This window comes from Belnapia moabensis DSM 16746, assembly GCF_000745835.1.
In the GTDB taxonomy this organism is placed as follows: domain Bacteria; phylum Pseudomonadota; class Alphaproteobacteria; order Acetobacterales; family Acetobacteraceae; genus Belnapia; species Belnapia moabensis.
On sequence record NZ_JQKB01000006.1, the window covers coordinates 1 to 54,728 of the forward strand.

At 72.0% G+C, this 54,728-nt stretch carries 55 protein-coding genes (1 of these 55 running past the window's edge); 27 read left to right on the forward strand and 28 right to left on the reverse strand.

Annotated features, from left to right (window positions below; translation table 11 throughout):
• The 5 genes from EP26_RS05040 to EP26_RS05060 form a co-directional block, all read right to left on the reverse strand.
• On the reverse strand, positions 1-255 hold a 255-nt coding region (locus EP26_RS05040), incomplete at its 3' end, for a transposase (RefSeq protein ID WP_043336865.1).
• Between the two features lie 48 nt (positions 256-303).
• Entirely contained in the window at positions 304-1,335 is a 1,032-nt protein-coding gene (locus EP26_RS31660) for a glycosyltransferase family 4 protein (RefSeq protein WP_052388812.1), read from the reverse strand.
• On the reverse strand, positions 1,332-1,886 hold the full coding sequence (gene rsmD / locus EP26_RS05050; protein WP_043336572.1) for a 16S rRNA (guanine(966)-N(2))-methyltransferase RsmD: 555 nt from the start codon (positions 1,884-1,886) through the stop codon (positions 1,332-1,334). Before rsmD ends, EP26_RS31660 begins: the two co-directional genes overlap by 4 nt.
• Positions 1,883-2,686, reverse strand: coding sequence for a pseudouridine synthase (locus EP26_RS05055; protein WP_052388813.1), 804 nt, complete (start codon positions 2,684-2,686; stop codon positions 1,883-1,885). The genes rsmD and EP26_RS05055 overlap by 4 nt, the downstream gene beginning before the upstream one ends.
• A complete protein-coding gene (locus EP26_RS05060) occupies positions 2,683-3,399 on the reverse strand; it encodes a gamma-glutamyl-gamma-aminobutyrate hydrolase family protein (protein WP_043336575.1) in 717 nt (238 codons plus the stop codon). Before EP26_RS05060 ends, EP26_RS05055 begins: the two co-directional genes overlap by 4 nt.
• A 45-nt stretch (positions 3,400-3,444) precedes the next feature.
• Here EP26_RS05060 and EP26_RS05065 point away from each other — a divergent pair, with 45 nt between their 5' ends.
• A complete protein-coding gene (locus EP26_RS05065; RefSeq protein ID WP_211259380.1) occupies positions 3,445-3,888 on the forward strand; it encodes a nucleoside deaminase in 444 nt (147 codons plus the stop codon).
• Between the two features lies 1 nt (position 3,889).
• Here the strand turns inward: EP26_RS05065 and EP26_RS05070 are convergent, their stop codons facing one another.
• Positions 3,890-4,069, reverse strand: a complete 180-nt coding sequence (locus EP26_RS05070) for a hypothetical protein (protein ID WP_043336576.1) — start codon at positions 4,067-4,069, stop codon at positions 3,890-3,892.
• 210 nt (positions 4,070-4,279) lie between these two features.
• Here EP26_RS05070 and EP26_RS05075 point away from each other — a divergent pair, with 210 nt between their 5' ends.
• Positions 4,280-5,248, forward strand: coding sequence for a Bug family tripartite tricarboxylate transporter substrate binding protein (locus EP26_RS05075; protein WP_043336577.1), 969 nt, complete (start codon positions 4,280-4,282; stop codon positions 5,246-5,248).
• Here the strand turns inward: EP26_RS05075 and EP26_RS05080 are convergent.
• The 3 genes from EP26_RS05080 to EP26_RS05090 are packed head-to-tail and all read right to left on the reverse strand — an operon-like array spanning position 5,245 to position 8,674.
• Positions 5,245-5,694, reverse strand: a complete 450-nt coding sequence (locus tag EP26_RS05080) for a DNA polymerase III subunit chi (RefSeq protein ID WP_043336578.1) — start codon at positions 5,692-5,694, stop codon at positions 5,245-5,247. The genes EP26_RS05075 and EP26_RS05080 overlap by 4 nt on opposite strands.
• 60 nt (positions 5,695-5,754) lie before the next feature.
• Positions 5,755-7,158 (reverse strand): leucyl aminopeptidase family protein, encoded by a 1,404-nt coding sequence (locus EP26_RS05085; RefSeq protein WP_052388814.1) that lies wholly within the window; start codon positions 7,156-7,158, stop codon positions 5,755-5,757.
• Positions 7,159-7,168: 10 nt separating this feature from the next.
• Positions 7,169-8,674 carry a leucyl aminopeptidase gene (locus tag EP26_RS05090; RefSeq protein WP_043336579.1) on the reverse strand — a complete coding sequence of 502 codons (1,506 nt, stop codon included), beginning with the start codon at positions 8,672-8,674 and terminating at the stop codon, positions 7,169-7,171.
• Between the two features lie 90 nt (positions 8,675-8,764).
• On the opposite strand from EP26_RS05090, the gene cysQ reads away from it, so the two are divergent.
• Positions 8,765-9,526: a 3'(2'),5'-bisphosphate nucleotidase CysQ gene (gene cysQ, locus EP26_RS05095; protein ID WP_043336580.1), complete on the forward strand. Its 762-nt coding sequence runs from the start codon at positions 8,765-8,767 to the stop codon at positions 9,524-9,526.
• Positions 9,523-10,494 (forward strand): L-threonylcarbamoyladenylate synthase, encoded by a 972-nt coding sequence (locus tag EP26_RS05100; protein WP_043336585.1) that lies wholly within the window; start codon positions 9,523-9,525, stop codon positions 10,492-10,494. The genes cysQ and EP26_RS05100 overlap by 4 nt, the downstream gene beginning before the upstream one ends.
• 2 nt (positions 10,495-10,496) lie before the next feature.
• On the opposite strand, the gene EP26_RS05105 is transcribed toward EP26_RS05100, so the two are convergent.
• Both EP26_RS05105 and EP26_RS05110 read right to left on the reverse strand, forming a co-directional pair.
• Positions 10,497-11,324, reverse strand: a complete 828-nt coding sequence (locus EP26_RS05105; RefSeq protein ID WP_043336588.1) for a hypothetical protein — start codon at positions 11,322-11,324, stop codon at positions 10,497-10,499.
• 10 nt (positions 11,325-11,334) lie between these two features.
• Complete coding sequence (locus EP26_RS05110) at positions 11,335-11,718, reverse strand: VOC family protein (protein WP_043336589.1); 384 nt, start codon at positions 11,716-11,718, stop codon at positions 11,335-11,337.
• Here EP26_RS05110 and EP26_RS05115 point away from each other — a divergent pair.
• Together EP26_RS05115 and EP26_RS05120 are read left to right on the forward strand one after the other, a co-directional pair.
• On the forward strand, positions 11,717-12,532 hold the full coding sequence (locus tag EP26_RS05115) for a DUF7168 domain-containing protein (RefSeq protein WP_052388815.1): 816 nt from the start codon (positions 11,717-11,719) through the stop codon (positions 12,530-12,532). The two genes, EP26_RS05110 and EP26_RS05115, sit on opposite strands and share 2 nt — an antisense overlap.
• Positions 12,529-12,963 carry a hypothetical protein gene (locus EP26_RS05120; protein ID WP_043336592.1) on the forward strand — a complete coding sequence of 145 codons (435 nt, stop codon included), beginning with the start codon at positions 12,529-12,531 and terminating at the stop codon, positions 12,961-12,963. The genes EP26_RS05115 and EP26_RS05120 overlap by 4 nt, the downstream gene beginning before the upstream one ends.
• On the opposite strand, the gene EP26_RS05125 is transcribed toward EP26_RS05120, so the two are convergent.
• The 3 genes from EP26_RS05125 to EP26_RS05135 form a co-directional block, all read right to left on the reverse strand.
• On the reverse strand, positions 12,960-14,375 hold the full coding sequence (locus EP26_RS05125; protein WP_245624296.1) for a mannose-1-phosphate guanylyltransferase/mannose-6-phosphate isomerase: 1,416 nt from the start codon (positions 14,373-14,375) through the stop codon (positions 12,960-12,962). The genes EP26_RS05120 and EP26_RS05125 overlap by 4 nt on opposite strands.
• 63 nt (positions 14,376-14,438) lie before the next feature.
• Complete coding sequence (locus tag EP26_RS05130; RefSeq protein WP_052388816.1) at positions 14,439-15,149, reverse strand: response regulator transcription factor; 711 nt, start codon at positions 15,147-15,149, stop codon at positions 14,439-14,441.
• A gap of 176 nt (positions 15,150-15,325) precedes the next feature.
• A complete protein-coding gene (locus tag EP26_RS05135) occupies positions 15,326-16,561 on the reverse strand; it encodes a glycosyltransferase family 4 protein (RefSeq protein WP_043336595.1) in 1,236 nt (411 codons plus the stop codon).
• A gap of 156 nt (positions 16,562-16,717) precedes the next feature.
• Between EP26_RS05135 and EP26_RS05140 the strand changes: the two genes are divergently transcribed.
• Both EP26_RS05140 and EP26_RS05145 read left to right on the forward strand, forming a co-directional pair.
• Positions 16,718-16,984 (forward strand): hypothetical protein, encoded by a 267-nt coding sequence (locus tag EP26_RS05140; RefSeq protein ID WP_043336597.1) that lies wholly within the window; start codon positions 16,718-16,720, stop codon positions 16,982-16,984.
• Positions 16,985-17,017: 33 nt separating this feature from the next.
• A complete protein-coding gene (locus tag EP26_RS05145) occupies positions 17,018-17,791 on the forward strand; it encodes a competence/damage-inducible protein A (protein WP_043336598.1) in 774 nt (257 codons plus the stop codon).
• On the opposite strand, the gene EP26_RS05150 is transcribed toward EP26_RS05145, so the two are convergent.
• A complete protein-coding gene (locus tag EP26_RS05150) occupies positions 17,788-18,765 on the reverse strand; it encodes a M14 family metallopeptidase (protein ID WP_052388817.1) in 978 nt (325 codons plus the stop codon). The two genes, EP26_RS05145 and EP26_RS05150, sit on opposite strands and share 4 nt — an antisense overlap.
• A 2-nt stretch (positions 18,766-18,767) precedes the next feature.
• A complete protein-coding gene (argE, locus tag EP26_RS05155; RefSeq protein ID WP_052388818.1) occupies positions 18,768-19,925 on the reverse strand; it encodes an acetylornithine deacetylase in 1,158 nt (385 codons plus the stop codon).
• 65 nt (positions 19,926-19,990) lie between these two features.
• Between argE and EP26_RS05160 the strand changes: the two genes are divergently transcribed.
• Positions 19,991-21,547, forward strand: a complete 1,557-nt coding sequence (locus EP26_RS05160) for a M81 family metallopeptidase (RefSeq protein ID WP_043336602.1) — start codon at positions 19,991-19,993, stop codon at positions 21,545-21,547.
• On the opposite strand, the gene EP26_RS05165 is transcribed toward EP26_RS05160, so the two are convergent.
• Both EP26_RS05165 and EP26_RS05170 read right to left on the reverse strand, forming a co-directional pair.
• Positions 21,511-22,320 (reverse strand): MBL fold metallo-hydrolase, encoded by an 810-nt coding sequence (locus EP26_RS05165; RefSeq protein ID WP_043336605.1) that lies wholly within the window; start codon positions 22,318-22,320, stop codon positions 21,511-21,513. The genes EP26_RS05160 and EP26_RS05165 overlap by 37 nt on opposite strands.
• 4 nt (positions 22,321-22,324) lie before the next feature.
• Positions 22,325-23,053, reverse strand: a complete 729-nt coding sequence (locus EP26_RS05170) for a DsbA family protein (protein ID WP_043336607.1) — start codon at positions 23,051-23,053, stop codon at positions 22,325-22,327.
• Positions 23,054-23,216: 163 nt separating this feature from the next.
• Between EP26_RS05170 and EP26_RS05175 the strand changes: the two genes are divergently transcribed.
• From EP26_RS05175 to EP26_RS05185, 3 genes are all read left to right on the forward strand, one after another.
• On the forward strand, positions 23,217-24,674 hold the full coding sequence (locus EP26_RS05175; RefSeq protein ID WP_043336609.1) for a gamma-glutamyltransferase: 1,458 nt from the start codon (positions 23,217-23,219) through the stop codon (positions 24,672-24,674).
• A 4-nt stretch (positions 24,675-24,678) separates the two neighbouring features.
• Positions 24,679-25,860, forward strand: a complete 1,182-nt coding sequence (locus EP26_RS05180; RefSeq protein WP_043336610.1) for a pyridoxal phosphate-dependent aminotransferase — start codon at positions 24,679-24,681, stop codon at positions 25,858-25,860.
• A gap of 155 nt (positions 25,861-26,015) precedes the next feature.
• Positions 26,016-26,705 carry a DUF4189 domain-containing protein gene (locus EP26_RS05185; RefSeq protein WP_043336612.1) on the forward strand — a complete coding sequence of 230 codons (690 nt, stop codon included), beginning with the start codon at positions 26,016-26,018 and terminating at the stop codon, positions 26,703-26,705.
• A 4-nt stretch (positions 26,706-26,709) separates the two neighbouring features.
• Here EP26_RS05185 and EP26_RS05190 read toward each other — a convergent pair whose 3' ends face one another.
• Positions 26,710-27,060 (reverse strand): antibiotic biosynthesis monooxygenase family protein, encoded by a 351-nt coding sequence (locus EP26_RS05190; RefSeq protein WP_043336886.1) that lies wholly within the window; start codon positions 27,058-27,060, stop codon positions 26,710-26,712.
• 97 nt (positions 27,061-27,157) lie between these two features.
• Between EP26_RS05190 and EP26_RS05195 the strand changes: the two genes are divergently transcribed.
• A complete protein-coding gene (locus EP26_RS05195) occupies positions 27,158-27,859 on the forward strand; it encodes an ArsR/SmtB family transcription factor (RefSeq protein WP_043336613.1) in 702 nt (233 codons plus the stop codon).
• The gene (locus EP26_RS05200) at positions 27,856-29,061 is read left to right on the forward strand and encodes an MFS transporter (RefSeq protein WP_043336615.1); all 1,206 of its coding nucleotides are present in this window, start codon (positions 27,856-27,858) and stop codon (positions 29,059-29,061) included. Before EP26_RS05195 ends, EP26_RS05200 begins: the two co-directional genes overlap by 4 nt.
• 66 nt (positions 29,062-29,127) lie before the next feature.
• Here the strand turns inward: EP26_RS05200 and EP26_RS05205 are convergent, their stop codons facing one another.
• Positions 29,128-32,079 carry an Rne/Rng family ribonuclease gene (locus EP26_RS05205; protein ID WP_043336617.1) on the reverse strand — a complete coding sequence of 984 codons (2,952 nt, stop codon included), beginning with the start codon at positions 32,077-32,079 and terminating at the stop codon, positions 29,128-29,130.
• Between the two features lie 864 nt (positions 32,080-32,943).
• On the opposite strand from EP26_RS05205, the gene EP26_RS05210 reads away from it, so the two are divergent.
• Together EP26_RS05210 and EP26_RS05215 are read left to right on the forward strand one after the other, a co-directional pair.
• The gene (locus EP26_RS05210; protein WP_043336618.1) at positions 32,944-34,092 is read left to right on the forward strand and encodes an N-acetylmuramoyl-L-alanine amidase family protein; all 1,149 of its coding nucleotides are present in this window, start codon (positions 32,944-32,946) and stop codon (positions 34,090-34,092) included.
• A gap of 59 nt (positions 34,093-34,151) precedes the next feature.
• Positions 34,152-36,728: a penicillin-binding protein 1A gene (locus EP26_RS05215; RefSeq protein ID WP_245624297.1), complete on the forward strand. Its 2,577-nt coding sequence runs from the start codon at positions 34,152-34,154 to the stop codon at positions 36,726-36,728.
• A gap of 107 nt (positions 36,729-36,835) precedes the next feature.
• Here EP26_RS05215 and EP26_RS05220 read toward each other — a convergent pair whose 3' ends face one another.
• The 3 genes from EP26_RS05220 to EP26_RS31670 form a co-directional block, all read right to left on the reverse strand.
• Complete coding sequence (locus tag EP26_RS05220) at positions 36,836-37,207, reverse strand: hypothetical protein (protein WP_043336621.1); 372 nt, start codon at positions 37,205-37,207, stop codon at positions 36,836-36,838.
• A 219-nt stretch (positions 37,208-37,426) separates the two neighbouring features.
• Positions 37,427-38,638, reverse strand: coding sequence for a DUF1501 domain-containing protein (locus EP26_RS31665; RefSeq protein WP_052388820.1), 1,212 nt, complete (start codon positions 38,636-38,638; stop codon positions 37,427-37,429).
• A 12-nt stretch (positions 38,639-38,650) separates the two neighbouring features.
• Entirely contained in the window at positions 38,651-40,213 is a 1,563-nt protein-coding gene (locus tag EP26_RS31670; RefSeq protein WP_052388821.1) for a DUF1800 domain-containing protein, read from the reverse strand.
• A 166-nt stretch (positions 40,214-40,379) separates the two neighbouring features.
• Here EP26_RS31670 and prfB point away from each other — a divergent pair.
• Together prfB and EP26_RS38050 are read left to right on the forward strand one after the other, a co-directional pair.
• Positions 40,380-41,511, forward strand: a protein-coding gene (prfB, locus tag EP26_RS05235; RefSeq protein ID WP_157033409.1) for a peptide chain release factor 2 whose coding sequence is annotated in 2 segments (ribosomal slippage) — positions 40,380-40,448 and positions 40,450-41,511 — 1,131 coding nt in all. Because the reading frame shifts where the segments join, the coding sequence is not laid out codon by codon here.
• Positions 41,512-42,165: 654 nt separating this feature from the next.
• Complete coding sequence (locus tag EP26_RS38050) at positions 42,166-43,623, forward strand: calcium-binding protein (protein ID WP_211259381.1); 1,458 nt, start codon at positions 42,166-42,168, stop codon at positions 43,621-43,623.
• 119 nt (positions 43,624-43,742) lie between these two features.
• Here EP26_RS38050 and EP26_RS05245 read toward each other — a convergent pair whose 3' ends face one another.
• From EP26_RS05245 to EP26_RS05255, 3 genes are read right to left on the reverse strand one after another with little or no spacing between them, the layout of a single operon-like run.
• Positions 43,743-44,588 (reverse strand): NHL repeat-containing protein, encoded by an 846-nt coding sequence (locus EP26_RS05245; protein WP_043336629.1) that lies wholly within the window; start codon positions 44,586-44,588, stop codon positions 43,743-43,745.
• On the reverse strand, positions 44,585-45,511 hold the full coding sequence (locus tag EP26_RS05250; protein WP_043336631.1) for an allantoinase PuuE: 927 nt from the start codon (positions 45,509-45,511) through the stop codon (positions 44,585-44,587). Before EP26_RS05250 ends, EP26_RS05245 begins: the two co-directional genes overlap by 4 nt.
• Complete coding sequence (locus EP26_RS05255; RefSeq protein WP_052388822.1) at positions 45,511-45,984, reverse strand: ureidoglycolate lyase; 474 nt, start codon at positions 45,982-45,984, stop codon at positions 45,511-45,513. The genes EP26_RS05250 and EP26_RS05255 overlap by 1 nt, the downstream gene beginning before the upstream one ends.
• A gap of 106 nt (positions 45,985-46,090) precedes the next feature.
• On the opposite strand from EP26_RS05255, the gene EP26_RS05260 reads away from it, so the two are divergent.
• From EP26_RS05260 to selD, 9 genes are all read left to right on the forward strand, one after another.
• Positions 46,091-46,921, forward strand: a complete 831-nt coding sequence (locus tag EP26_RS05260) for an urease accessory protein UreD (protein WP_043336633.1) — start codon at positions 46,091-46,093, stop codon at positions 46,919-46,921.
• A 42-nt stretch (positions 46,922-46,963) separates the two neighbouring features.
• Positions 46,964-47,266 (forward strand): urease subunit gamma, encoded by a 303-nt coding sequence (locus EP26_RS05265; RefSeq protein WP_043336636.1) that lies wholly within the window; start codon positions 46,964-46,966, stop codon positions 47,264-47,266.
• Entirely contained in the window at positions 47,263-47,568 is a 306-nt protein-coding gene (locus EP26_RS05270) for an urease subunit beta (protein ID WP_043336637.1), read from the forward strand. The genes EP26_RS05265 and EP26_RS05270 overlap by 4 nt, the downstream gene beginning before the upstream one ends.
• Positions 47,568-49,280 carry an urease subunit alpha gene (gene ureC, locus EP26_RS05275; protein WP_043336639.1) on the forward strand — a complete coding sequence of 571 codons (1,713 nt, stop codon included), beginning with the start codon at positions 47,568-47,570 and terminating at the stop codon, positions 49,278-49,280. Before EP26_RS05270 ends, ureC begins: the two co-directional genes overlap by 1 nt.
• Complete coding sequence (locus tag EP26_RS05280; protein WP_043336641.1) at positions 49,280-49,786, forward strand: urease accessory protein UreE; 507 nt, start codon at positions 49,280-49,282, stop codon at positions 49,784-49,786. The genes ureC and EP26_RS05280 overlap by 1 nt, the downstream gene beginning before the upstream one ends.
• The gene (locus EP26_RS05285) at positions 49,770-50,456 is read left to right on the forward strand and encodes an urease accessory protein UreF (RefSeq protein ID WP_245624298.1); all 687 of its coding nucleotides are present in this window, start codon (positions 49,770-49,772) and stop codon (positions 50,454-50,456) included. The genes EP26_RS05280 and EP26_RS05285 overlap by 17 nt, the downstream gene beginning before the upstream one ends.
• Complete coding sequence (gene ureG, locus EP26_RS05290) at positions 50,453-51,076, forward strand: urease accessory protein UreG (RefSeq protein WP_043336644.1); 624 nt, start codon at positions 50,453-50,455, stop codon at positions 51,074-51,076. Before EP26_RS05285 ends, ureG begins: the two co-directional genes overlap by 4 nt.
• On the forward strand, positions 51,076-51,633 hold the full coding sequence (locus EP26_RS05295) for a HupE/UreJ family protein (RefSeq protein WP_043336646.1): 558 nt from the start codon (positions 51,076-51,078) through the stop codon (positions 51,631-51,633). Before ureG ends, EP26_RS05295 begins: the two co-directional genes overlap by 1 nt.
• A gap of 313 nt (positions 51,634-51,946) precedes the next feature.
• Positions 51,947-54,037, forward strand: coding sequence for a selenide, water dikinase SelD (gene selD / locus EP26_RS05300; protein ID WP_052388823.1), 2,091 nt, complete (start codon positions 51,947-51,949; stop codon positions 54,035-54,037).
• A 4-nt stretch (positions 54,038-54,041) separates the two neighbouring features.
• On the opposite strand, the gene EP26_RS05305 is transcribed toward selD, so the two are convergent.
• Together EP26_RS05305 and EP26_RS05310 are read right to left on the reverse strand one after the other, a co-directional pair.
• On the reverse strand, positions 54,042-54,572 hold the full coding sequence (locus tag EP26_RS05305; RefSeq protein WP_043336648.1) for a hypothetical protein: 531 nt from the start codon (positions 54,570-54,572) through the stop codon (positions 54,042-54,044).
• Positions 54,573-54,685: 113 nt separating this feature from the next.
• Positions 54,686-54,728, reverse strand: partial view of a secondary thiamine-phosphate synthase enzyme YjbQ gene (locus EP26_RS05310; protein ID WP_043336649.1) — the 3' end only. It continues 383 nt past the right edge of the window; the window shows 43 of its 426 coding nt (coding positions 384-426); its start codon lies off the right edge, out of view; the stop codon is at positions 54,686-54,688.

Below are 54,728 nucleotides of genomic sequence, written 5' to 3' on the forward strand. Positions count from 1 at the left end.
GTCCCAGCGTCGCAGATAGTCGTTCACCGTGCTGCGTGGCGGCAGGTCCTTCGGCAGCGCGGCCCACTGGCAGCCGGTGGACAGGATGTACATCACCCCGTTCAGCACCGCTCGTATGTCCACCGTCCGTTTGTTGCCGCCGCTCTTCGCCAGTGGGATCAGCGGACCGATGATCGACCATTCCTCGTCGGTCAGATCGCTCGGGTAGCGCAGTTTGCTGCGGTCGTATTTTGGCCGGCTCTCGGGCGTCCACATGGACGCCCTTCTTCCCGCACCCGCCGCTCGGAGCCAATCACAACCGATTCAGATGCCTCGATTTGTTCCCGGATGGACACTTAGTACAGACAGTGTTTCCACAATCCACGCAACCGAATGGGCCGCCTCACCTAAATATTCCATAGAATAAACAGTGGCGATGATTGGGCACCGCCGCGCCGCCGCTTCCAGCACGATCAACGGGCAGCCTTCGAGCCGCGAGGGCAACACCAACGCATCCGCCGCCAGCAGCCAGTCCCCCACGTCATCGACCAGGCCCGGCAGGCGCAGCGGGCCATCCGTCCGCGCCGCCGGATGCGCGGCGAGCGAGGCCGCCAAGGGCCCGTCGCCGAGAGCGACCAGCGTAGCGCTCACCTCGTCTCGCAGCCGCTCGGCGAGGGCCGGCAGCAGGTCAGCGCCCTTCTTTTCCTCCAACCGGCCGGCGAAGAGCACCAGCGGCGCGTCGGGGCCAAGGCCGAGCGCCTCGCGCCTGGCTAGGCGCTGCGCCGCGCGCCGGGTCGGATCATCCGCCGGCACCGTCACGCCGTTCGGCACCACGGCGACCTCGCCGGGGCGGAGGCGGTGCAGCGCCTCGACCCGCCCGGCGACGGGGGCCGAGACGGCGGCCCAGGTGAGTGGCGCGGCGAGCGCCGCACGCAGCAGCGCGGCCGGCACCGGCACAGGCTCGTGCGGGGCGAGATGGGCGATGGCGAGGCCCGGTAGGTGCGCCTCGGCCAGGGCAAGTTGCAGGCCGAGGCCATGGCTCGGCCAGGGCAGCGGCAGCAGCGCCGCATCGGGTGCATGACGGGCGATCAGCGCCGCGGCAGCCCCGGCCTGGCGGGCGGCATTGGCCTCCATCGCCTCCTCCTCGCGCCAGCCGATCGGTGCCGCCACCAGGGCGAGCCGGTGGAACAGTGGAGCGAGGCCGGGCAGCAGGGCCGGCTCGGCGGCGATGGTGACATCGACACCGACCTCGGCCAGGGCATGGGCGAGCGTCGCCGTATGCCGCTCCGCCCCGCCGACCGCGGCGGAGGGCAGCAGCACCAGCAGGCGCCGCAGCCGGCGGACCGGCGCCATCATGCCAGGCGCAGCACCAGGAGTTGCGCAGCGCCATGTGCCCGCTCGGCGAGCAGGGTGAAGCCTGGGGGCGGCGCGGCGGCGCCCGCGGCGTATTCGGCGCAGATGATGGCACCGGGCGCGGCCCAGCCGCCGGCGACCAGCGCGGCAAGGGCCGCATCCATCAGCCCCTCGGCATAGGGCGGGTCGAGGAAGATCAGGCTACAGGGCGAAGGCGCTGGTGGCGGCTTCGTCGCATCGGCGGCGAGGACGGTGCAGCGCCCCTCCTCCCGGCAGGCGGCGATGTTGGCCCGCAGCGCGGCGAGCGCCGCGCGGTCGGTTTCGAGGAAGCTGGCGCGGGCGGCGCCCCTCGACAGCGCCTCCAACCCGAGCGCGCCGGTGCCGGCGAAGGCGTCGAGCACGGCGGCGCCTTCCACCCGCTCCCGCCCCGCCCAGGGAGCGTGCCAGAGCATGTCGAACAGCGCTTGGCGCACGCGGTCCGCCGTCGGGCGGGTTGCCGTGCCGGCAGGAGCCTGGAGCCGCCGCCCGCGATGCCGGCCGGCGATGATCCTCACCCTTCTGCGGTCCTTGGTGCGGTCCGCCGGCGTGGTGCCTCATCCTCCTTCAGGCCGAGCTGCTCGCGCAGCACCTTGGCATTCACCTCCTCCACCGCCCCGACCGGCAGGGCGCCGAGCTGGAAGGGACCATAGGAGACGCGGATCAGCCGGTTCACGGTGAGGCCGAGATACTCCATCACTCGCCGGATCTCGCGGTTGCGCCCCTCCTGCAAGGCGACGGTCAGCCAGGCATTGGCGCCCTTGCGGCTGTCGAGCCCGGCCTCGATCGGCGCGTAGCGCACGCCGTCGACGATGATGCCGCTGCCGAGCGAGGCCAGCACCCCCTCGTCCACATCGCCGTTCACCCGCACGCGGTAGCGGCGGATCCAGTCATTGGAGGGCAGTTCCAGCCGGCGGGCCAGCGCGCCGTCATTGGTCAGCAGCAGCAGCCCCTCGGAGGTGAGGTCGAGCCGCCCGACCGAGATCAGCCGCGGCAGGCCGGGCGGCAGGGCGTCGAAGACGGTCTTGCGGCCCTTCTCGTCGCGATGCGTCGTCACCAACCCGTCGGGCTTGTGGTAGCGGAAGAGTCGGGTGCGCTGGGCATTGGCCACGGGGCGGTTGTCGACCAGCACCGCCTGACCGGGCTGGACGAAGGTCGCCGGTTTGCCGACCACCTTGCCGTCCAGCTTCACCCTGCCTTCGGCGATCATCCGCTCCGCATCGCGGCGGCTGGCGACGCCGGCGCGGGCCAGCCACTTGGCGATGCGCTCGCCGCGCTCGCCGTCCTCCTCCTGGTCGTCCCCTGGCGCCTCGCTCACTTGCGGCAGGCCTCGACGAAGGCGGCGAAAATCAGCGGGTCGGCCGGGTCGACGGCGTATTCGGGGTGCCATTGCACGCCGAGGGCGAAGCGGTGGCCAGGATGCTCGAGCCCCTCCACCACGCCATCCGGCGCCACGGCGTTCACCCGCGCGCCGGGTCCCGGCGTAGCGACGGCTTGGTGATGCGCGCTGTTCACCGCCATGCGCGGCTTGCCAGCGATGCGGGCGAGCAGCGTGCCCTCGGCGATGGCGACCTCATGCCCCGGCTCGTTCCGCGGATTCGGCTGCTCATGCTCGATCTCCGTCCTGACGCTGTCCGGGATGTGCTGGATCAGCGTGCCGCCGAGGGCGACCGCCAGCAGCTGCTCGCCGCCGCAGATGCCGAGCACCGGCATGTCGCGGGCGAGCGCCCCGCGCGTGACGGCCAGCTCGAAATCGGTCCGCCCCGCCTTCAGCGTGACGGTCGGGTGGGTGCTGCCCTCGCCGTAGAGCGAGGGGTCCACGTCGAAGGCGCCGCCGGTGATGAGCAGCCCGTCGATGCGGTCGAGATAGGCCTCGGCCAGCTCCGCATGGTGCGGCAGGGCGATCGGCAGGGCGCCGGCCTCGGCCAAGGCGGCGAAGTAGTTCTTGCGGAGCGCGTACCAGGGCAGCTTGGAGTAGCCGCCGGGCTCCTCCGCATCCAGGGTGACGCCGATGATGGGACGGGTGGGCATGGCGCTCTGCTAGACCTCCTGCATGGGGCGGGGCAAGCTCGTGCCATGCCCTTCCCGATCGAAATCGCCCTCGACGAGGCCCGCGCCGCCGCCGCGCGGGGCGAGGTGCCGGTCGGTGCGGTGGTGACGGATGCCGCAGGCCGCGTATTGGCCCAAGCGGGAAACGAGGTAGAGGCGCGGCACGACCCCTCGGCTCATGCCGAAATGCTGGCGCTGCGCGCGGCCGCCGCGGCGCGGGGAGACAAGTTCCTCGCCGATTGCACGCTGACGGTGACGCTGGAGCCCTGCCCGATGTGCGCCCAGGCGATCGGGTTCTTCCGCATCCGGCGCCTGGTGTTCGGCGCCTATGACCCGAAGGGCGGCGGCGTCGAGCATGGCGCGCGGATCTATGCCGCCCCGTCCTGCCATCATGCGCCTGAGGTGGTGGGCGGCCTGCGCGAGGTGGAATGCGGCGCCGTGCTGCGCGAATTCTTCGCGGCGCGGCGGTAGGTCAGGCTTTGGCGGTGGGGACCGGGGCTTCCGGCTGCGGCTGCGCCTCGGCTTCCGATACTTCGGCCTGCGGGGTGTCGTTGCCCGTCGCGGTGGAGGAAACCGCCGCGGCGCTGGCAAGCCCCGCCGAGAGAAGGATGCGCCGCAGGAAGTCCCCCCAGGGATCGGTGCGCCGTTCCATGCGCCTCATCCCCCCGCCGGGCCGGTGCAGCGCGCAGCATGTCTGCGTGGCATCTCTGGTCTCCTGCATCCGGGGGGAGGATGCCGTATGGTTGTGTCATGATAACGGCAAAGTAGAAACCAAGTGTATCTCGAAGCTTGACCACACCGGTTAATACCGTCACGAAGCGGTGAAATTACGTTACCGGATATTTCCGAAGAGGGAGAAGAGATGTTCCGTCGCCGCGCGCTGCTCGCTGCGCCCCTGCTGATGCCCTCTGTCCTGCGTGCGCAGGAGGCGCCCTGGCCAGCGAAGCCCGTGCGCATCGTCCTCGCCTACCCGCCCGGCGGCAGCACGGACGTGCTGGCCCGCGCGCTGGCCGAGGCGCTGGCCGCCGCCATTCCCGGCAGCAGCTTCGTGGTCGAGAACCGGCCGGGCGGCGCCGCGGTGGTCGGCACTCAGGCGGCCGCCGTGGCGGCGCCGGATGGCTATACGCTGAGCCTCGGCAACAACCAGACCCATGCGGCGAATGCGGCGATGGTGCGCGACCTGCCCTATCGGCCGGTCGAGGATTTCGCCCCCATCGGCCGGCTTGCCGAGGTGCATCACGCCCTCGTCGTGCCCACGGCGTCATCCACGCGGACGCTGGCGGAGCTTGCGGCGCGCGGCAAGGCGGGGCGGCTCACCTACGCCTCCTCCGGCGTCGGCTCGGCGAGCCATGTGATCGCCGAGAGCTTCGTGCGCCGCGCTGGGCTGGAGGCGACGCATGTGCCTTATCGCGGCGGCGCCCAGGCGGCCACCGACACCATCGCCGGTGTCGTCGACTTCTTCGTCTCCACTTGGCCGCAGGTGATGACGCTGGTGAAGGAGGGGCGGCTGCGCGCTCTCGGCATCGGCGCCCCGGCGCAGCTGCCGGACTTCCCCGAAGTGCCGAGCTTCGCCGAGGCGGGCGCTCCCTATATGGCCGTCGATGCCTGGTTCGGCCTCTGGGCCCCGGCGCGGACGCCGGCACCGATCATCGAGCGGCTCTCGGAGGCACTGCCGAAGATCCTCGCCGAGCCGGCCATGGCATCGCGGCTGGCCTCGCTCGGCTTCACCCCGGCGCCGCTGCGGGCGGCAGAATTCGCGGCCTTCCAACGGGCGGAGGTGGAGCGCTGGCAGGGGTTGGTGGAGCTGACAGGGATTCGCCTCGACGGCTAGGCCTTCTTCTCCCAGCCCCGCGCGCCCTGCTGCCAGTAGGAGAGCGCATGCCCCGCCGTCTTGGCCGCGCTCCAGCGCCGGCGGGCGGCGGCGACGGCTTCCTCGTCGGCGCCGTCGAAGAGGTCGAGCACGCGGTCGTACTCGCCGAACCGCGCGCTCTCCGCCCCATCGACCAGCACGAGGAAGCGCGCTCCGTTCGGCGCCGGCGCATCCTCCGTCGTCAGCCAGATCGGCTGCATGGCGGCATGGCCGCTCTTCGCCGTGCCATGCGGCAGCCAGTCCGGGTCGGTCGATTTCCAGAGCGCATCGTCGAGCGCCGCCACTCGCTCCTCGCTGCCGCAGAGCACCAACGCCCGCCCGCCGGTGCCGAGCACCCGGCCGAGGAGCTTCGGCAGCGCCATCTCCAGCGGCAGTCGGGTGAGATGGTAGAAGGCGACCTCCGCCATGCAATCCTCCCTCGGCCGATTCAAGCCTCCGCGCCAGGCGGCGCTCCGGTCATCAGACGATCAGTGCTCGAAATACATGGCGACCAGCGCATCGAGCAGCCGCGCGCCGAAGCCGCTCGGCCCGCGCGGGCCGAGCGCCGTCGCCTCCGCCCGGTCATCCACGCCGGCGATGTCGAGATGCGCCCAGGGCGCGGGTCCTGCGAATTCGCGGAGGAAGGCCGCGGCATGGCAGGCATCCGGCTGCCGTTGGCCGCTCGCGCATTGCTTCAGGTCGGCGATGGCGCTGGCCAAATCCTCGCGGTGCCGCGCCCCGATCGGCATGGGCCAGAGCCTCTCGCCCACCGCCTCCCCCGCCGCCTGGGCCTGGGCCAGAAGGCCCGCATCCGTGCCGAACAGCCCTGCCCGGTGCGCCCCGAGCGCGGTGACGATCGCGCCCGTCAGCGTCGCCAGGTCGAGCACCGCCTGCGGCTTGAAGCGTTGCGCGTAATGCAGCGCATCGGCCAGCACCAGGCGGCCCTCGGCATCGGTGTCGATCACCTCGACCGTGCGGCCGGAGCCCATGCGCAGCACGTCGCCCGGCCGGTAGGATTGCGCGCCGACCGCATTCTCTGCCAGCGCCAGCACCGCGATGGCCGGCGCCGGGGAGCGGCGGAGCGCGAGGGCCAGCATCGCCCCCACGCAGGCTGCGGCGCCGGCCATGTCGGCCTTCATCGCCTCCATCCCCGCCGCGCCCTTGATGCTGATGCCGCCCGTGTCGAAGCAGATGCCCTTGCCGACGAAGACCACGGGCGCCGCCGCCACGCTGCCGCGCCAGCGCAGCACGGCCAGGCGCGGCGGGTTCTCGCTTCCCCCGCCGACGGCGAGCAGGCCGCCCATCCCCTCCCGCGCGAGCCGCTTGCGGCCGAGCACGTCGACGGCGATGCCATGCTCCGCCAGCGCCTCCAGCCGTGCCGCGAAGGCGCGGGTGGTGAGCGCATTGCCCGGCTCCATGGCGAGGTCGCGCGCCAGCAGGCAGCCACGCACCCCGGCCGCCGCCCGGTCCCAGAGCGGCGCCACGGCCTCCGGGTCATCGACCAGCAAGTCGAGCCGGCGCGGGCCGGGCTGCGGCTCGGCCCTGTAGCGTGTGAAGCGCCAGGCGCGCAGGCAAGCCCCGGCGGCGAGCGCGGCGGCATCGGCCGGCGCCAGGCCGCGCGCATCGATGACGAAGCGTCGCGCCTCCCCGGCCGCCGCCGCGGCCGCGCCGCCGGCCTCTTCCCAGTCGAGCGCCCGGCGGGCGGCGCCGGTGCCGATCAGGATCACCGCACGCTCAGGCAGCAGCACCGCCTGCCCCGCCGCACCGGTGAAGCCTGCCGCCTCCGCCGCTGCCCGCAGCGCCGCCGGCACCGCGGCGGCATCGGGCAGCGGCAGGGCAAGCGGCGCCCGCGCATCCTCGCGCGGCGCCCGCCGCAGCTTCACCGTCAGCATGGAAGGCGGCTCAGCCTTCGTAATGCTCGGCGACCAGCCGGTCGAGCAGCCGCACGCCGAAGGCCGTGGCCCCCTTCGGCGCCGTCGGCAGGTCCTTGCCGCTCCAGGCGGTGCCGGCGATGTCGAGATGCGCCCAGGGCATCGGCCCTGCCTTGGTGTCGACGAAGCGTTGGATGAACTGCGCCGCGCTGATCGAGCCGCCCGGCCGCCCGCCGACATTCTTCATGTCCGCGATCTCGGACTTGATCTGCTTGTCATAGGCCTCGCCGAGCGGCATCCGCCAGCAGGCCTCGCCCACGGCCTTCCCCGCCGCCATGATCCGCCCGGCCAGTTCGTCGTCGTTGCTGAACAGGCCTGCATGCTCATGGCCGAGGGCGATGATGATGGCGCCCGTCAGCGTCGCCAGATCGACCATGAAGCGCGGGGCGAAGCGCGTCTGGCAGTAGTGCAGCACATCGGCCAGCACCAGCCGCCCCTCGGCATCGGTGTTGATGACCTCGACGGTCTGCCCGCTCGCCGTCGTCACCACGTCGCCCGGGCGTTGGGCGCTTCCGCTCGGCATGTTCTCGACGAGGCCGACGAGGCCGACCGCATCCACCTTCGCCTTGCGGCCGGCGAGCGCCGCCATCAGACCGATGACGGCTCCGGCGCCGGCCATGTCCCACTTCATGTCTTCCATCCCGGCGGCGGGCTTGATGGAGATGCCGCCGGTGTCGAAGGTCACGCCCTTGCCGATGAAGGCGACCGGGCGCTGCGCCGCGCCCTTCTTGCCCTTGGAGGCGCCGTTCCACTGCATCACCACCATGCGCGGCTCCTGCACGCTGCCCTGCGCCACGCCGAGGATCGCCCCCATGCCGAGCTTCTTCAGCTCCTTCGGCCCCATGATCTCGACGGTGAGGCCGAGGCTCTCGAGCGCGCGGCAGCGCTCCGCCATTTCCGGCGGATTGAGGATGTTCGGCGGCTCGGTCACCAGGTCCCGCGTCAGGAAGACGCCGTCGGCGACGGCGCGCAGCGGCGCCCAGGCCGCCTTCGCCGCGCTCGCCGCGTCGGTGGCGATGCAGAGGCGCTCGAGCTTCGGCTTGTCCTCTTCCTTCTCCTTGGTGCGGTAGCGGTCGAAGCGGTAGCTGCGCAGCAGCAGGCCCATGCCGAGCGCGGCGGCCACGGGCGGCGGCAGCGCCTCGGCGGCGACCACCGCCTCGCGCTCCACCTGGATGAGGCCGTAGAGCGCGCCGCCGGCTGCCTCGGCTGCCTCGGCCGTCACCTCCTTGCCGAGGCCGATGGCGACGACGCGGGCCGGCCCCGCGGCGCCATCGGCCAGCGCCGGGGCCCAGATGGTGCAGCTTTGCCCTTTGCGGCCTTTGAAGCCGGCCGCCGTCAGCGCCCGCTGCACCGCACTGCCGGTCGCCGCGTCGATCGCCTGCGCGAGCCCGGTGAGGGCCTCCGTCCCTTCGCCGATGGGCAGCACCAGCGCGCCATGGCGGGGCAGGGCGGGCTTGACGAAAGCGATGTCGATCATGCGGCTGGGGTTCCGGCGAAAGGGTTAGCCAGGGACGATAGCACCCTCCGCCGCTGGCGGGAGGCGGGGCGGGCGGGTAAAGCTGGGTCCATGGATGATGTACTGCTGCTGGACCTCGCCGCCAGCCTCGCCCGGCGCGCTGCGGCCGCGATCGAGGCGGTGCGCCGCGCCGGCTTCGTGGTGGACCGCAAATCCGACGAGAGCCCCGTCACCGAGGCCGATCGCGTGGCCGAGGCGCTGATCGTCGAAGGCCTGCGCGCTGCGCGTCCCGACATCCCCGTCGTGGCGGAGGAAGAGGTCGCCGGCGGCCTCGTCACCGCCGCCTGCCCCGCCTTCTGGCTGGTCGATCCGCTCGATGGCACGCGCGACTTCGCCAAGGGCCGCACGGAATACGCCGTCTGCATCGGCTTGGTGCGGGAGGGGCGCGCGGTGCTCGGGGCGCTGGCCCTGCCGGCGACGGGGGAGCTGTTCGGTGGGATGCTCGGCGCCGGCGCCTGGAAGCAGGAGGGCGAGGGCACCCGCCGCCCCATCCAGGCCCGCCAACCGCCGCCCGAGGGGCTGACCGTGCTCGCCAGCCGGCAATATGCGGACGACCCGCGCATGGGCCCCTTTCTCGCCGGGCGGCCGGTCGCGGAGCGGCGCAGCGCCTCCTCCGCGCTGAAATTCTGCCGGGTGGCGGAGGGCGTGGCGGATCTCTACCCGCGCTTCGGCCCGACCATGGAATGGGACTCGGCGGCCGGCCAGGCTCTGGTGGAGGCCGCAGGCGGCGCGGTGACGCTGGTGGACGGCGCCCCGCTCCGCTACGGCAAGCCCGGCTGGCGCAACCCCGACTTCATCTGCCGCGGCGCATGACGGAACGGCTGACCCCGGCCGGGCTGGACCGCGCCGCCGCCCTGCTGCGGGACGGCGCCCTCGTCGCCTTCCCGACCGAGACGGTCTACGGCCTCGGCGCCGATGCGCGGAACGCCCGCGCCGTCGCCGGCATCTTCGGAGCCAAGGGGCGGCCGCATTTCAATCCGCTGATCTGCCACTATCCGGAGGCCGAGGCCGCCTTCGCCGAGGTCCGCGCCGACGACCGCGCCCGCCGCCTCGCCGCCTGGTTCTGGCCCGGCCCGCTGACGCTGGTGCTGCCGCGCCGGCCTGACTGCCGGGTGGACCTGCTGGCCGGCGCCGGGCTGGATACGCTGGCGGTGCGGGTGCCGGCGCATCCGACCGCGCTCGCCCTGCTGCGGGCCGCCGGCGTGCCGGTGGCGGCGCCCTCGGCCAACCGCTCCGGCCAGGTCAGCCCGACCACGGCGGAGCATGTGCTCGCCGGCCTTGGCGGCCGGATCGCCGCGGTGCTGGATGACGGGCCCTGCGCGGTGGGCGTCGAATCGACCGTGCTGGACCTGACCGGCGCCGGACCGGTCCTGCTCCGCCCAGGCGGGGTGCCGGTGGAGGCGATCGAGGCGGAGCTCGGCCCGGTCGGGCGGGCGCTGCCGCTCTCCGCTGCGGCGGCAACGGCTTCGTTGCGCTCGCCGGGGATGCTGCTCTCGCACTACGCCCCAGGCCTGCCGGTGCGGCTCGGCGCCACCGCGGTCGCCCCGGACGAGGCGCTGCTCGCCTTCGGCCCGGCCCTGCCCGGTGCCGCCGTAACCTGGAACCTCTCCGAGGAAGGCGACCTGCGCGAAGCGGCCTCGCGCCTTTTTGCCGGGCTGCGTTGGCTCGACGAGGAGGGTACTGCGCGCGGCTGTCCCGGCATCGCCGCCATGCCGGTGCCGGAGACAGGGCTCGGCGCGGCGATCAACGACAGGCTGACGCGCGCGGCGGCGCCGCGCTGAGGTCAGGACCCGGCGGCCAGCCAGATCTCCATCCGTCCCGCAGGCAGGTTGGGAAAGGCCGTCTCGAGGTTGACGATCTGCGCCTCGGCCAGGCGTGGATCGGTGGGGCGCATCCTCTCCTGCAAGGCCCGGGCCTTGTCGGCATCCCCGGCGCGGTAGATGCGGATCTGGTCGCGGCCCGGCGCCTGACGGACACCTTCGATCCCAGGCGCGGCGAAGCCCGTGCCCGGCGCGGCCAGCGCCTTCTGCACCGACATCGCCCGTTGCTCGGCAGCATCCGCTCCGCGCTGGTATTGGATGAATACGGTGGTCGTGCCGCCGGGTACCGCCGGCGCGGGCCGCGGCACGAGGTAATTCGGCGTCTCGCCCGGCTGGGACGGCTTGGCATTCAAGACCCGCCCAGGCCCATCCGTCGTTTCGATATCGCCGCCGCATTCCACCCGAACACGCCGACCGACTTCGCCATAGATCAACACGGCCATCCTTCGCGTGCCGTCCTGGGCTGCGCTGGAGACGCCCATCTCCAGCTCCCGATCCACCGCCTGCCTGTCCAGACCGGCAAGGGCCAGCGTGGCCTGGGCATAAAGTAGCGCGTCGAAGCGCCGTCCCGGATCGCACGGCTTCTCGCCCGCGATCCGCTCGAAATACAACCGGGCGATGGTGACCTGGTTGTCGAAGTCTTCCTTCTTCGCCCGCGCGTCCCGGTCGTTCCAGTAGATCCAAGCATTGAACAGGCTGACCGCAGCACCGCCGAGGCCACCGACCAACCCGATCACCGGGCCGATCTGCTCGACGAGGGATTTCCGCGGCGCGGCTGCCGGGTCCGGCATTGGCACCTCCTCAGGCGGAGCTGCGCTCCAGCAGCTCGATCGAGATGTTCTCCGGCCCGCGGATGAAGCAGATGCGAATGCCGGGGCGCGGCGAATTCGGCTCCATGGTGAATTGCACGCCCTTGGCCTTCAGCCCCGCCACCGCCTCGTCCAACCCCGTGACGCTCAGGCCGAAATGGTCGATGCCCTGATAGGGCGCCGAGGGTGGCGCGGCCGCTTCGGCATCGGCCTGGATGATGAAGACATCCTGCCCGCCGACCTTCATGTCGATGCGCGGCTTGCCCTGCTGCATCGAGCGAATGACCTCGGCCCCCAGCATCTCCTCGAACCAGGCGGCGGTCGCCTCCGGGTCCGGGCTGCGGAGATGCACATGGTCGAAGCTGTATTGCGGCATGGTGTCCCCTCCCTATTGCGCCGAGCCTAGCGCCGCCACGCCGCCCTTGACCATCGCCCGGACGCCGCCTCATCTGCCCGGGATGGACCAGCAGAGCGAACTCGCCAAGGTGAAGGCCCGCATCCGGGCCCTCGCCGCCAAGACCGTCGAACGCGGCTGTTCCGAGGCGGAGGCGATGGCGGCGGCGGCCAAGGTCGGCGAGTTGCTTGAGGTCTACGGCCTCTCCATGGGCGAGGTGGAGCTGCGCGAGGAGGCATGCATCCAGGCGCGGCTGCCGGTCCAGGGCACGGCGCGCATCGCGCTGCGCTGGCTCTTCCCCTCCGTGCTCCGCCTGTGCGAATGCCGCGGCTGGACCGACGGGCGGGAGGATTTCGTCCTCTACGGCCTGGAACCGGATGTGCAGATGGCGGAATACCTCCTTCGGGTCATCGAGGGCGCCCTCGCCTTCGAGGAGGCGCGCTACCGCCGCAGCCCCGCCTATCGCGACAACCCGCTGCCCGGCCAAGCCATTCTGCGCAGCTTCCGCTACGGCTTCGCCGACCGCGTGGCCAAGCGCCTCGATGCCATGGCCGAGGAGCGCCAGGCTGCTGCCGAGGCGCGGCAGGCGACGACCTCCACCGGCACTGCCCTGGTGCTGGCGAAGGAGCGGAAGGTCGAGGAGGGATTCCGCGGCCTCGGCATCCGCCTGCGCAGCGTGACCAGCACGGCGACGGTGCGCGACCGCGGCGCCTGGGGCCATGGCGCCGCGGCTGGCGGCCGGGTCGGGCTGAACCGCCCGGTCGGCGCCGACCCGGGGGCCAGGCGCCTGAAGTGAGCCGCAGCGACGCCGAGGCCCGCCGCCTCTACGCCTGGGAGGACCGGGTGGTGGCGCCACGCGACACCTCGCTCGTGCCCTTCGCGCAGCTGCAGGGTCTGGTCGATCATGTCTGGTCGGCAGAAGGGCTGCGCTACCCGCCGCGCGTCAGATCCCTGCCCCGCCAGGCCCGCCGCACCGTCGCCCGTGCCACGCGGCTGGCGATCGAGGCGCCTTCCGAGCTGCCGAGCTGGATTCTTCTGCATGAGCTGGCGCATGCCATGACGAGCACGGCGGAGGGCGATAGCGTGGGCCACGGCCCGGCCTTCGTCGGCCTCTATCTCCGGCTGCTGGTCCGCCATGCGCGGATGCCGGAGGCCGAACTCACCGCCTCGCTCCGCGCCGCCGGGATCGGGTTCGACCCCGCGGCGCGGCCCGTCTTCCTGGATTAAGTCCGCCCGTAGGTATCCTCGAAGCGGACGATGTCGTCCTCGCCGAGATAGGAGCCGACCTGCACCTCGATGAGCGTCAGCGGGATCATCCCCGGATTTTCCATCCGGTGGACGCAGCCGAGCGGCAGGTAGATACTTTCGTTCTCGCGCAGCATGATGTTCTCGCCGTCGCGGTGGACGATCGCCGTGCCATGCACCACCACCCAGTGCTCGGCGCGGTGGAAGTGCTTCTGCAGCGAGAGCTTCTGTCCCGGCCGGACCTGGATGCGCTTGACCTGGAAGCGGTCGCCCTGGATCAGCCCCTCATAGTTGCCCCAGGGACGGTAGACGCGGCGATGCTCCGTCGCTTCCTTCTGCCCGGCGCGGCGGAGCTGGTCGACCAGCAGCTTCACATCCTGCGCCCGGTCCCGCGGCATGGCGAGCACGGCATCATCCGTGGTGACGATGACGACATCCTTCAGCCCGACCACGCCGGTGAGGATGCCCTCCGACCGCACCAGGCATCCCTCGGCATCGACCAGCGAGACCGGCCCGCTGACGACATTGCCGCGCCCGTCCTTCGCGCCGACTTCCCAGAGCGCCGCCCAGGAGCCGAGATCGGACCAGCCGATATCCGCCGGCACCACCGCGGCAAGGGAGGTCTTCTCCATCACCGCATAGTCGATGGAGATGGCCGGCGCCGCGCCGAAGGCCTGGGCGCCGAGGCGGACGAAATCGAGGTCCCGCTTCGCCTCGGCCATGGCGGCGCTGACGCTACGCACCACCTCGGGGGCGAAGCGCTCCAGCTCGGCAAGCAGCGTCGCGGCGGTGGCGACGAACATGCCGCTGTTCCAGAGGTGCCGGCCATCGGCCAGCAGGTCGGCCGCCTTGGCAGCATCCGGCTTCTCGATGAAACGCTCGAGCCGCATGACGCCCGGCGCCTCGGCCAGCTCGGCGCCGGGCTCGATATAGCCATAGCCGGTCTCCGGCGCGGTCGGCCGCATGCCGAAGGTGACGATGCGCCCGGCCCGCGCCGCGACCACGGCTTTCGCCAGGGCGGCATGCAGCGCCGGCACATCGGCGATGGCGGCATCGGCGGCCTTCACCCACAGCACGTTCTCGGGCGCCTGTTCGGCGATCAGCAGGGCGGCGGCGGCGATGGCCGGGGCACTGTTCCGCCCGACCGGCTCCAGCAGGATCCGTGGCGCCTCGACCTTCGCCTCGCGCAACTGCTCGGCCACCAGGAAGCGATGCGCCTCGTTGCAGACGACGACGGGCGGCGCGAATTCCGTGCCCATGGCCCGGCCGGCGGTCTGCTGCAGCATGGTCTCGCTGCCGAGCAGCGGCCAGAATTGCTTCGGATACCCCTCGCGCGAGAGCGGCCAGAGCCGCGTCCCCGTTCCGCCTGATAAAATGACAGGCACGATTGCCACAATGCTTCTCCGTGGTGTTTGCCGCCAACTACACCGGAAAGATGGTCGGAAACAGGGCGAAGATCAGGCGACCCTGAGGCCGCAATCGGCGAAGCCGGCGAACATGTAGCCGGCGCCGCGCACGGTCTTGATGCAATCCTGCTGCGTGAGGCCGAGCTTCCGCCGCAGCCGCAGCACGAGATTGTCGACCGTCCGGTCCTCGGCGCGGAAAGGCCGGCGGAAGACGGCGCGGGCGATGGCATCCCGGCTGATCGGCTTGCCGCGATGCTCCACCAGCTGCCACATCAGGTCGTATTCGGCGGTGGTGAGGGCGCATTCAGAGCCGTCCGGCCGTAGCAGCTGCCGGCGCTGGGGGATCAAGCGCCAGCCATCGACGGAGATCGCGGGCTCGGCCTGCACGGTGCCCCATTCACCCCGCCGCAGCACGGCGCGGATGCGAGCCAATAGGGCGCGCGGCGGCAGGTCGCGGTCGACCAGGTCATCGGCACCGGCTTCCAGCACCATGATCTCGCTGAGATCATCCCCGCGATTGGCGAGCACGATGCAGGGGATGACGGAAATTTCGCGGATGCGCCGCAGGGTTTGCAGTGCGCTCGCCGGCTTCTCCCCACCGCCGAGAAGGATGATGCTGGGCGGCCGGTTCGGCAGGCGGGCCAGTAACGGCTTCGGATCCTGGTGCAGTTCAGCCGGAAAGCCATGCTGATCGAAGAAACTCGCCAGTTTCCGACCGAAACCGGCATCCGTCTCAATGATCCCAAGCCCAAGCTGTTCCATGCCAATCCCCTACGGCATCCCCGCAGCCGCCAGCGACCTCGGTCGTCAATCAGCGATTGAGCCAACGCCATAGTGTGCAGCGCAGCACGACTTGTCACTCCCCAAATTGTATCCCGAGTTTCCTCAACAAACTGTTACTCACTTTAAGGTTGGGTTTGAATTGATGCAGGGAATCGTCACGGAGCAGGGCGCCGTCCCGCGGCAACGGCATCGATCAGCGCCAGATGCTGCGGCAGGCAGACACTATCGAGATCATAATGCTCCACCACGGTCCGTCGCGCCGCCTCCCTGAGCGGAGCGTAAGCGGCTGGGTCCTCGAGCGCCTGCACCACCGTCTCCGCCAGCTGATCCGGCGAGAAGAAATCGACCAGCAGCCCGTTCTTCCCATGCTCGATCACCTCCTGCACCGGGGCGGTGGCAGAGCCGATGACCAGGCAGCCGAGCGACATGCTCTCCAGCATCGACCAGGAGAGCACGAAGGGATAGGTCAGGTAGACATGGGCCATGCTGAGGCTGAGCAGGCCGAGCAGCGTCTCATGCGGCACCTTGCCGGTGAAATGCACGCGGGACAGGTCCAGCCGCTCGCCGAGTTCGGCCAGCAGCACCGCCTTCCAGCTCTCGCCTTCGCGCGGCTTGCTGCCGTAATGCGGGTCATCCCCGCCGACCAGGACGATCCGCGCCGCCGGCCGCCGTGCCAGGATCTCCGGCAGGGCGCGCATGAAGACATGGAAGCCGCGATAGGGCTCGAGCCCCCGCGCGACGAAGGTCACCACCTCGTCCCCCTCGGCGAAGGTGCATCCATCCGGCAGGGTGATGCGCCCCCCCTTCCGCCGGCGGATGGCATGGGTATCCACCCCCTCATGCACCACCGAGATCCGCTCCCGGGCCCAGTCGGGGAAGCGGCTGGCCTGCCATTGCGTCGGCGTCTGCCCCCAATCCGCCACCTGAAGCGAGACCAAATGGTTGGCGTTGAGGATGCGCACCCGACAGGCGTCATCCAGCGAGATCTGCCCAGGCGGGTCGAAGCCGACATCGGCGCCGGTCGAGTGGTAGTAGAATTCCCAGTAGTAGAGCAGCTTGGTCTCCGGCCAGACGTCGCGGAGGAAGAGCCCCTCCCCCCAGCCGGGATGGCAGCAGACGACATCCGGGGTGAAGCCCCGCTCCTTCAGGCTGAGCGCCGCCCGCGCCGCCTGCTGACCGCGATAGACGGCGTTCTCGAAGCGCCGGACATAGCGGTGCGTCTCCTTCGCCCCCGGATGCGGCGCCTTGTAGCGGAGGTGCTGGACCCCCGGCAGCGGCTCCCCCGGGTTCTCGCCGAGGCCGATCACCTGCATCCCCGACCGCCGGGCCAGGGCGCGGGCGACATGGCGGTACTGCGCCGGAAAATTCTGATGGACGAAGAGCACACGCATCCTGGGATCGATCCTGTCGGCATTCACGGGGGCGTGGGGTCCGGTCTTGCCCGATCGGCCGGGGCAGGGCAAACGCTGCTTGCTCCCTTCCGCCTCCGGGCTGCACGAATCCGAGGGTGAGGCAACAACCGGCGCCGCCGCGCATTACGCGAGTGCATGGAAGCCGCTCGCCCCAGGACCGACTGGTCCGTTCTCTCGACTCTCCTCCGCCTGGCCCAGCGCGAAGGCTGGCGCGTGGAATTCGAGGCCGACCAGGTCCAGGTCTCTAGCCGCCGCGCCCGGCCCGGGGTCGTCGTCCTGCCCTCCCGCCTCATCCGCCATGCGCGGGCGAGCGGCTGGCAGGCAGCCATCGCCCCCGGCCGCATCGGCCTCCGCCACCCTTCGGTGCGCCAGGCGGTGACGCTCCGTCTCGGCGAGGGTTAAGCTCTCCGCAACCTACCCAGGGTCCGGAACGCCATGACCGACAATCCAACCGCCTGCCTGCTCATCATCGGCAACGAAGTCCTCTCGGGCCGGACCCGCGACGCCAACCTGCAATTCCTGGCCACGCGCCTCGGCGAGCTCGGCATTCCGATGCGCGAGGCCCGCGTCATCCCCGACGTGCCGGAGACGATCATCGCCACGGTGAACGAGTGCCGGGCGAAGTTCACCCATGTCTTCACCACCGGCGGCATCGGCCCGACGCATGACGACATCACCAGCGAGTGCATCGCCCGCGCCTTCGGCGTGCCCTGGGAGGTGCATGAGGAGACGCGCGCCATCATGGCGGCCGACTATGCCCGGCGCGACCCGCCCGTCGAATTCAACGAGGCCCGCCTGCGCATGGCGACGCTGCCGCGCGGCGCCGTGCCCATCCGCTGCACGGAGACGACGGCGCCCGGCTTCAGCATGGGCAATGTGCATGTGATGGCGGGCGTGCCGCGCATCATGCGCTCCATGTTCGAGGCGCTTGCCCCCACGCTCGAGCGCGGCCGGCCGATCCTCTCCCATACCGTCCATGCCGATTACGTCTATGAAGGCCAGATCGCGGCGGGGCTGACGGCGATCCAGCAGCAATACCCGGCGCTCGACCTCGGCAGCTATCCCTATTACCGCGGCAAGGGCGGCGGCGTCGCCCTCGTCGCCAAGGGCACCGAGGCGGAGGCTGTGGAGGCTGCCGCCGGGGCAATGCTCGCCCTGCTCGGCCAGTTCGGCACGGCGCATGAGGGCGAGCCGCCGCCGGAAGGCTAGGTTAGCTCCACGAACCGCGCCAGCCGCACCGCCGTCTGCCCGGGCATGGTGCGAAGGCTCGGCATCACCAGCAGGCAATCGTCATGCGGCGAGCGGATTTCTGCCTCGCCGTCGAGGGCGATCAGCGTGTTCCGCCGCTTCACCACCTCGCCGCCACGGAAGGCCTGGACGAAGGCGAAGGATGGGGTGCGGGCCGAGATGGTGCGCGTCACCTCGGCGAGGCGGGGCTTCGGCGCCGCCGCCCGAACCGGCGCCAGTGCCGGATCGTCAGGTGCCACCATGCCGCTCGCCCGCAGCAGCGCGGTGGCCGTGGCCTCCATCGTGGCGATCGTCCCCGCCTCCCAATGCGAGCCGGCCTCGACCAGGATCGCGGCGCGCTGGCTCAGCGGCGCATAGTCGATCAGCCGCCTGCCGCTCGCATGCCCCTCGTCGGAGACGACGAGCGGCGGCACGCCGAGGCTCAGGGCAAGCTCCGCCGCCCGCGCCGAACGCCCGACCAGCATCAGCGGGTCCGACGGCCAGAGCATGGAATGCAGGTCGAGCAGGATGTCCACGCCGTCGAAGAAGGGCCGCAGCACCCGCGCCCGGCGCAGCTCGGCGGAGCGGCGGCCGCCCTCCAGCGTCTCCTCGTCCCAGAGGCGGTTCATGTCCTCGTCGAGGAAGCGGCTCGCCGTCGGGTCCGCCGGGTCGAAGCGGGCATAGGCATCGACATTGGCGAAGACGAGGGAGAGCCGCCCGCGCACCGGCCGGAGCCCGGCCCGCAGCCAGCGGTCCAGCACCACGGCGCCGGCGATCTCGTTGCCATGCACCAGCGCGACCACGGCCACATGCGGCCCCGGCGCCGCGGCGCCGAAGCTCCAGACGCCCGGCAGCACATTGCCGCCAAGGAATGGGCGCAAATCAGGCGCGGCGATCTGCACCTCGAGGCGCAGCAGGCCGGTGCCGCCCTGGACCGAAGTCGGGGTGCGCGGCATGCTCACTCCACCAGCGTGCCCGCGAGGCGGCCGAGGAAACCGAGGCAGGATTCGATCTCGCTCTCCGCCACCCATTCCTCCGGCTGATGCGCCTGGGCGATATGCCCGGGCCCACACACGATGGTGGGGATGCCGGCGCGTTGGTAAACCCCTGCCTCCGTCCCGTAGCTGACGCGGCCGGCGCTGTTGCGCCCGGTCAGCCGCTGCACCAGCAGGGTGAGCGGCGCAGCCTCGGCCATGTCGAGCGGCGGCAGCACGGAGCGCGGCGCGATGCGCAACTCGGCACCGGGATGCACCGCGCGCAGCGGCGGCATCGCCTCGGTCTCCATGAAGGCGCGGAATTCGGCTAGCACTGCCTCGGCCTCGTCGCCCGGCACCGTCCGCACCTCGAAGGTCAGCTCGGCACGATCGGGCACGATGTTGAGGATGCTGCCGGCGCGGAAGGTGCCGACATGCACCGTGGTGAAGGGCGGCTCGAACCCCTCCGCGCGCCGTCCGAGCCTCGCGAACAGCCGCGCGCGGCGGGCAAGAAAGGCTGCGCCCTCGGCCGCCGCATGCAGCGCATTCGCCGTCTCGGTGGCGCGCGAGGAATGGCCGGAAAGGCCCGTCACCGCGACATCCCAGCTCGCATAGCCCTTGTGTCCGATCACCGGCGCCATCCCCGTCGGCTCGCCGACGATGCAGCAGCCGGGCAGCGGATCGGGCTCCAATTCCGTCACGAGGCGCCAGGCACCGGCGGCATTGGTCTCCTCGTCATGCGTCAGCCAGAGATGCACCGGCCGCTGCAACTCCATCGCGGCGAATTCCGGCATCATGGCGATGGCGCAGGCGGCGAAGCCCTTCATGTCGCTGGTGCCGCGGCCGATCAGCCGGCCGGCCTCGCGCCGCAACCGGAAGGGGTCGGCCTTCCAGTCCTGCCCATCCACCGGCACGCAATCGACATGCGCCGAGAGCGCCACGCCGCCGGCCACGCGCGGCCCGACCATGGCATGGAGATTGGCCTTGCGGCCTTCCGCATCCAGCGTGACGCGGCTGGCGATGCCATGCGCCGCCAGCCACGCCTCCACATCGCGTATCAGATCGAGATTGCTGTTGCGGCTGGTGGTATCGAACCCCACCAGCCGGTCGAGCAGCCCCAAGGCCTCGCCGAGCTGCGTCATTCTCTTGTCTCCCACCGTGCATCCTATACGGGGGAGCGGTGCCGGCAAATCCGGGAAGGTTGGACATGGATCAGGGCAATGCGCCGCGCATCGCGGTGCTCGGGCTGCATCTCGAGGCGAACGCCTTCGCCCCGCCGACCACGCTCGAGGATTTCGCCCGGCAATGCCTGGCGCACGGCGAGGAGATCACGCGCCTCGCCCGCGCCGAGACAAGCCATCTGCCGGCCGAGATTGGCGGCTTCTACCGGCGGATGGATGCGGCCGGGCCCTGGCAGCCGGTTCCCATCCTCATCGCCGCCGCCCCACCCGGCGGGCCCATCGAGCAGGCGGTGCTGCTCGATTTCCTCGACGAGATCGGCCGCGGCCTCGCCGCCGCCCTCCCGCTCGACGGCGCCTATATCGCCAGCCACGGCGCCTCCTCCGCCACCGGCGACGAGGACAGCGACGGCACCCTCGCCGCCCTGGTGCGCCGCATTCTCGGCCCCGCCGTGCCAGTGGTGTGCAGTCATGACCTTCACTGCAATGTGAGCGAGCGCCTGGTCGATGCCGTCGATGCCCTGGTCGTCTACCGCACCAACCCGCATGTCGACATGGTCGAGCGCGCCGCCGACTGCGCCGACCTGCTGCGCGAGATGCTGGGCGGGACGCGGATGGCGAGGGCCTTCCGTCGCCTGCCGCTGACCCCACCCTCCGTCACCCTGCTGACCGCTGCCGGCCCCTATGCCGAGGCCATCCAGGCGGCCGAGGCGCTGATGCGGGCGGACCGTCGTATCGCCAATGCCTCGGTCGCCGCCGGCTTCGTCTTCTCCGACCTGCCGAAATGCGGAATGACGGTGACCGTCACCACCCGCGACGGCGATGCCGCAACCGCCGAGGCCGCGGCACAATCCCTCGCCGACCGGGTCTGGGCCGACCATCCCCGCTACCGCCGTGACCTGACCCCGCTCGACGAAGCGGTGCGGATGGCGGTCGCGGCGGGCGAAGGCCGGGCGCCGCCCGTCCTGCTCGCCGATGTCGCCGACAATCCGGGCGGCGGCGGGCGCGGCAGCACCACCTTCATCCTGCGCGCCCTGCACGAGGCCGGTGCGGCGGGCGCCGCCGCCGGCGTGCTGGTCGACCCTGCCCTGGCTGCCGAAGCGCATGCGCTCGGCGAGGGCGCGGAATTCGAGGCCGTTTTCAACCGAGTGGAGAGCGAGTTCAGCCGCCGCTTCGCCGCCCCCGCTCGGGTCCTGGCATTGCGCGACGGGCAGGGGCTCGGCCGGCGCGGCATCCTGGCCGGGCGGCAATTCGATCTCGGCCCCTCGGCACTGCTGGAGCTCAGCGGCTCCGGCCTGCGGGTCGTCGTCGGCTCGCTCCGCCGCCAGCTCGCCGAGCCACGCATGCTGGAGATGCATGGCATCGACATCGCCACCCTGCGCTGCCTCGTGGTGAAGAGCCGCGGCCATTTCCGCGCCGGCTTCGACGAGCATTTCCCCGACGAGCGGATCATCGAGGTCGATGTCCCTGGCCTCACCAGCCCGGTGCTGGCGAATTTCGCCTGGCGGCGCCTGCCCCGGCCGGTCTTCCCGATCGATGCCGGGGTACGCTACGGCTCGACCATCCCGCCGACCCAGTCGCAGTAGCGCTCCGCCGAACGGGCCAGCGCCGCCTTCGCGCCCGTCACGATCTCCCGCTCATGGAAGGCGCCGTAGATGGCGTCGAAGCCGAGGCGGTCGCAATAATGCGCCATCCGCCGCACCTCGGCCGGCGGCAGCGGGATCAGGCAGGGGTAGCTTCGCATGAAGCCCAGATGCCGCCGGTCCGGCAGCACTTGCAGGATGTCGCCCGAGAGCAGCGCCCCCTCCCCGGCCGACCAATGGGCGACCGCGCCGCCGGCGAAATGCCCGCCGAGCCGGTGCAGCGTCAGGCCCGGCAGCACCGGCTGCGCATCCCCCTCCCAGAAGCGGAGGCAGGGGTCGGGCCGCATCACGTGCTGCCGGTCATCGGCATGCAGCCAGACCGGCACCCCGAAGGTCCGGCCCCATTCCACCATGGTCGAGTAGTAGTGCGGATGGCTGATGGCGACCCCCGTCAGGCCGCCGAGCCCCTGGCTGATCGCCTCCGTCGCCTCGTCGAGCAGGGCGACGCAATCCCAGAGCAGGTTTCCCCCTGGCGTCTGCACCAGCAGCGCCCGCTGACCGATGCCGAAGGCTGGCACCGTCTGCACCGCGAGCAGATTCGGCGCCAACTGCCGCCAGGCATTGCTGTGGCCGCCGCGGATCGCCTCCAGCGTCGTCCAGGACTGGCCGCGCGCCGGGACGAACTGCCGCTCATCCTCGCAGATCGGGCAATGCGCAGGCGGCGCCGCACTCTCGGCGAACTGGACGGCGCAGGCCTGGCAGATGAAATGCGGCATCGCCTCAGCCTCCCCGTCGCGCCTCCGCCACCATCCGCTCCAGCGTGGCGAGGTCGACCGCGCCCGGCACCAGCGCCTCGCCGATGACCAGCGCCGGCGTGCCCTCGATCCGCAGCGCCTGGGCGAGGCGGATATTGCCGTTCAGCCGCGCCTGGATGCCGGCATCGTCCATGTCCCGCCGCAGCCGCGCCCAGTCGAGCCCGGCCCGCTCCGCCTCGCGCCGCAGCACGGTTTCGGAGGGCTCCTCGCGCAGCTTCATCAGGGCATCGTGCAGCTCGGCATACCTGCCCTGGCGCTGCGCGGCGATCAGCGCACGGCTGGCCAGCACGCTGCTCGGGCCGAGGATCGGCAGGTCCTTCAGCACCAGCCGCACGTCGCGCTGGCGGCGCAGCAGCTGCTCCATCGCCGGCTGCATCTGCTTGCAGTAGCCGCAGCGGACATCGAAGAACTCGACGATGGTGACAGCGCCCTGCGGGTTGCCTTTCACCGGGTCCGCCGGGTCGCGGAACAGCGCCTCGCCCTGGCTGGCGATGGCCTGGCGCACCGCGCCTGCGCGCTCGCTCTGCTCCGCCTGGTCCGCCGCCGCCATGGCGTCGCGGAGGATGGTCGGGTCCCGCACCAGCGCCTCGCGCAGGATGGTGACGATCTCCCGCCGCTGCTCGGGCGTGAAGCCCTGCGCCACGGCGGTGCCCACCAGGCCGAGGGCCATCAGGACAACGAGGATACGTTTCAAACCGACGGCCTCCCGAGGATCGGAGCCAGTCTAGCCCGGCATTCCGGAATCAACACCGGTTGCCGCTGATGACGAAGGCGTTTATGGCCGCGCCTGGATCAGCGCGGCGCGCGGGGGCCGGGTTCGGCCCCGCGCCGCCTCGGCAGGGGGACCAGACGGCAGCATGACCACCAGCGCCAGCGGCTTCAGGCGGGCCAGGTTCCTCCTGCTGGCCGCCGCCCTCGCCCTCCCCGGCTGCGGCACGGTGAACAATCTCCTCTCCCCTATCATGGGCGGCGGCCCGCCGGCCGGTGCGCCCGGCTTCGTCCGCGGCTTCCTTGGCGGCGTGGCGACGGAGGATCCTGCAGCGGCGCTCATCGCCCGCAACGTGCTGGCCTCCGGTGGCACGGCGACGGATGCGGCCGTCGCGGCCGGCTTCGCCCTCGCCGTCACCCTGCCCTCCCGCGCCGGGCTCGGCGGCGGCGGCGCCTGTCTGTCCTTCGACCCCGCCAAGGGCGCCACCGAGGCGGTACTCTTCCTCCCCGGCAGCCGCGCCGGGGTGCCGGCCGGGGCCGACCGGCCGGCGGCGGTGCCGCTGCTCGCCCGCGGCCTCTTCGGCCTCCACACCCGCAACCCGGGCCGGCCCTTCGAGGAGCTGATGGCCCCGGCCGAGCAGCTCGCCCGCTTCGGCACGGAGGTCAGCCGCGGCCTCGCCAACGACCTCGCCGCCGTCTCCGGCCCGCTCTTCGCCGATCCTGGCGCGCGGGCGGTCTTCGCCCGGCCGGACGGACAGCCGAAGGGCGCAGGCGAGACGATGGTCCAGCCGGAACTCGCCGGCACGCTCGGCCAGCTCCGCACCGCTGGCGTCGGCGACCTGCATCAGGGGAGCCTCGCCCGACGGCTGGAGGTCGCCTCCCGCACCGCTGGCGGCAACCTGACGCTGGACGAGCTGCGCACCGGCCTGCCCAACCTCGTCAACCCGATCGAGCTGCCGGCCCGCAACGGCGACCGCCTCGCCTTCCTGCCGCCCCCGGCCGATGGCGGGCTGGCCGCCGCCGCCACCTTCGTCGCGCTCCAGGGCGGGGCGAACCTCAACGATGCCGCCCGCCGTGGCCTCGCCGCCGCCTCCGCCTGGCGCCAAGGAGGCGGCGATGCGCGCGCCATCCTCGCCGCCACCAGCCTGCCGGCCGCCGAGCCGGGGCCGGTCGGTGCCTCCACCGGCCTCGTCGTCTTCGACCGCAGCGGCAACGCGGTGAGCTGCGCCTTCACCGTGAACAACCTATTCGGTACCGGGCGGATGGTGCCTGGCTTCGGCTTCCTGATGGCGCCGGCGCCGAATATCGGCCAAGTGCGGCCACCGCTGCTCTCGGCGGCGCTGGCCTACAACCCGAACATCAAGAGCTTCCGGCTCGCCGCCGCGGCCTCTGGGCAGGAGGCGGCGCCGGCTGGCGTGGCCGGGCCCGTGGCGCTTCAGCTGCTGCGCTCCGCCGCGCCCAGGGACGCCATCGAGGGCGGCTCGCCGGAGCCCGCGCGGACCCAGCTCGCCGTCTGCCCGAACTACCTGCCGGGCTACCCGGACCGCTGCTCCATCGTCACCGACCCACGCGGCGCCGGCGTCGCGCTGGGCGCCATCGACCGGTAGCGCCATGCCCCTCAAGGTCGGCCGCGGGGCCGCGGCACCGCCCTTCCTGGTGATGGATGTCATCGCCGCCGCCAATGCGCGGGCGGCGGTGCTGCCGCAGGGCGCCTTCGCGGACGGGCTCGGCATCCTCCGGATGGAGGTCGGCCAGCCCGGCACCGGCGCCCCACGCGGCGCGGCCGAGGCGGTGGTGGCGGCGCTCGAGGCCGGGGCACCCATGGGCTACACGGAAGCCTTCGGCCTCCGCTCGCTCCGTGAGCGCATCTCGGCGCATTACACCGAGCGATATGGCGCCGCGGTGCCGGCGGAGCGCATCGCGGTGACGGTCGGCGCCTCGGGCGCCTTCCCGCTGGCCTTCCTCGCCGCCTTCGACCCGGGCGATGCGGTGGCGATGGCGGCGCCCTACTACCCGCCCTATGTCAACATCCTGACCGCCCTCGGCATGCGGCCGCAGATCCTGCCCTGCGATGCCTCCACCCGCTGGCAGCCGACGCTCGCCATGCTGGAGGCGCTCGACCCCCGGCCCGCCGGGCTGATCCTCGCCAGCCCCTGCAACCCGGCCGGGACCATGCTGCCGGCCGAGGAGTTCATCGCCATCGGCCGCTGGTGCGAGGCGGAGGGGGTGCGGCTGATCTCGGACGAGATCTACCACGGCCTGACCTACGGCACCATCGAGGAGCGGACGGCCGCCGCCCATTCCTCCAGCGCCGTGGTGGTCAACAGCTTCTCCAAGTACTTCTCGATGACCGGCTGGCGCATCGGCTGGCTGGTCCTGCCGGAGGACCTGGTCCGTCCGGTCGAATGCCTGGCGCAGAACCTCTTCATCAATGCGCCCCACGTCGCCCAGGTCGCCGCCGAGGCCGCCTTCGCCTGCCGGCCGGAGCTGGAGGCCAACCTCGCCCGCTATGCCCGCAACCGTGCTGCACTGCTGGCCGGCCTGCCCGCGGTGGGGCTCGACCAGCTCTCGCCGGCGGACGGCGCCTTCTATCTCTGGGCGGATATCGGCCACCTGACCAATGACAGCCCGGAATTCTGCCGCCGCCTGCTCGCCGAGGCCGGCATCGCGGCGACGCCCGGCGTCGATTTCGACGCGGATCGGGGCGGGCGCTTCCTCCGACTTTCCTACTGCGGACCGGAGGCGGCGATGGCGGCCGCCCCGGCGCGGATTGCCCGCTTCCTAAGGCCGTAACACTTCCCTGTGGTTCCGTGACTGAATATTATCCAATAAGTTGATAAAACCCTAACCCTGTGATCCTTCCGGCATGAGGTGCGTCCCGCAGCCGAAACCGGTGCATCATGGGGAATTCGCATGCCAGGCCTGTTCCGCAGCCTCGTCATCTGGGAATGGTGCTCGGCATCCTGTTCGCCCCCGCCCTGGCCGGGGCACAGACGACCATAGCGACGCCTGCCTGCGTCCGGAGCTGCGGAGCCGCCACCCCCACTATCCGCGCCAATCCGGCACCGCTACAGGCCTGCCTGATCCGCTGCGTCGCCGGCCAGGCCTTCCAGCGCAGCGGCGGGCAGACCGCCTTCGCCGGCCGCAGCGTGCCGGCCAATGACCCGAATTACGCCGCGTTGCGCGGCCCGACCGGGCAACGACTCGCCTCGATCGGCAGCGGCCCCTACACGCCGCAGGTGCGTGGCCTCGCCGCCGTGCCGGTGCCGCCGGCCCATGGCGCGGGTGGGCGGAGCGGCGCCGTCTATCTAGCCCCGGCCCCCAGCGGCAGCTTCGGCCTCACCTATGGCATGGCCGACCGCATCGCCGCCCATGGCCAGGCGGAGCGGCGCTGCCAGGCGCAAGGCACCGCCTGCCGCCTCGCCCTGGAATTCGCCGACCGCTGCGGCGCTGTGGCGCAGGCGCGGCGGAGCAACGGGCTGGTGCGCACCGCCGACCCGAGCACCTACACCATCACCTTCGCCGCCGGCGGCTCCGGCCCGACCCGCGAGGCGGCGGAGAGCCACGCGATGACCAGCTGTGGCAACCGCGACCGCAGCGCCGCCTGCGAAATCGTCGCCAGCGGCTGCGGCGGCTGACCCTCTACCAGCCGTGCAGGGCGAGGCTGTCGGCCGGTGCCTGCTCGCGCCGCTCCGCCATCCCATAGTCGCGCAGCACGGCGGCGACACGCAGCCGGTAGCCGGCGAAGATGCCCGCCCGCCCCGCCGCCTGGCTGCCGCGATGGGTCTCGTGGTTGCGCCAGCAGGCGACTGCCGCGTCATCCTCCCAGAAGGAGAGGCTCAGCAGCTTCGCCGGGTTGGTCAGGCTGCGGAAGCGCTCGACCGAGATGAAGCCCGGCACTTTCTCCAGCTCGGGCTTCAGCCGGGCGGCATGGTCCAGATACTCGTCGAAGCGGCCCTCGGCCGGTTCGACCTCGAAGATGACGGCAATCATGCGGATCCTCCCGGCGCCGACCCTGCCATGCCGCGCGCCGCCTGTCCTTCGCTCCACGGCGAAGCGCCGAGTTACGATCCGCGCTAGGCTCCGCCGCATGACCAGCCCCGCAGCCTTCGCCGCCACCGCCGTCCTCCTCGCCGACCCGGCGCGGGCCGCCATGCTGACGGCGCTGCTCTCGGGCGAAGCGCTGACCGCCAGCGAGTTGGCGCGCGTTGCCGGCATCGGCGCACCGGCCGCCAGCGCGCACCTCGCCCGCCTCGCCGAGGGGGGGTTGATCGCCGTCCATCCACAGGGGCGGCACCGCTACCATCGCCTCGCCTCGGAGGAGGTGGCGGCGATGCTGGAGACGCTCGGCGGCCTCACCGAAGCCGTCGCCCCTACGCGGCGCTGGCCGCATGGCGAGGCCTTCCGCACCGCCCAGCTCTGCTACGACCACCTGGCCGGGCGCCTCGGCGTTGCCCTGCATGCGAGCCTGACCGGCCAGGGCTGGATCGCCCCCACCGGCGGCGGTTGGGTGGCGACGGAGGCGGGCGAGGCTGGCCTTGCCGCCATGGGCGTCGACCTCGAGGCGGCACGCACCGCGCGGCGCTTCGCCTGCGACTGCATGGACTGGTCGGAGCGCCGTGCCCATCTGGCCGGCGGCCTTGGGCGGGAGATTGCCGCCTGCTGCCTGCGCCGCCACTGGCTCACCCGCATCCCGGCGGAGCGGGAGGGCGACCCGCTCGCCCGCCGCCGCCTGTGCCTGACGCCGGAAGGGGCGAGGCGGCTCGGCGAGGCGCTCGGCATCGCCGCATGAGCCCCGCCACGCGCCTGCTGGTGGCGCTGACGCTGATGACCAGCGCCAGCCAGTTCCACCGCGCCGCGCTCGGGGTCATCGGCCCGGAGCTGGCGCATGACCTCGGCGCCGGGCCGGGGCTGCTCGGCGCGGCGAACGGCGCCTTCTTCCTGGCGTTGCTGGTGCTGCAGATTCCCGTTGGCCTCGCCCTCGACCGCCTCGGCCCGCGCCTGACCGTCGCGGCGCTCAGCCTGCCGGCGGCGGCGGGGGCGCTGGCGCAGGGGCTGGCGCCGGATGCGGCCTTATTCCTCGCCGGGCGCTTCCTGCTCGGCCTCGGCTGCGCCGCCTCCTTCATGGCGAGCGTGGTGCTCTGCGCCCGCTGGCATGCCGGCGAGGGGCTGACGACGGCCCTCGCACGCGTCTTCGCCTTCAGCCAGATCGGCATCCTGCTGGCCGGTGCCCCCTTCGCCTGGGCGGCTTCGCTGCTGGGCTGGCGCGGGGCCTATGCGCTCTCGGCCGCGCTCACCCTCGGCCTTGCCGCGCTGTGGTGGGGTTGGGTCCGTGACGACCCGCCGGACCGTCCGGCCCCGGCGCGGCCCCACGAGACGCTGGCCGGAGCGCTCCGCGGCCAGCTCACCGTCTGGACCACGCCGGGGCTGCTGCCGGTGCTGGCGATGCACCTTGTCGGCTATGCGGCGATGGCGACGGTGCTGGCGGTCTGGGCCGGGCCCTACCTGTCCGAGGTGCATGGCCTGGCCCCCGGCCCGCGCGGCGCGGTGCTTGGGGCGATGGGGCTGGCGTTGGTGCTCGGCCTGCTCGGCGTCGGGCCGCTGGAACGCCGGCTGAACACCCGGAAATGGCTAGTGGCGGTGATGGCGGGCGGTGCGGTGCTGGTGCTGCTGGCGCTCGCCCTCTGGCCGCGGGCACCGTTGCCGGTGGCGGCGGGGCTGCTCGTGCTGCTCTGCCTGCTGAGCTGCTATCCCGTGGTGGTGGTGGCGCAGGGGCGGTCGCTCTTCCCCGACCATCTGGTCGGGCGCGGAGCGACGACGGTGAACCTGGCACAGACGCTGGGCAGCGCCGCGCTGCCGGCGATGACCGGCTGGGCCGTGGCGGCCGCGCCGGCCGGCACGGCCTGGCCCGTGGCTTTCGCTACCCTGGCGGGCGCGCTGGCCCTGGGCCTCGCCGGCTACCTGACCGGCGCCGATTCACCGCCCCGGCGCTGAACTCTTAGGCCCTTCGGCCTTCGGCGAGAGGAGACCGAGGAGGGCTTTGCCCTCCTCGATCCTGGCTTACCGCCGCCACCACCCACGCCGCTTCGGGGCCGCCTCATCCAGCGCATCGACGCTGACCGGCTGGATGACGGGCCCTTGCACCACTTCGGACTCCGGCACCGGAGCGGGCTCGGCTGCGACGGGTTCCGGCGCCGGCTCGGGAACAGGCTCCGGGTCTGCGGCGACCGGAGCGTCGGCGACAGGGGCTTCCACGACAGGCGCCTCCACGACCGGCACTTCCATGACCGGCGCGGCTTCCGCCTCGGGCTCCGGCGGTGGAGGCGCAACCTCGACGGCTGGCTCGCTCGCGATGGGTGCCTCGGGTATCGGCTCCGGCGCCGGCGGCGGGGCGGCACGGGCCGAGCGACGGGCCGCGGCGGCGGCTTCGGCCGCAGCCTCGGCGGCCTCCATAGCGGCCATGATGTCGTCGACATGGCCGGCGAAGGGGTCGGCCGGGGTCGGGCCGGTGTAGCGCGGCTTCGGGGCCGGCTCGGTCTCCTGCGGGGCGGCCTCCTCGCCCTCGCGCGGGGCGCCGGCCCGTGGGCCACGACGGCCGCGGCGGCGGCGGCGGGGGCCATCGCGGCCGGCCTCGCCCTCGCCCTCGGCGTCAGGCTGGCCTGCCATCTCGGCAGGCTCCTCCGTGACGGCGACAGCCTCGGCGACGGCGATGGCCTCGGGGAGAGGCTCGGCGGCGGCAGGCGCCTCGGCCTGCTCCTCCTCGCCCTCTTCCTCGGTGTCGCCCTCGGCCTGGCCGTTTGCCTGGGCGCCCTCGCCCCGCTGGCCATTGCCGCGACGCCGACGGCGGCGGCGGCGGCGCTCGCCCTGGCGCTCGGCCTCGGCGCGCTCGGCCTCGCTGGCCTCGGCCGGCGTGGCGGCTTCGACGGCTTCCTCGGCCTCAGCCTCGGCTTCCTCCTCGGGCTCCGGCTCGGGTTCCGGGGCGTAGTCCATGCGGAGCGCGCTGGGCGCCTCGGGGATGCGGCCCGGCTCGGCGGCGCGCAGGCGCTCCAGCCGGAAGGCGGGCGGCATCAGCGTGTCGTCTGGCTCGAAGACGACAGACATGCCGAAGCGCGCCTCGATTGCCTGCAACCGCTCGCGCTTCCGGTTCAGCAGGTAGAAGGCGACCTGGGCGGCGACATGGACGCAGATCTCGGCGGAGCGGCGGCGTGCCGCCTCCTCCTCGATGCCGCGCAGCACCTGCAGGGCGCTGCTCTCGAGGCTGCGGACCTGGCCGCGGCCCTGGCAATGCGGGCAGGTGACGAAGGTGGTCTCGGTCAGCGAGGGCCGGAGCCGCTGGCGCGACATCTCCAGCAGGCCGAAATGGCTGATGCGCCCGACCTGGATGCGGGCGCGGTCGTGCTTCAGCGCCTCCTTGATCCGGCGCTCCACCATGGCGTCGTGCTTGGCCGACTCCATGTCGATGAAGTCGATGACGATGAGGCCGGCGAGGTCGCGCAGGCGGAGCTGCCGGGCGATCTCGTCCGCGGCTTCCAGGTTGGTGCGGAGCGCCGTGTCCTCGATGTGGCGCTCGCGGGTGGAGCGGCCGGAGTTCACGTCGATGGCGACCAGCGCCTCGGTCTGGTTGATGACCAGGTAGCCGCCGGAGCGGAGCTGGACCATCGGCGAGTGCATCGCGTCGAGCTGCGCCTCGACCTGATGGCGGGCGAAGAGGCCGCCGTCGCGGAACAGCTGAATCTTGCGCGCATGCTGCGGCATCAGCATGCGCATGAACTCGCGCGCCTCCTGGAAGGCGTCCTCGCCATCGACCAGGATTTCCTCCACGTCGCGGGCATAGACGTCGCGGATGGAGCGCTTGATGAGGTCCGCTTCCTCGTAGATCAGCGCCGGCGCCGTGGACGCCATGGTGCGGTCGCGGATGTTGTCCCAGAGGCGCAGCAGGTATTCGCAGTCGCGGCGGATCTCGGGCTTCGGCCGCTGCGCGCCGGCGGTGCGGACGATGAGGCTCATGCCCTGCGGCAGGCCGAGCTCGTCGATCACCTCGCGGAGCCGCTTGCGGTCGGTGACGGAGGTGATCTTGCGGGAGACGCCGCCGCCGCGGGGCGAGTTCGGCATCAGCACGGAGAAGCGGCCGGCCAGCGAGATATAGGTGGTGAGCGCCGCGCCCTTCGTGCCGCGCTCCTCCTTCACCACCTGCACCAGCATGATCTGCCGGCGGCGGATGACTTCCTGGATCTTGTAGTGGCGGAGGAAGCGGGGCGGGATGCGCCGCTCGCGGGAAACCTCCTCCGGGCCTTCGCCGCCGATGGTCTCGGGGGCGGGGCCGTCCTCGTCGTCCTCGCCGTCCTGCTCGGCCCGGTCCTCGACGGCGGTGGCCTGGTGGTCATGGCCGTTGGGGAGGGCGCCGTTGGCGGCCGGAAGCTCGGGCTGGTCGCCCTCGCCCGGGGCAGGCGCGGCCTCGAAGCGGGCTTCGGCGGCGATCTCGATGGGGCCGCCGGAAGCGGGCTCGGCGGCGGGCTCCGCCGCGGCGGGTGCCTCCGCTTCGGGGAAGGGCGGCTCCGCCGCGAGCTCGGCGGCGGGCTCCGCCTCGGTCGTGGACGCCTCGGCCTCGGGGGCGACGGCCTCGGCCGGCGGGGCTTCGGGGGCCGCTTCGGGCTCGGCGGCGGCGGCTTCCAGGGCATCGGCGAGGGCGGCTTCGCGCTCCTCCGATTCCTCCTCCTCGCGCGCCTCGGCGGCCTGCATCTCGAGCAGGCGCTGCCGGTCGGCGACGGGGATCTGGTAGTAGTCGGGGTGGATCTCGCTGAAGGCGAGGAAGCCGTGGCGGTTGCCGCCATATTCCACAAAGGCGGCCTGGAGGCTGGGCTCCACCCGGACCACCTTGGCCAGGTAGATATTGCCCTTGAGGGGCAGGCGGCTCGCGGCCTCGAGGTCGAATTCCTCGAGCCGGTTGCCGTCCAGCACCACCACGCGGGTCTCTTCCGCGTGGGATGCGTCGATCAGCATGCGCTTTGTCATCGAAGCGGTGGCTCCACGCCGCGCGGCACAGGGGTGCGGCACGGCGGATCAGGGTGGCGTGACCCGAAAGCGAGGGATGGCGCGACGCGGCCCGCTGTCGCGGAACGGGGGGCCGCATGCTGGCGGCCCTCCTCTCCGGTCCACCGGGCTTCGATCCTGGTGACCTGCATCCTCCCGCTGATCGCCGCCCTATGCGGCCAATCGCGGGGGCAGGGCACGCGCGTCATGCGCCCATCCATCCTCCTCCGGCGGGGGCCGGGGCCCGGGCTGCCGCCGCGCCGGGAGCGGCGCAAGGCATCGGCCCAGGGCGGCACCCCAGGGTTCGCGCCCCCGGTGCCAGACCCGCAGGGCGGGGCTGGAGCGACGTCGGCCACGCTTGCACCAGGGACGCCCCGAAGGGTTGGGATGGGGCGTCAAGGGTCCGCACGCGACACGTCCCGCATGGCGACGAAGGCGGCGTCCCGGGCAGCCCACCGACGCCATGCCCCGGGGCGAACCCAGGGGCCTGTCAGGGGACCGTGGCGGGTGACGGTCCGGCGAAGCGCGGGGGCGGCTGCCGCCCCCCATGCCGGACTGCCGCGAACCGCACCGCAGACCCTGCGGACCGCTCTGGTCCATGGCCTGTCGGCGCGGAAGCGCCGTAATCCTCCGCCGGCAGCGGGCGCCGCCGGGGCAAGGCACCATAAGGGAGGGGTTTCGCTTCCACAAGGCTGACGCGCCAGTCATCTAAACCACAGGCAGGCGCCATCGCCCGGAATTTGGTCATAACGACGCCATACAAGCAGGCAATGCCCGGCGATGCGGCTTCACCCGGTATCGGCCAGGGGCTAGATTGCCGCCGCAACGCTGGGGGGCGTGGCATAGATGACCGAAGGGGATGGCCGGTTTCGGCTAGGGCGGCGCGGGCTGATCGCCGGCGCCGCGGGACTGATTCTACCTGGAATTGCCGGGGCGGCGACGCCGCAGGCGCGGCTCAGCGCGGTGCGTGGCGAGACGCGGCTGACCTTGCCCATCGGGCCGGGCATCGCCTGGCGCGTCTCGGCCACGCTGCGCCCGGCGCGGCTGGTGATCGAACTGCCGAACCAGCGCTGGCGCGGCCCGGACCGGCTGGCCGGCGCCGGCCTCGTCACCGAGGCGCGGCGCGAGGGCAGCGGCGGTACGCAGACGCTCATCCTGGCGCTGGCCGGGCCGGTCGCGGCGCCGCAGGTGGCGGCCGCGCCGGGCCAGCTCATCATCCGGCTGCGGCCTGGGCCGGCGGAGGAATTCGCCCGGCTCGCCCATGGAAGGCCGCTCGCCACCGCAGCCCTGCCGCCGCGCGGGCCCCTGCCGCTGGTGATGCTCGATGCCGGGCATGGCGGGCGCGACCCGGGGACGATCGGCAGGCAGGGCACCCATGAGAAGCGCATCACCCTCGCCGCGGCGTTGGAACTCAAGCGCCAGTTGGAGGCCGCCGGGCGCTGCCGGGTGGCGCTGACCCGCGGGCGCGACGTCTTCATCCCGCTCGGCAGCCGGGTGGAGATGGCGCGGCGGCGGGAGGCGGCGCTCTTCCTCTCGCTGCATGCCGACAGCGCGCCGGGGGCACGCGGGGCGAGCGTCTACACCCTTTCCGAGACGGCGACGGACAGCCTGGCGGCCGGCCTCGCCCGGCGGGAGAACCAGGCGGACCGCAATGGCGGCCTCAGCCTGCCGAGCGTCTCGCCCGAGGTGCAGCGCATCCTGCTCAGCCTGATCCGGCAGGAGACCCGCTCCGGCTCGGAGCGGATGGCGCGGCTGGTGGTGGACTCGCTGGAGGGCGAGGTGGCGCTGCTGCCGAACACGCACCGGCGGGCGGGCTTCGTCGTGCTGAAAGCGCCCGACGTGCCGGCGGCGCTGGTGGAGATGGGCTTCCTCTCCAACCCGCAGGACGAGGCGGCGCTGAACCGCGCCGCCCACCGGGCCAAGGTCGCTTCGGCCCTGGCGGAGGCGATTCACGGCTTCCTCGGCGCGCCCGGCGCGGTGGTGGCGGCCGGCTGAGGCAGCCCGCACTTCTGCGTGGTGCCGGCGGGCCACGCGCCTATATCTCGGCTGGTTGCGTGGCCGCCCGCCCCGCGACGCTGTATGGGACCGCCATGTCGCCGCCTGATTACCGCCCCGAGCCCACCCTCGACATCGCGCCGCCGCCCCCGCCGCCGCGCGACCCGCCGCCCCAGGAGAAAAAGCGGCGGCGGCGGACGCCCTTCCGCGGCGTCTTCGGCGGGCTGCTGATGCTGCTGGCCGTCGGCCTGGCGGGCGGGGCGGTGGTCGGCTATGGGCTCTATCGCCAGGTGGCGGCCGACCTGCCCGACTACCGCTGGCTGGCCGATTACCAGCCGCCGCAGATGTCGCGCATCTATGCCGCCGATAGCCGGCTGCTGGCGGAGCTGGCCACCGAGCGGCGCGTCTTCGTACCCATCGAGGCGATCCCGAAGCCCTTGCAGGCGGCCTTCGTCAGCGCGGAGGACCAGCGTTTCTGGGAGCATCATGGCGTCGACCCGATCGGCATCCTGCGGTCGGTCGTCACGGCCGTCGAGAATTACGGCAGCGGGCGGCGGCTCGGCGGCGCCTCGACCATTACCCAGCAGGTGGCGAAGAACATGCTGGTCGGCGCCGACCGCACGCTGACGCGCAAGCTGCGCGAGGCGATCCTCGCCATCCGCATCGAGGAGACGCTGCCGAAGGACCGCATCCTCGAGCTGTACCTGAACGAGATCTTCCTCGGCTACCAAGCCTATGGCGTGGCGGCGGCGGCGCAGGCCTATTTCAACAAGGGGCTCGACGAGCTGACGCTCGGCGAAAGCGCCTTCCTCGCCGTGCTGCCGAAGGGGCCGAACAACTACAACCCCATGCGCTTCCCCGAGGCGGCGCGCGCCCGGCGCGACTGGGTGCTGGACCGCATGGTGGAGGATCGGGCGATCACCCCGGCCGAGGCGGCGGCGGCCAAGGCCGAGCCCATCGTCCCCCGCCCGGTGCGGCGGCCGGAGGTGCTGCCGGTCGGCCAGTACTTCACCGAGGATGTGCGGCGGGAGCTCTCGACGCGCTTCGGGCCGGAGCAGACGACGGCGGGCGGCCTCGTCGTCCGCACCAGCCTCGACCCGGCCTTGCAGGCGGCGACGGAGGGCGCGCTGCGCACCGGGCTGCTCGGCTATGACCGGCGGCGGGGCGGCTTCCGCGGGCCGGTGGCGAAGATCTCCGCCAGCGCGACCGAATGGCTGCCGGCGCTGGAGGCCGCCCAGCGGCCGGGCGGGGCGATGCCCGAATGGAAGCTCGCCGTGGCGCTCGATGTGAGGGACCGCGAGGCGAGGCTCGGCTGGATCGAGCGGCCGGATCCGCGCGGGCCGGCGCAGCCCCGCACCGGCACCATGCCGATCGAGGAGGCGGCCTGGGCAAGGCGGGCCCTCGGCGAGGGGCGGCTCGGCCCCGTGCCGCGGCGGATGCAGGATGTGCTGGCGCCGGGCGATGTGGTGCTGGTCGAGGTGCAGCCGGGCCAGCCGGTGCAAGGGCGCACGCCGGCGCGGCCGGAGCGGCTGGCGCTGCGGCAGATCCCGCAGGTGGAGGGCGCCATCGTCGCGCTCGACCCCAGCACCGGGCGCGTGCTGGCGATGGCCGGCGGCTGGTCCTTCGAGAAGAGCCAGTTCAACCGCGCGACCCAGGCGCAGCGGCAGCCGGGCTCCTCCTTCAAGCCCTTCGTTTACCTGCCGGCGCTGGAGGCGGGGATTCCGCCGACGCAGCGCTTCCTCGACGCGCCGATCGAGATCAACACGCCGCAGGGAGTCTGGCGGCCGGGGAATTACGGCGATGGCGTCAGCAACAGCTATGTCTCCATCCGCACCGCGCTCGAGAAGTCGCTGAACCTCGTCACCATCCGCGTGGCGCAGGAGGTCGGCATGGACAAGGTGGCGGAGACGGCGGCGCGCTTCGGCGTCATCCCCAACATGCCGCGGTATCTTGCGATGTCGCTCGGCTCGGGTGAGACGACGGTGCTGCGGATGGCGGCCGGCTATGCCGCCTTCGCCAATGGCGGGCGTGAGGTGACGCCGACGCTGATCGACAGCGTGCAGGACCAGCGCGGGCGGGTGATCTGGCGCAGCGACACGCGCGCCTGCGAGGCCTGCGCGGCGACGGGCCCGCAGGCGGGGCCGCCGGAACTGGCCGACAACCGCCGGCAGATCACCGACCCGATCGCGGCCTACCAGATGGTCAACCTGCTGACGGGCGTGGTGCAGCGCGGCACGGGCACGGCGGCGGGCAAGGGCCTGAACCGGCCGATCGCCGGCAAGACCGGCACGACCAATGACTATGTCGACAACTGGTTCGTCGGCTTCACGCCCGACATCGTCGTCGCCGTCTGGATGGGCCTCGACGAGCCGCGCAGCCTCGGCAATGGCGAGACCGGCGGCGGCAATGCGGCGCCGATCTTCCATGATGTGCTGGAGGCGGCGCTGCGAGGCAGCCCGGCCGTGCCCTTCCGCGCGCCGCCGGGCGTGGCGCTGGTGCGGATGCAGGCGGGCAGCGGGCAGAGCATCATGGAGGCCTTCCGGCCGGGCACGGAGAATGCCGCCCGGCCGCCGGAGGAGGACCCGGCGCGGGGGACGGCCGTGGGGTTGGACCGGGGGTTGGGCGGGCTGTACTAGCCCGCCTCGATTTCTCAAACGCGACGCAGGCAAGCGGTTGATCCGCCTGGAGCCTGCGGCGCGTCTTGAGGATTTGAAGGGTTTAGGCGGGTGCCAAGCCCTGGCCTTCAGGCCAGGAGGTAGCCGCCCTGTCCGAAATCGTTCCAGACGCCGTCGATGAGGACGTAGTCCACTTCCGTCCCGAGGCCGGACAGCGTGTCGGGCAGGCCCTGGGTGTAGTAGTAGGGCTCGTACACCCCGCCCGTGATCGGGTCGAAGTAGCTGGACACCCAGGTCGCCCCCTCCTGATGGCCGGTTTCCACGCCATAGTCGAAGACGTTGGTGATGGCGTAGGTCCCGTATTCCGGCCCGTAGGGCGAGGAGAATAGCTGGCCCAGCTCGGCATAGGGCTCGTCGGCGACCGTCACGCCGGTCCACTGGTCTCCGGCCGGCGATGCAAAGGTCCAGTAAAAGGCAGAATCCGGTATTCCATTCGGCATGATGTTCTCCCTGGCCCCTTCTTAGCGAATGGGGCGCGGCGGAGTTGCTGGCCTCGACCGGACCGTTGACCATGCGGAGGACTGGTATTGCTTCGGCAATGCTTGCCGATGCGCTTCGGAAGCGACGGCGGCGCATCGGCCGGATTGTGCCTAGGATGAAATCCCTATATCATTCCGTCATCGCACAGGCAACACCCAAAAGGCCTGTTCGCCCTTGCCTCAGCTCCGGGTGAAGGGCGGCGGCGCCCCCGGCGCCAGGTCGGCGATGACGGTGCGGAAGACCGTGCGGTAGTCGGTGGCGACGCGGAGGTCGACCCCCTCGTCCAGCGCGTCCGGCGCCAGGCCCGGCCAGTCGCCGAAATGGCGGCCGAGGCCGAAGCCCTGGCCGAAGGCGAGGATCACCCCGGCCCGGCCGTGATCCGTGCCGTTGCTGCGGTTGGAGCGCAGGCGCCGGCCGAATTCGCTCGCCACCAGCACCGTCCAGCGGCGCGGCAGGCCGGCCATGTCGGCATCGAAGGCGCCGAGGCCGCGGGCGAGAACGCGCATGCGGTCGGCGAAGCGGTCCGGCTGGGCGTCATGCGTGTCCCAGCCGCCGAGATCGACCGTGGCGGCGACGAGGGCGGGGTTCAGCTTCGCGGTCTGGGCGATGACGGCCAGCGCCCGGCCGAATTCCCGGCCCGGCCCGTAATCCACGCCGGCGGCGGGGGCATAGGAGAGCAGCTTGCCCTCGGAATCGCGCGGCAGCAGCCGGTCGATGCTGCGGAGGCCCGCCAGCGCATCCTGTCCGGCCGCCGCGACGGGGCCGCGGGCGTTGCGGTGGAGCGCTTCCAGCATCGCATCGCCGAAGGCGCCGCCGGGCGGGGCCAGCCCGTCGCCGAGACCGGCAATGGCAAGGCTGTGCCCGCCGCCGCGAAGCTCCGGCGCCAGTCCCCCCTGGGCGGAGATGGCGGCAATGGCCGCGCCAGCGGGTGCGGCGCCGGCGGCCCAGGCGGCGAGCCAGCCGGTGCTGCCGCCATGCTCGGTGCGCAGCCCCTGGCCGAGGCCCATCATCGCCTGGGCCTCGAAATGGCTGCGCGTCGCCTGCGGCACGCCGGCGGCCGGCCAGATCGCCATGCGGCGGTCCTGCCAGATCTCGGCCAGCGGCGCGGCCTCGCGGTGCAGGCGGAAATCCACGGCGGGGGAAGCGTCGAGGCGGAGGCCGGCCTGCGGGCCGGAGGCCAGGCTGCGGAGGCTCTCGGTGCGCAGGTCGACGAACTGGGCGTCATCGGACGGGGAGAGGGCGTGCAGCCCGTCCATGCCGCCGCGCAGGTTGACGAGGACGAGCAGCGGGGCGCCCGGCTGCTCGGCAAAGGCGAGGCTGCGCAGCGCGGGCAGGGCGGCGGCGCCGAGGCCGGCGCGGAGCAGGTGGCGGCGGCCGAGCAGGATGGGCATGGCCTCTCTCCCTCAGGCGGTCTGGAAGGCGGGGGCGTTCAGCACCCAGCCGGCGAGTTCGGCGACCTCGTTCGGCGCCGGGCGGGGGTTGCGGCCGGCGGCTGTCCAGACGCCGGCGACGGTCTCGGCCACCGGCCCGCCGGCGGGGCCGAGCGAGAGCGCGGCGAGGCGGTGGGCGACGGCTTCGGCCGGGGCCTTGGCCAGTTCGGCGTAACGCGGCGAGAGGCCGGTGCCGTTGCTGTTGCGGGCGAGGCCGAGCAGCAGCTGCCAGCGCGCCCGGAGCGCCGTCGCGCCGAGATAGGGGGCGGCGTCGAGCGGCTGGCCGTCGGGCGGCGCCCAGCCGAAGGGGAGCTGGCCGGCAGCGGCGAGCTGGCCGATCAGCGGCAGGGTCGGGGTGAAGGGGATGTCGAGGCCACGCACCGCGGCGGCCATGGCATCGACCGGACGGCGGATGCGGCCGAGGGCGGGGTCCAGGATTTCGGGGCCGGAGAGCAGGGCGCGGACGGTCTGGGCGATCTGGTCGTCGCGGCCGAGGCTGCGCGTCCAGGCGGCCTCGGCCCGGGCGATGGCGGCGGCCGGCGGCGGGTCGCCGAGGAGGAAGCGGGCCAGCTTGGTGCAGAGGAAGCGCGCCGTCGCTGGATGGGAGGCGAGCGCATCCAGCACCGCCCGGCCATGCGCCATGGCGGGGGCGAAGGGGTCGAGATCCTGGCCGAGGAAGTGCTTCTGATAGGGGTCGTGCCACTGGGCGACATAGGCGAACTCGCCGGTGCGCGGCAGGGCGCGGGCGCCGTCGAAGGCCTGGCCGCCGGCGACGCTCCAGCCGGTCAGCGCCCGCGCCGCCTCCCAGACATCGGCATCGACATAGAAGGCGGGGCGGCCGTCGGGCAGGCGCGGCACGTCCCGCGCGGTGCGGGCGCTGCCGCGATAGGCGGCGCGGCCGAGCGAGTGCAGCTCCAGCAATTCGCGGGCGTAATTCTCGTTGGGGGCGCCGGCGCGGGAGCTCTGGTTGTTCAGGTAGAGCAACATGGCGGGGCTGGTCGCCATCACCTCCAGCAGGGCACGGAAGGAGCCGAGGGCGTGGTCGCGGATGCGCCGGTCGTGGTCGGGCAGCGAGGCGGCGACGCGGCCATCGGCCTGGAAGGCGACGTTGAAATGGTCGTGCCAGAATTCGGCGAGGCGCTCGCGGAGCTGGGCCTCGGCGGCGGTCCGGCGGAGCAGGGTGGCGAGGGTCAGCTCCAGGCGCGGGCGCTCCCGCTCGGCCGGCGCGATGCGCAGGCCCGGCCGGAACTCGCCCAGCCGCCAGCGCTCCGCCTGGGACTGGCGCAGGGTCAGGGGCGGGCGGCGCTCATCGAGGGTCTGCTCGCCGGGGCCGGCGGCGTAGCGGATGGGGATGAGCAGTTCGCCGATCCGCGCCTCCACCGCCGGCTCCTCGGCTGGCAGGGAGAGCTGGTGGTCGAGCCAGGCGGCGAGGCCGGTGCGGGCCAGCGCCTCCGCCTCGCCCGGCCGGGCGCCATAGGCGGCGCGCGCCAGGATGCGGTGGGCGGTGGCGAGGTCGATCGGCGCGGCGGCTGTCATGGCCGGTTGGGCCTTCCCTGCGCGGCGCCCGAGGGCATCGGGGGCCGGTTCCGTTCGGCTGGACCCTACACCCAAGGTAGGTCCAGGGTCGAATGAACTTCTCCTCCGTGCCCTATCCATCCGCGACACCCTGGACAGGCTGCCCAGCTTAGCCTATCGCCCGCCCATGCGCGCTGATGCAGAATCCCTGAACGAGCAGATCACCGCTTCGGTGTCCCTGCTGAGGAGGCATCTTTGACTGGGATGCCGCCCTTCGCCGCCTCGATGAGCTGAACGCCCGAGCGGAAGACCCGAGCCTCTGGAACGACGCCGAGGCCGCCAACAAGCTGATGCGGGAACGTTCCCGCCTGGCCGACCAGACCGAGGGCGTGCGGCGGCTGGAGCAGGCCGTGCAGGACGCGCTGGAGCTGATCGAGCTGGCCGAGGCGGAGGGCGATGCGGCCACCGCCGATGCGGCCGTCGCCGACCTCAAGGCGCTGGCCACCGAGGCCAAGCGGCGCGAGATCGAGAGCCTGCTCTCCGGCGAGGCCGACCAGAACGACGCCTATATCGAGGTCAACGCCGGGGCCGGCGGGACCGAGGCGCAGGACTGGGCCGAGATGCTGCTGCGCATGTACCAGCGCTGGGCTGAGCAGCATGGCTACAAGGTGGTGCTGACCGAGCAGTCGGATGGGGAAGAGGCCGGGATCAAGTCGGCGACCCTCCAGGTCACCGGCCCTGCAGCCTATGGCTGGCTGAAGACGGAGACGGGGGTGCATCGTCTCGTCCGCATCAGCCCCTTCGGCGGCAACGACAAGCGGCAGACCAGCTTCGCCAGCGTCTATGTCTATCCGGTCGTGGACGACAAGATCGAGATCGAGATCAACCCGGCGGACATCAAGACGGATACCTTCCGGGCGTCCGGAGCCGGCGGGCAGCACGTCAACAAGACCGAGTCTGGCGTGCGCTTCACCCATATCCCGACGGGCATCGTCGCGGCCTCGACCCAGGACCGCAGCCAGCACAAGAACCGCGCCATCGCCATGAACATGCTGAAGGCGCGGCTCTACGAGCTGGAGCTGTCGAAGCGCGAGGCGGTGGCGGCGGGCATCGAGGCGGGGAAGACGGATATCGGCTGGGGGCACCAGATCCGCAACTACGTGCTGCAGCCCTACCAGCTGGTGAAGGACCTGCGCACCAATGTCGAGAAGGGCAATCCGGCGGCCGTGCTGGATGGCGACCTCGACGAGTTCATGGCGGCGGCGCTGGCCGCGCGCGTCGGCGCGACGCGGTCGGAGGCATCGGCCGCTGCGCGCTGAACGCGCTCATGACCGGCAGTGGACGCGGCTTGTGCCGATGCTGCCGAACAAGCCGCAGGCGTGCCGCGGATGGACGACCAGCGAGTGGCCAGCGGTATCGTCCACGCGGTGTGCTCGGAGTGTCGCCACGCCGATGCCCTGGTTATAGCGGACCAGGCCTACGACACCGGTGCCGTCCGCGAGCGTATCCAGGCCCGGGCGCAGTGCCGGACATCCGGTCCAAGCGAAAGCACCGCTGAAAGCGTTGCTTCAGCCCGGCCCTCTACCGCGGCCGCAATGCCATCGAGGCCCGCTCGACCGCCTCAGGGAGTTCCGCCGCATCGCCGACCGCTATGGCAAGCTGGCCGCCAAATTCCTCGCCACTATCAGTCCTCGCCGCAGCCCTAGCTGCTATTCATGAGGCCAGGGCCTTGGCCATTTTGCGTGCTGGTTGTGTGCTCACACATGCTTAACCACGCGGTGAGCCTTAACGTTGGGCAACATCAACTATAGCCAGAGCACCGCCCGACAAGCCGATGCAGTCGTGACGGCGCCAGACTGAAGAAAAAACCGGCTTCCTGCGGTTTTTTCGCCAAACCGCGCATCCAGTCAGATTGCGCCTCCGTAACCCGAAAGATGAGCCAGAGGGTTCATCCTATGGGAGCGACGCAAATCATGGCCTGGAAGCACTTTGATCTGGCAACGGCAACCAATTGGTTGCACGACACCAAGCACCTCCTGCCTCTTTCCTGTCATACCCGCAACGGTGACTTGGTCACTTTGGACGTCGTCAAGGGTGGAGCGGTCGCCAGGGATCTGGGCGAAGGCGAGGACACCGTCCTCGTCAAGGGCGCCCCCGGACAGGTTCGCCTGACCTTCACCAGCGCCGAGGTCGGCAATGGCAACTCCCTCGACTCCAACACCATGGCCAACCAGGATGGTGGCCTCGCCGTCCGGCTTCAGGCCGAGGACGGCGCTGACGGCCTCACTGGTCCCGTCAGCCGCTTCGACGACGAGGGGATCACCTTCCGCGCCGCCAGCCCGGGCCTGACCTTCGACGTGCGCGACCTCGTCGCCGGCACCCAGCGCGGCGACCAGTTCGATGCAGTCACCCTCGGCACCAAGGGAGACGACCACTACAGCGTGCAAGGCAGCAGTCAGGCCTATTACATCAATGCCGGCATGGGCAACGATACCCTCGTTGGTGGCAAGGACGGCGATTTCCTGGTCGGTGGCGCCGGGGACGACTGGCTGCAGGGCGGCCGCGGCGACGATTCGCTGCTCGGGGGAGCAGGCAACGACACCGCCGTCATCAAGCCGTCGCGTGACGGCGCCGATGTCATAGACCTCGGGGCCGGCGATGACGTGGTGCTCGTGAAGCACGGTCAGGGTGGGCAGATCCGCCTGACCTTCACCAGCGCCGAAGTCGGCAACGGCAATGCCAACGACAGCAACACCATGCTGAATCAGGATGGCGGCCTCGCAGTCCGCTTCCAGATGGAGGACGGCGCCGGTACTCTTCAGGGACCGATCAGCCGGTTCGACGACGAGGGCATCAGCTTCAGGGCAAGCGGCGGCTCCACCTTCGACGTGCGTGATCTGGTCGCGGGCACCCAGCGCGGCGACCAGTTCGAGGTGGTTCAGCTCGGCACCATGGCCATGGACGTCATCGACCACAGCGACGACCGCGAGGCCTACTACGTCAATGCCGGCATGGGCGAGGATGTGGTGACCGGCGGCAAGGGCCGTGACTTCCTGGTCGGCGGTGCCGGTAACGATACCCTCAACGGAGGCGCGGGCCAGGATTCGCTGCTTGGCGGCGGCGGTGCTGATACATTCGTCTTCGGCGCCTCCGAGACCGGCTCGGACACCATCGTCGACTTCAGCGTCGCTGACGACACCATCCAACTCGATGGCCGCGTCTTCCAGGGCCTCGCTTCCGGTGCGCTGGCCGAGAATGCCTTTGCATTGTTGTCGGATGCCGAGGCGGCTGAGCACCGGATCCTCTACGACGCCGATACCGGCAATCTCTTCTTCGACGCGGATGGCGGCTCGCGCGACGATCTCGTCAACTTCGCGGTGCTGATGACGAAGCCTGCAGGATTGTCGGCGGCGGACTTCGTGATCGGCTGAAGAGGATGGAAGATCGGGGGAATCCATCCCCCGATCTTCCTGTTCACCCGGCGGCTCGGGCGGAGGTGGATCGGTCGAGGCTCGCCTTGGCCGCCCGCTGCTGCCCGTGAATCCTGTCCCTAGATGGGCACCAGGCGGGTCAGCCGGTTCGGGTTCTGCTCGCTCTGATAAATGACGCCGCTGCGCGGTTCCCACCACATGCCGTGGGCGCCGTTCAGCACGGGGCGGCAGCGGCCGATCAGCCGGCCCTCGCCGCTGAACTGGCTGAGGCGGGGGATCTGGTCGGTCACGAAGAAGCTGCCATTGGGGCCGCCATGTACGTCCATCGGCTTGTGGACGTCGCGGATGTCCATGAGATGCGTGCCCTCGGGGGTGAAGACCTGGACGCGGTTGTTCTCGCGGTCCGCCACCAGCACGCGGCCATCCCCCAGCACCCAGACGGAATGCGGCGTGCTGAACTCGCCGGCGCGCTGGCCCGGCCGGCCCCAGGCGCCGAGCCAGGTGCCTTCCGCGGTGAAGCGGTGGACCAGCGAGTTGCCGTAGCCATCGGCCACGACCATGCCGCCGTCGCGGGCGAAGGCGATGTCGCAGGGCGCGTTGAAGGGCTGGCCCGGTCCGTGGCGCCTGCCCAGCCCCCCAAGCCGCTGACCCTCGGCCGAGAAGATGATGATCTCATGCGCGTCGCGGTCGACGACGAAGACGCGGCCATCCGGATGCACGGTGAACATGTGCCCGTCCGCCACCTGGCCAGCGCCCCAGGCGCCGATGCGCTCCCCTTCCGGCGAAAGCACGACGATCGCCGGTGCGGCCGGGTCCACGTAAGGATCCGTGCGGTACTGGACGAGAACGTTGCCGGCCGCGTCGCAGGCGACGTCGCTGATGCGGCCCGGCCCTTCCGGCAGGTCGCCCCAGGGGCGCTCGATGCGGTAGCGCTGCTCGCCAAGTGCTACGACGAGAGGTGTCATTCGTTCAGGCCCCGGCCGGGATAGGGGTGGGTGGCAAGCCAGTGGCGGGCGATGTCGAGGCGGCGGGTGATCCAGACATCCTTCTCCCGCAGCATGTGGTCGAGCACGCGTTGCAGGCCCATGGCGCGGGCGGGGTGGCCGATCAGGCGCTGGTGCAGGCCGACCGACATCATCTTCGGCCGGCCGGCGCGGCCTTCGGCCAGCAGCATGTCGAAGGCGTCGCGGATATAGGAGAACCACTGGTCGCTGGTGCCCATCCAGCCGGAATACTTGCCGTCGTTGTTGGTCAGGGAGTAGGGCACGACGAGCTGCGGCTTGCCCTCGACGGTCAGCCAGAAGGGCAGTTCCTCGCCATAGTAGTCGCTGTCGTAGAGGAAGCCGCCATGCTCGACGACGAGGCGGCGGGTGTTCACGCTCGGCCCGTAGCGGCAGTACCAGCCGGCGGGCTTCTCGCCGGTGGTGCGCTCGATGCTGGCGACGGCGCGGGCGATGTGGTCGCGCTCCTCCGCCTCGGTCAGCTCGAAATGCTTCACCCAGCGCCAGCCATGGCTGCAGACGTCGTAGCCCGCCGAGCGGATGGCGGCGCAGGCCTCGGGATTCTGTTCGAGAGCGAGGGCGCAGCCGAAAATGGTCAGCGGCAGGCCGCGCTCCTGGAACAGCCGCGTCAGGCGCCAGAAGCCGACGCGGCTGCCATATTCGAACATGCCCTCGGCGGCGAGGTCGCGGCCCTTCGTCACCTGCCGCGCGGCGCCGGCCTCGGTCAGGCCCGTCTCGCTGTAGCCGTCGCCCAGGGCGATCGAGGGCTCGGAGCCTTCCTCGTAATTGATGACGAAATTGACGGCGAGCTTCGCGCCGCCCGGCCATTGCGGGTCGGGCGGGTTGGCGCCGTAGCCGATGAAGTCGCGCCGCACCTCATAGGGCATCAGGGCAGCTCCACGGTGAATTCGGGCACCTCGGCGAATTCCTCGTCGCCCTTGCTGCCGTCGCGCCACATGGTGATGACGAAGCGCGCCGGCGCGTCGAGCACGGTGAAGGGGTGGTGCCAGACATTGGCGCCGAAGGTGACGCCCTGCATCGGCCCGGCGAGGAAGGCGCGAGCGCGGGCCATGTCGGGGCCGCCATCCTTCGCATGCGGGGCGACTATGACGAGCCAGCGGCCGGCCTGCTGCGGGATGAAGCTCTGCGAGGAGTACTCGTGCCGCTCCATGGTGGTGGAGCGCAGCGGCATCGTGGCCGGCTTGTCCTTCACCGTCAGCGAGATGCTCGGCCTGGCATGCGGGCGGAGATTGGCCAGCGCATCCTCGAAATAGGTGCGGCCCGGGATGCTCGGGCATTCGATCACCTCGCCGAAGGCCAGGAAGGCGGCGGAGGTCAGGGGTTCGGCCCGCAGGATCATTATCGGCACCTGTGCTTGGTCGCGCGCAGCATGTGCGCGCGGAGCGCGAAACGGAAGGGGGTTCCGGCGCTTGCGCCCGGGCGCGGGCATGCCATGCTGCGGTGCGATGCCGCGCGACGCCCCTGCCCTGCCCTTCCGCCACCAGCGGGCCGATGGCGCCTTCGAGCTGGGCTTCGCGCCCTCGCCGCGGGGGACGGTGCTGCGGCACCTCTTCCAGCAGGCGCCGCTGCGGGTGCTCTTCCCCGATCCGGAGCCGGGCGAGCCGCCGACGGGTGCGCTGCTGAACTGTGCCGGCGGGCTGGCGGGGGGCGATGCGCTGCGGCAGTCGGTGCGGCTGGAGCCGGGGGCGCAGGCGACGCTCTGCACCGCGGCGGCGGAGAAGATCTATCGCAGCCTGGGGCCGGAAACGCGGATCGGGACGCACCTGTCGCTCGGCGCGGAGGCGGTGCTGGAATGGCTGCCGCAGGAGGCCATCCTCTTCGACGGGGCGCGGATGGCGCGGCGGATGCAGGTGGACCTCGCCGAGGGGGCGCGGCTGCTGGCAGTGGAGATGCTGGTCTTCGGCCGGGCTGCGGCGGGGGAGCGGATGCGGACGGGCTCCGTCCTCGACTCCTGGCGGCTGCGCGGGCCAGGGGGGCTGCTTTGGGCCGATGCGCTGGCCTTCGACGATCCGGCATCGGCGCTGGCGGCGCCTTTCGGCTTCGGGGGGGCGGAGGCGATGGCGATGCTGCTGCTGGCCGCACCGGAGGCGGAGGCGATGCGGGAGAGGCTGCGCGAGGCGGGGGCGGCCGCCACCCTGCCGCGGCCAGGCCTGCTGCTGGCGCGCTGGCTCGGCGGCGCGAGCGCGGTGCGGCGGGCGGTGGGGGCGGCGATCGCCTCGGTGCGCGGGGCAGCGCTTGGGCGGCCGGCGCGGCTGCCTCGGCTGTGGACGACCTGAGGCGGGCCGGGCCATGATCGCGCCGACCCGGATGAGGCCCGCATGAACCTGACGCCGCGCGAGAAGGACAAGCTGCTGATCGCCATGGCCGCGCAGGTCGCGCGGCGCCGGCTGGAGCGGGGCGTGAAGCTCAATCATCCGGAGGCGGTGGCGCTCATCACCGACTATGTGGTGGAGGGCGCGCGGGACGGGCGCAGCGTCGCCGAGCTGATGCGCGACGGCGCCACGGTGCTGACGCGGGACCAGGTGATGGAAGGGATCGCCGAGATGATCCATGAGATCCAGGTGGAGGCGACCTTCCCCGACGGGACGAAGCTCGTCACCGTGCACGAGCCAATCCGGTGATCCCCGGCGAGCTGTTCCCCGCCGCGGGGGAGATCGAGCTGAATGTCGGCGCCGGGGCCGTCGAGATCGAGGTCGGCAATTCCGGCGACCGGCCGATCCAGGTCGGCAGCCACTACCATTTCGCCGAGACCAATCCGGCGCTCACCTTCGACCGGGCCCAGGCGCGTGGGCGGCGGCTCGACATTCCGGCAGGCACCGCGGTGCGGTTCGAGCCGGGGCAGAGCCGGACGGTGCGGCTCATCCCCTTCGGCGGCAAGCGGCTGGTGCATGGGTTCCGGGGCGAGACGGAGGGCAAGGTCTGATGGCGGCACGGCTCTCGCGCAGCGCCTATGCGGGCATGTACGGCCCGACCGTGGGCGACCGGCTCAGGCTCGCCGATACGGACCTCATCCTCGAGGTGGAGAAGGATTTCACCACTTACGGGGAGGAGGTGAAATTCGGCGGCGGCAAGGTCATCCGCGACGGCATGGGGCAGAGCCAGGTGACACGCGCCGGGGGCGCGATGGACACCGTCATCACCAATGCGCTGATCGTCGATCACTGGGGCATCGTGAAGGCCGATGTGGGGCTGAAGGACGGGCGGATCGCGGCCATCGGCAAGGCGGGCAACCCGGATACGCAGGCGGGCGTCACCATCGTCATCGGGCCGGGGACGGAGATCATCGCGGGCGAGGGGCGCATCCTGACGGCTGGCGGGCTCGACGTGCATATCCACTTCATCTGCCCGCAGCAGATCGAGGAGGCGCTGGCCTCCGGCGTCACCACCATGTTCGGCGGCGGGACGGGGCCGGCGCATGGCACGCTGGCCACCACCGCGACGCCGGGGCCGTGGCACATGGCGCGGATGCTGCAAGCTGCCGAGAGCTTCCCCGTCAATCTCGGCTTCCTCGGCAAGGGCAATGCGGCGCTGCCGGCGGGGCTGGAGGAGCAGGTGCGCGGTGGGGCCTGCGGGCTCAAGCTGCATGAGGATTGGGGGACGACGCCGAAGGCGATCGACACCTGCCTCGCCATCGCCGATGCCTTCGACATCCAGGTGGCGATCCATACGGATACGCTGAACGAGAGCGGCTTCGTCGAGAGCACCATCGGCGCGATCAAGGGGCGCACCATCCAGGCCTTCCATACCGAGGGCGCGGGCGGCGGGCATGCGCCGGATATCCTCCGCGTCGTGGGGGAGCCGAATTTCCTGCCCAGCAGTACCAACCCGACGATGCCCTACACGGTGAACACCGTGGACGAGCATCTCGACATGCTGATGGTCTGCCATCACCTCGATCCGCGCATCCCGGAGGATGTGGCCTTCGCCGAGAGCCGCATCCGGCGGGAGACCATCGCGGCGGAGGACATCCTGCACGACCTTGGCGCGATCTCGATGATGAGCAGCGACAGCCAGGCGATGGGACGGGTGGGCGAGGTCATCATCCGCACCTGGCAGACCGCGCACAAGATGAAGCAGCAGCGCGGGCGGCTGGCGGGCGAGCAGGGCGAGAACGACAACCTGCGCATCCGGCGCTACATCGCCAAGTACACGATCAACCCAGCGATCGCGCAGGGCATCTCGGCGCATGTCGGCAGCGTGGAAGTGGGGAAGCTCGCGGACCTCGTGCTCTGGTCGCCGGCCTTCTTCGGGGTGAAGCCGGACATGGTGCTGAAATGCGGCTCCATCGCCATGGCGCCGATGGGCGACCCCAATGCCTCCATCCCGACGCCGCAGCCGGTGCATTACCGGCCGATGTTCGCCAGCTTCGGCAAGGCGATGGTGGCGAGCGCCGTCACTTTCACCTCGGCCGCGGCGCTGGAGGATGGGATCGGGGCGCGGCTCGGGCTGCAACGGGAGCTGATCGCGGTGCGGAATACTAGGGGCGGCATCGGCAAGCGCGACATGGTGCTGAATGATGCGCTGCCGAGGATCGAGGTCGATCCCGAGACCTATGAGGTCCGGGCGGATGGCGAATTGCTCACCTGCGAGCCGGCGAAGGTGCTGCCCATGGCGCAGCGGTACTTCCTGTTCTGATGAGCGGCGAACTCCCTCGCGCCACCCAGGTGCTGCCGGCCGGCGGATGGGTGGAGCGCACGGCGCGCCATGTGGTGACGCTCGACTTCGACGACCGCTTCCGTCGCCGCAAGCGCTATGTGGCGGAGGATGGCTTCGCCTTCCTGCTCGACCTGGAGGAGGCCGTGGCGTTGCGGCAGGGCGATGGGCTGCTGCTGGAGGGGGGTGGCGTCATCCTCGTCCGCGCCGCGCCGGAGCCGCTGGTGGAGGTGCGGGCGGAGAGCGTGGGGCGGCTGATGCGGCTGGCTTGGCATCTTGGCAACCGGCACCTGCCGACGGAGATCCAGCCGGAGCGGCTGCTGATCCGCGACGACCATGTGATCGTCGCCATGCTGCGCGGGCTCGGCGCCGAATTGCGGAAGGTGGAGGAGCCGTTCAACCCGGAAGGCGGCGCCTATGGCGAGCACAACAGGCAGCCGGGGCACCACCATCATCACCATGATGACGGCCATGACCACCATCACTGAGGGCGCGGCGCTCTACCGGCTGCTGGCCTGGCTGTCGCCGGCCTATCCGGTGGGGGCCTATACCTACAGCCATGGGCTGGAGACGGCGGTGGAGGATGGCGCGGTGCGCGACCGTGCGACGCTCGTCGAGTATATCCGCAGCGTGTTGCTGGCGGGGGCGGGGCGCGTCGATGGGGCGCTGCTGGTCGCGGCCTGGCGCGCGGCGGGGGATGATGCGGCGCTGGACGAGGTCGCCGAATTGGCGGCGGCCTGGCGCGGCTCGGCGGAGCTGGCGCTGGAGAGCATGGCACAGGGCACGGCCTTCACCGGCGTGACGCAATCGGCCTGGCCGGAGGCGCGCTTCGCGGCGCTGGCGGCGCGGCATCCGCGGCGGCTGGCACATCCGGTGGCCTTCGGGGCGGCGGCGGCGTTCCATAGGCTGCCGCTGCGGCCTTCGCTCGCCGGTTGGTTGGCGGCGTTTGCGGCGAACCTCGTCTCCGCCGGGGTGAGGCTCGTGCCGCTCGGGCAGACGGATGGGCAGGTTGCGACCGCCGCTCTGCATCCCGTCGTCGAGGCGGCGGCGGATGCGGCGCTGGCCGCGGATCTCGATATGCTGGGCACGGCGGCGCCGATGCTCGACCTTTTCTCCATGCGTCACGAGACGCAGTACACGAGGCTCTTCCGCTCATGAGCACCGGACCCTTCCGTGTTGGCATCGGCGGCCCCGTGGGCTCCGGCAAGACGGCGCTGACGGAGCGGCTCTGCCGGCACCTGCGCGAGACGCACGACATCGCCGTCATCACCAACGACATCTACACCAAGGAGGACGCGGAATTCCTGACGCGCGCCGGGGCGCTGGAGCCGAGCCGCATCGCCGGCGTCGAGACGGGAGGGTGCCCGCATACCGCGATCCGCGAGGATGCCAGCATCAACCTCGCCGCGGTGCACGACATGGTGGAGCGTTTCCCCGGGCTCGAAGTGCTGTTTATCGAGAGCGGCGGCGATAATCTCGCGGCGACTTTCAGTCCGGAGCTGGCGGACCTGACGATCTACGTCATCGACGTCTCGGCCGGGGACAAGATCCCGCGCAAGGGCGGGCCCGGGATCACCCGCTCCGACGTGCTGGTGATCAACAAGATCGACCTCGCGCCGCTAGTCGGGGCCGATCTCTCCGTCATGGACCGCGACGCGCGGCGGATGCGCGGCGCGCGGCCCTTCATCTTCACCAACCTCAAGGAGGATCTCGGCGTCGCCGAGATCGCCGACTTCATCCTCACCCAGGGCGGGATTGCCCCGCGAAAGGCTGCCTGATGAATCCGATCCCCTTCCTCGCCGCCGCGCTGCTGCTGCCGGCCACCGCCTTCGCCCATCCGGGCACGGCGCTGGACCACGGGTTGGCCGCCGGCTTCCTCCATCCCCTCTCCGGGGCGGATCACGTGCTCGCCATGCTGATGGTCGGCCTCTGGGCCGGGCTGCTCGGCGGGCGGGCGCGCTGGGCGCTGCCGGGCGGCTTCCTCGCTGGCATGGCGGGCGGCGCGCTGATGGGTTTCGCCGGCATGGCGCTGCCAGGGGTGGAGGCAGGCATCCTCGCCTCGGTCATCGTGCTCGGCACGCTGGCGGGGCTGGCGCTGCGGCTGCCGCTGCCTGTCGGGATGGCGCTGGCGGCGGGCTTCGGCCTGCTGCACGGGCATGCGCATGGGACGGAAATGCTGGCCGGGCAGGCCTTCCTCGGCATGCTGGCGGGCACGGCGATGTTGCATGGGGCGGGGCTGGCGCTGGCGATCCCGGCGGCGGCCTGGGCACGGCGCGCGGTGCGGCTGGCCGGCGGCGCGGCCGCGCTCGGCGGCCTGGTGCTGGCGCTAGTCTAGACCAAGGCTCCGATCAGACGGGATCATCTGACCGGAGTAATCCGCTCGCCGAAACGACGAGCCGGAGCGGGGTCCGTGAGCCGGTGCGAACGGACACCGCTCGGGCAGCCTGTCGGCGGCGTGGCTTCGGCGTCGTCCAGAGGGGCGCGATGGATGGGCGGTGCCGGGCGATACGGCCGCCGCCCGACGATGGGGATGCGCAACTCTTCCCGCGCTGGACCACCTTCGCCGCTCCGGGCGAATGCGGTGGTGCTGGAACCGGTCCGCCTCCGCCAACTGGCGACGGCGCGGCACTTCCACTAGACAGGCACCGATGCCGAGAGACCCGGACCCGAGGCCGCCCGCCGAGGGCCGCGAATTGCTGCTGGTCGGCGGCGGCCACGCGCATCTCGGCCTGCTGCGCTCGCTCGCCATGCGGCCCGTCCCCGGCCTGCGCGTCACCCTCGTCGCCGATGAGCTGGCGCCGGTCTATTCCGGTATGCTGCCCGGCCTCGTCGCCGGCCTCTATGCGCCGGAGGAATGCCGGGTCGAGGTCCCACGCCTCGCGCTGGCTGCCGGCGCCCGGCTGGTCCACGACCGCGCCACCGGCCTTCGCCCCGCCGCGCGCCGCCTGCTCTGCGCCCGCCACCCGCCGCTGCGCTATGACTGGCTCTCCATCGATATCGGCTCCGTCGCCCGGCCGCTGCCGCCCGGCGAGGGGCACATTCTGCCCGTCCGCCCGATCGGCAGCCTGGAAGCGCGCCTGGCCGCCGCCCTGCCAGCCTCCCGCGCCGCGGTGGTCGGCGGCGGCGCGGCGGGGGTGGAGCTGGCCTTCTCGCTCCGCCATCGCCTCGGCCCGGGGGCGGAGGTCGCGCTGCTGCCCGGCCCCCGGCTCCTGCCCCATGCAGGGTGGCTGGCGGGATGGATCGTCCGGCGGGCACTGGCGCGGCGCCGCATCGCCCTGGTCGAAGGCGCCCCGGTGGCCGAGGCGGGGCCGGATGCCCTCCTGCTCGCCGATGGCCGCCGCATCCCCTGCGACCTCGCCCTCTGGACCACCGGCGCCGCCGCCCCGGCTTGGCTGCGCGAGACCGGCCTCGCCCTCGACCCGCAAGGCTTCATCGCCGTGGACGAGACCCTTCGCTCCCTCTCCCACCGGGAGGTCTTCGCCGCCGGCGACGTCGCCGCCATGCAGGCGCATCCCCGCGAGAAGGCCGGGGTCCATGCCGTCCGCCAGGGACCGGCCCTGGCCGATGCCATCCGCCGGCTGATGGCCGGAAAGGCGCCGCGCGCCTATCGCCCGCAGCGCCACGCCCTTGCCCTGATCGGCACCGCCGATGGCGAGGCGATCGCGCTGCGCGGCCGGCTGGCGCTGGCGGGCCGCTGGGCCTGGCGGTGGAAGCAGCGGATCGACCGCGACTGGGTTGCCCGCTTCGCCGCCATGCCCGCCACGCCGCTGACGCCCATGCCCGCGCCGATGCGTTGCACCGGCTGCGACGGCAAGCTGGCGGCGCCCGTGCTCGCCGCTGCCCTCCATCGCCTCGGCCTTGCGGACGGGCCGGATCCGCCGGGCGACGCCGCGTTGCCACCGCAGAGCGTCGACCGGCTCCGCGCCTTCGTCACCGATATGCATCTCTTCGGCCGCATCGCCGCCAACCATGCGCTGGGCGACATCCATGCGATGGGCGGCCGGCCGCTCTCGGCCCTTGCGCTTGTCACCCTGCCGCACGGCCCCGCGCCTTGGCAGGAGGAAGACCTGTACGCCATGCTGCTCGGCGCGCAGGAGGTGCTGGAGGCGGCCGGCGCCCGCCTCCTCGGTGGCCATGGCGGTGAGGGCGCGGAGCCGGCGCTCGGCTTGGCCGTCACCGGTGTGGCGGGGCCTGCGCGCCTGCTGCGGAAGGGCGGCCTTCGCCCCGGCGACCGGCTGGTGCTGACCAAGCCGCTCGGCACCGGCGCAATCCTCGCCGCCGCCATGCGGGGCGAGGCGCGGGCCGAGTGGCTGGAAGCCGCCCTCGCCGCCATGCAGCAGCCGGGCGGGCCGGTCGGCGCGGCGCTCGCCGCCCATGGCGCCTCGGCCTGCACGCATGTGGCCGGCTTCGGACTGCTCGGCCACCTGGCGGAAATGCTGCGCGCCAGCGGCTGCGCCGCATGGCTGGACGCGGCGGCGGTACCCCTCCTTCCGGGCACGCGGGAGGCGCTGAGCGGTGGCATCCGCAGCACCTTGCACGAAACCAACGAGGCGGCCGTCGCCGGCCTCGTCGGGAGCCCGCCTGCCGTCCTGCTCGATCCTCAGACCGCCGGCGGCTTGCTCGCCGGCCTGCCGGAGGGCGCCGTCGCGCCCTGCCTGGTGGAACTCCACCGGCTGGGCGCCGCCGCCGCGCCCATCGGCACGGTGAAGGCCGGCCCGCCCGCCATCCGCCTGGGCTGAAGCCTTACCGGGCCGCGCCGGAGCCGCTTCGGGCCTGGCCGCTCGCTTCGCCGCCGGCGCTCATGCTGGTGGCCAGCGTGCCGACCGCCTTGGCCGCATCGCCGAGCGCGCTCGCCACCTGCTGCTGGTCCGGACGCTCGCCCCGCAGGAACTGCTGCACCTGTTCCAGCTTCTGCCGCGCCTCGCGCCAGTCCTGCTGCCCCTGGGCCTGCTGCGGCAGCTCGCGGATCGTCCGGAGCCCGGCCTCCACCGTGCTGCTCGCCTGCGGGAAATTCGGCTGCTGGCTGCCCGAGACCTCGCTCTGCGTCTGGTTCAGCGCCTGCTCCACCGTCCGCAGCCGGCCGACCACCTCGGGCTCCGCGCTGCCGGGCTGCTGGGCCGGCGCCAGGTTGGGCGGCGTCTGGCTGGTCTGGGCCTGGGCCACGGCCATCACGCCGAGGGCCAGCATCGTCGCCGCTCCCGCCAGCACCAGGACCCGCCGGAGATCCTCCTGGGCGGCAGCCACCTTCGACCTGTAGTGAAGCATTCCCTGCATCGCTCATTCCTCTTGGCGCCGCCGGCCCACGACCGGCCTGTGACCGGAGGGGAGCGCCAAAGCCACATGCCCGGTTCCATCGGAGGTGCGCCGGGCCCTGCCGGCCTGAGGGGCTATGCCTCGCCCAGCAGGTGCAGCACCAGCTCGCGCCGGTGC

Coding starts and splice junctions, on each gene's coding strand:
- EP26_RS31660 (WP_052388812.1), bottom strand. CDS start 1,335: ATGATGGCGCCGGTCCGCCGGCTGCGGCGCCTGCTGGTGCTGCTGCCC.
- EP26_RS05060 (WP_043336575.1), bottom strand. CDS start 3,399: ATGCCCACCCGTCCCATCATCGGCGTCACCCTGGATGCGGAGGAGCCC.
- EP26_RS05065 (WP_211259380.1), top strand. CDS start 3,445: ATGCCCTTCCCGATCGAAATCGCCCTCGACGAGGCCCGCGCCGCCGCC.
- EP26_RS05070 (WP_043336576.1), bottom strand. CDS start 4,069: ATGGAACGGCGCACCGATCCCTGGGGGGACTTCCTGCGGCGCATCCTT.
- EP26_RS05075 (WP_043336577.1), top strand. CDS start 4,280: ATGTTCCGTCGCCGCGCGCTGCTCGCTGCGCCCCTGCTGATGCCCTCT.
- EP26_RS05080 (WP_043336578.1), bottom strand. CDS start 5,694: ATGGCGGAGGTCGCCTTCTACCATCTCACCCGACTGCCGCTGGAGATG.
- EP26_RS05085 (WP_052388814.1), bottom strand. CDS start 7,158: ATGCTGACGGTGAAGCTGCGGCGGGCGCCGCGCGAGGATGCGCGGGCG.
- EP26_RS05090 (WP_043336579.1), bottom strand. CDS start 8,674: ATGATCGACATCGCTTTCGTCAAGCCCGCCCTGCCCCGCCATGGCGCG.
- cysQ (WP_043336580.1), top strand. CDS start 8,765: ATGGATGATGTACTGCTGCTGGACCTCGCCGCCAGCCTCGCCCGGCGC.
- EP26_RS05100 (WP_043336585.1), top strand. CDS start 9,523: ATGACGGAACGGCTGACCCCGGCCGGGCTGGACCGCGCCGCCGCCCTG.
- EP26_RS05105 (WP_043336588.1), bottom strand. CDS start 11,324: ATGCCGGACCCGGCAGCCGCGCCGCGGAAATCCCTCGTCGAGCAGATC.
- EP26_RS05115 (WP_052388815.1), top strand. CDS start 11,717: ATGGTGTCCCCTCCCTATTGCGCCGAGCCTAGCGCCGCCACGCCGCCC.
- EP26_RS05110 (WP_043336589.1), bottom strand. CDS start 11,718: ATGCCGCAATACAGCTTCGACCATGTGCATCTCCGCAGCCCGGACCCG.
- EP26_RS05130 (WP_052388816.1), bottom strand. CDS start 15,149: ATGGAACAGCTTGGGCTTGGGATCATTGAGACGGATGCCGGTTTCGGT.
- EP26_RS05135 (WP_043336595.1), bottom strand. CDS start 16,561: ATGCGTGTGCTCTTCGTCCATCAGAATTTTCCGGCGCAGTACCGCCAT.
- EP26_RS05140 (WP_043336597.1), top strand. CDS start 16,718: ATGGAAGCCGCTCGCCCCAGGACCGACTGGTCCGTTCTCTCGACTCTC.
- EP26_RS05145 (WP_043336598.1), top strand. CDS start 17,018: ATGACCGACAATCCAACCGCCTGCCTGCTCATCATCGGCAACGAAGTC.
- EP26_RS05150 (WP_052388817.1), bottom strand. CDS start 18,765: ATGCCGCGCACCCCGACTTCGGTCCAGGGCGGCACCGGCCTGCTGCGC.
- argE (WP_052388818.1), bottom strand. CDS start 19,925: ATGACGCAGCTCGGCGAGGCCTTGGGGCTGCTCGACCGGCTGGTGGGG.
- EP26_RS05160 (WP_043336602.1), top strand. CDS start 19,991: ATGGATCAGGGCAATGCGCCGCGCATCGCGGTGCTCGGGCTGCATCTC.
- EP26_RS05165 (WP_043336605.1), bottom strand. CDS start 22,320: ATGCCGCATTTCATCTGCCAGGCCTGCGCCGTCCAGTTCGCCGAGAGT.
- EP26_RS05175 (WP_043336609.1), top strand. CDS start 23,217: ATGACCACCAGCGCCAGCGGCTTCAGGCGGGCCAGGTTCCTCCTGCTG.
- EP26_RS05180 (WP_043336610.1), top strand. CDS start 24,679: ATGCCCCTCAAGGTCGGCCGCGGGGCCGCGGCACCGCCCTTCCTGGTG.
- EP26_RS05185 (WP_043336612.1), top strand. CDS start 26,016: ATGGTGCTCGGCATCCTGTTCGCCCCCGCCCTGGCCGGGGCACAGACG.
- EP26_RS05190 (WP_043336886.1), bottom strand. CDS start 27,060: ATGATTGCCGTCATCTTCGAGGTCGAACCGGCCGAGGGCCGCTTCGAC.
- EP26_RS05195 (WP_043336613.1), top strand. CDS start 27,158: ATGACCAGCCCCGCAGCCTTCGCCGCCACCGCCGTCCTCCTCGCCGAC.
- EP26_RS05200 (WP_043336615.1), top strand. CDS start 27,856: ATGAGCCCCGCCACGCGCCTGCTGGTGGCGCTGACGCTGATGACCAGC.
- EP26_RS05205 (WP_043336617.1), bottom strand. CDS start 32,079: ATGACAAAGCGCATGCTGATCGACGCATCCCACGCGGAAGAGACCCGC.
- EP26_RS05210 (WP_043336618.1), top strand. CDS start 32,944: ATGACCGAAGGGGATGGCCGGTTTCGGCTAGGGCGGCGCGGGCTGATC.
- EP26_RS05220 (WP_043336621.1), bottom strand. CDS start 37,207: ATGCCGAATGGAATACCGGATTCTGCCTTTTACTGGACCTTTGCATCG.
- EP26_RS31665 (WP_052388820.1), bottom strand. CDS start 38,638: ATGCCCATCCTGCTCGGCCGCCGCCACCTGCTCCGCGCCGGCCTCGGC.
- EP26_RS31670 (WP_052388821.1), bottom strand. CDS start 40,213: ATGACAGCCGCCGCGCCGATCGACCTCGCCACCGCCCACCGCATCCTG.
- EP26_RS38050 (WP_211259381.1), top strand. CDS start 42,166: ATGGCCTGGAAGCACTTTGATCTGGCAACGGCAACCAATTGGTTGCAC.
- EP26_RS05245 (WP_043336629.1), bottom strand. CDS start 44,588: ATGACACCTCTCGTCGTAGCACTTGGCGAGCAGCGCTACCGCATCGAG.
- EP26_RS05250 (WP_043336631.1), bottom strand. CDS start 45,511: ATGCCCTATGAGGTGCGGCGCGACTTCATCGGCTACGGCGCCAACCCG.
- EP26_RS05255 (WP_052388822.1), bottom strand. CDS start 45,984: ATGATCCTGCGGGCCGAACCCCTGACCTCCGCCGCCTTCCTGGCCTTC.
- EP26_RS05260 (WP_043336633.1), top strand. CDS start 46,091: ATGCCGCGCGACGCCCCTGCCCTGCCCTTCCGCCACCAGCGGGCCGAT.
- EP26_RS05265 (WP_043336636.1), top strand. CDS start 46,964: ATGAACCTGACGCCGCGCGAGAAGGACAAGCTGCTGATCGCCATGGCC.
- ureC (WP_043336639.1), top strand. CDS start 47,568: ATGGCGGCACGGCTCTCGCGCAGCGCCTATGCGGGCATGTACGGCCCG.
- EP26_RS05280 (WP_043336641.1), top strand. CDS start 49,280: ATGAGCGGCGAACTCCCTCGCGCCACCCAGGTGCTGCCGGCCGGCGGA.
- EP26_RS05285 (WP_245624298.1), top strand. CDS start 49,770: ATGACCACCATCACTGAGGGCGCGGCGCTCTACCGGCTGCTGGCCTGG.
- ureG (WP_043336644.1), top strand. CDS start 50,453: ATGAGCACCGGACCCTTCCGTGTTGGCATCGGCGGCCCCGTGGGCTCC.
- EP26_RS05295 (WP_043336646.1), top strand. CDS start 51,076: ATGAATCCGATCCCCTTCCTCGCCGCCGCGCTGCTGCTGCCGGCCACC.
- selD (WP_052388823.1), top strand. CDS start 51,947: ATGCCGAGAGACCCGGACCCGAGGCCGCCCGCCGAGGGCCGCGAATTG.
- EP26_RS05305 (WP_043336648.1), bottom strand. CDS start 54,572: ATGCAGGGAATGCTTCACTACAGGTCGAAGGTGGCTGCCGCCCAGGAG.